The following is a 57,671-nucleotide window of genomic DNA, read 5'->3' as shown; positions in this document are numbered from 1 at the left end:
CGATAACTGTTGCTGTTAATAAAAAAATGAAAAAATTTAACCAAAGCATGACTTTACCAGGAGACCAATCATTGTATTGTGCAATCATTAATGTTGGGATAACCATTCCGCCACTAGATGAACCACTTCGAATTAAAAGACCGACACCAATACCAAAAATTACTGCCCCACTTAAAAGGTCAAGCCAGAAGAAAGGGGTTAAGAATGATCCAAGAGTAGATACATAACTCACTGTCACCGAAGTAATCGTCACTGCAATCATCGTTTTTACAGTCCATGAAAATCCAAAGTATTTTAAAGCAAGAATTAAAAAGGAGAAATTGACAATCCAAAGGGATATGCCTAGAGGCAAATCGACCCAATGATTCATAAGTATCGCAAGCCCCGCAGCACCACCGGAAGGAATATTATGAGGAAATAAAAATAAGGACATACCGAGCCCCTGTAAAAATGCGCCGATTACAATACATATATAGGTAATAATAATTTTAGGCATTTGAATAAAAACCTCTCCAACCAGTAAAATAGAAACTCATAACCGTTAACCTCCCAAAACTCACTCTCCTTGTCCATTTTATGATGACAAGCTGTTTGATATGTTCGAAAATTGTTCACAGCTATTTTGTTGTAAGTTTGTCACAGATTCTTTAAAATGAGATATTGAATGGAAAAATGACGAATGTAGGTGAAAACGTGAAAAGAATAAAATTTTTTGTTATGATCGCCCTTATTTTTATTTTGGCTGCGTGTGGAAATAGTGGTATTGCAAATCCATTGAATTATGAGGTTTCCGATTTCTCCTATGTAGATCAGAATGGCGAAGATTTTAGCCTTAAAGATTTAGAAGGAAAAGTATGGATAGCGGATATGATCTTTACACAGTGTGACACGGTTTGTCCACCAATGACTGCTCATATGGCAAAACTTCAAGGAATGGTAAAAGAAGAGGAGCTTGATGTTGAATTTGTTTCCTTTTCAGTTGACCCAGAAGTTGATACGCCTGAAATGCTGAAGGAATATGCAGAAGGCTATTCTGATGATTTATCTAACTGGCATTTGTTAACTGGATATACATTGGATGAAATCACAGTATTTGCAAAAGACAGCTTTGCAGCCTTAGTTGCAAAACCAGAGGGTGAAGACCAGGTGGTGCATATGACTAAGTTCTATTTGGTAGACCAAAATGGAACAGTGTTAAAGGATTATGATGGAGTTTCAGATACTCCATATGAAGAAATTATCGCAGATATCAAGAAAGTACAAGAGTTTGATTGAAGAAGGACTCCAAGCCTCGGAGTCCTTTTTCCTTACCACCTCAATCCTCTGCTGATTCTACGCCGTCAACAACGATGGTTTCTAACTCTTTCCAGAACAGCTCATGACTGGTGAAGGTCATACAGCCATTTGAGATTTGTTCAGGAAATTCATGTTTTGAATCCTGTTGTTTTTCATTATCTTTTTCCATCTAAATGACTTCCTTTCAAATATAAATGTATGTGCATAGTTTTTTTAAAATGGCCTACTTTTATCTTGCCTTACTTTTCCAAAATAATTTTTAAAGAAAATAGAGAAAATGAAATTGTAAATGATTGTTAAGGGGATGCATCCATGCTCGCAAAAATGAAGTTGTGCGTGATTACCATTTGGACAATTCTTGATCCGATTTATTATGGTCTTACAAGACTTACATATGTAGAGGATAAAGAGATTTTGCGGGTTAAAGTAACAAAATATAAAGGACGTTCATGCGTTCTTGCTGATGGAACTGAAATAAAGAAAAACGATTTATTAATTAAAATTCATTTACATAATGTGATTTTACTTAGAGAGTTGATTGGACTTCAAGGAGAAACTTCAAAGGCTAGAATGATATACAAGCAAGTGAAGCAGGCATTGCCTGGAGTTGCCGAGTATTTACAAAACCATCCAAAAAGGGATGAAATAAAAGGGCTTATTGGTATTACAGCACTAAACAAAGGTAGCAAACGATTAGGCTTTGAAACAGTAGCGATATCGAACAAAGTCTATCTGTGGTTTAAATTAATTGTATTTCTTCCCATGTATGGTATGGCAGTTTCAACTATGTCAGCGCAAAGTATCCGAAGACAACCGATGTATTTATTTATGTCTAAAAATACCTTATTTAAGATGTATCGATAGGTATCCATTCATTACCACTGCTTTTTTCGAATTCTATTATCTATAATGGAAGGAGAAAAGGTGGTGTTTTTTTGTGAAAATTTTTATCGCTCTTATCGCTATCTTAATCGTTTTCTATTTTGTTAGAAAAGCTAATAAAAACACGTATAACGTGATTGTTAATAAAATATCTGTAAACCCAGAACAACAATATGTGAACCCAACACAAGTCAATGTTCTCCACCTATCAGACTTACATCTTGAAAATCTATCGATTACTCCTGATGAATTATACCGACAAGTGAAAAATGAAAAAATTGACCTAATAGCCATAACTGGTGACTTCTTGGATCGTCAACGCAGTATTCCAAAACTCGTTCCGTATCTTGACATACTAAATAAGATTGCACCGTCACATGGTATTTATGCTGTGTTTGGAAATCATGATTATTTTTTACGTAAGAAAAACTTTGAAAAACTTAAACAGTTGTTAGAGGAACACGGGGTAAGAACGTTTCAAAATGAAAATGAGTCACTTCTGATTCATGGTCATCGTTTGAACTTGATTGGGATTGATGATTTTATTTCGAAACGAAGCAGTCTAGTAGAGTCTTATTCATCATTAAAAGCGGGGTATAATCTTGTGTTAACTCACGACCCAAATCTTGTTTTGCAGATGAAGGAGTATCATTTTGATTATCTCTTATCTGGCCATTTTCACGGTGGACAAATTTGTTACCCGAAGCCATATCACTTGGTGAAAATGGGGAAACTTGTTAGAATGAAGATGATAAAAGGTTTTCATACACATGATGGAAAACCGTTTTATATAAACGAGGGATTAGGTCAGACAGGGGTTAATATTCGCGTTCGAAGCAATCCTGAAATTACCATTCACACCCTAACGCTCGGAGCAAAAAATGCATCGGAACAACAAGCAATGTAGTGAAGACGTCCATATAGACGTCTTTTTTCATCATCTATTTAATGAATTGGTCAAACTTTTATGAAGATTGGAATTATTACTTTGAATAGAAGATATTTCAACGAAACATGAATCCTTAAAGGTTTTTTTACGTATGCTATAATACTAAACTTGTAGACAACAGTCTGGAAAGAAATGTGGTGAGCAAGTTGAACAAACCGATTTTAGCCATTATTATCACTAGTTTATTATTAAGTGGTTGTTCAGGGGGAATAGCTACAACAACAACAGCTACAGCCACCAGCGACCATGATACAGGTCTATCTCCAAAGAGTGAAGTTCCGGATGATTTTATCCCTAGAGAACTCCGTATTGCATCAATTGGCGATTCATTAACAAAGGGTGTCGGTGATGAATCGAAGCAGGGGGGCTATACTTCGTTGCTGGAGGAAAAGCTTCTTAGTGAAAAAGATGTAAAATCGGTTACTCTCCAGAATTTTGGTGTGAAAGGTCATAAGACAACTGACCTTCTAAATCGATTGCAGAATGAGGAAGTTCAAGAAGGGATTGCGGATGCTGACATCATTGTCATTACCATAGGTGGAAATGATATAATGAAAATTGTGAAAGAGAACCTTTTTGATCTATCATTACATGTGTTTGAGAAAGAACAGGCTAAATATGAGGTTCGCTTACAAAAAGTCCTCGAAAATATTAGAAACCATAATAGTGAAGCCGAAATCGTACTAGTTGGGCTGTACAATCCGTTTGGTTGGTTTATTGACCTTTCCACGGAAATTAATACAATTGTAGACAATTGGAACGAAGGTAGTGAAAGAATTCTTTCAACATTTGACCATACTAAATTTGTAGTCCTAGACGATGTTTTCAGTCAAACGAGTGATAATCTTTTATCAGAAGATGAGTTTCATCCAAACGCAAAAGGGTATGAAATAATGAGTGAGAGGATTTTCGAATCAATCAGAAAAGAGTGATTTCCTACGTAGAGGGGGTCTTTGATGAAGGTAAAAAATAAATGGAAGTTTCTTTTTCTCGCACTGCTAGCACTTAATCTCTTGTGTGTGCTTATCTTTTTCGGATTGCTTTTCGCACCTAATAAAGAAGTGGCCCTGAAGGAAAATGTCGACTCAACGGATAAAGTAAATCTGTCAGTCGAAACCAATAAAGAGGACTTAACGAGAGTAATCAATAGCTTTTTGAAAAAAGAAGCAAAGGATAATCCTCTAAATTACAAGGTTTTGTTAACGGAGCGGGTTATGCTCCTTGGAACGATTACTGTATTCGGGAAAGAAATTGATATGGTTATGACATTTAAACCTGAGGTAATTGAAAATGGGGATTTACTATTACAACAGGAGGCTTTTACCGTGGGTCAAGTAAGCTTACCTGTTTCCTTCGTACTTAGGTATATTAACGACTATTATAATCTTCCAGAATGGGTTCAAATTGATTCGAAAAAACAAGATATCTATGTCTATTTGTCCGAAATGAAAATGAAAAGCGATATGAAGGTCGCGGTCGAAACGTTTGATCTCAGCAAGGACGAGTTACGGTTCAAGTTGCAAGTCCCAATAGACTAGTAAGCAAACCAATGATTGGTTTGCTTTTTTTTTATATATTAATCATTGAATGAGTACAATCCGTACCATCATATCTATGTAGAGGAAGGGTGAGAATAAGGGAGGGTGGGAGATGGCCGATCCAATTGTTACGAGGTCATTAGATGAGATTAGATTTTGGTCTAGAATAATGAAGGAGCACGCTTTGTTTTTGAGTTTGGGTTTTACGTATGAACAACAACAATTAATTAATGAAGCAAAGAATTTTATTACAGTGTTTGAAAGAATTGAGGAAAAGCTAGCTCGGTTTTCGGTAAATTCGGAATTACAGCAAGTCCAAGCATTTAATAATGAAGTGTACCAAGCTGCTGCGTCAATATGGGCATATAAAAGAAAGGTATTAGGGTTAACTTTACGTTGTGAGATTATTACAAACAATTACCCTTTGCTAGTTGACCATATTAGTAGGGAAGCAGCCTATTTTGCTAATCGGTTAAAGGAACTTAATCAAGGAATACTCGCGCCAAAACCAGAAGCCATTATTCAGGAAAATGTTTTCTTCCTTAGAATCATGGCTGATCATGCAAAATTTATCGGGCATTTGTTGGATCCATCAGAAAGAAAGCTTGTTGACCAGGCTAGAGAGTTCAGCCATGACTTTGATCAATTGTTATTTCAAGCAGTTGATTTAGATTCAATGCGACCACAGTCGGAAACAAAACCAATTCTAACTCAGTTTTTAGATCAAAATAGAGTATCAGTTGCCTCACTTAGAGATTTTAAGAAAACAGCGAGGGAGCTAATTGAGGCTTGTCGGATAAAAAGTAATATTCATCCTTTGTTGGCTGATCACACATTTAGAGAAGCGGAAAGGTTTTTAGAAATCATTGATTTATTTGAATCGAGTTTAAAAAGAAATAATTAACGTTGTAACAAGGTAAGAGCAAATCGATGTTGATTTGCTCTTTTTTTACTTTTATAAAGGAGAGGAGCATTTTTTGTGGAAGTAGTATGGATATAATATTAATTACAGAGGTATTTTTATGAAAGGTGAGATGTTTTATGATTTCTGATATAACATCAAAAATGCGAATTGATAAGTCGACGAGTGAGGTGTTTGAAGCTTTAGTAGACCCAGAAAAAATCGGAAACTATTGGTTTTCTAATAGTTCAGGTCGATTGGAAGAAGGAAATAAAATTACATGGATTTATCAGGAATATAATGCAGAATTAACAATTAAAGTAGTAGAGGTAGAACAAGATAAAAAAATAGTGTACAAATGGGGAGAAGGTGAGCATGAAACGACAGTGACTTTTTTGCTTACGGAAGAGCAAAATGGAAGCACAGTATTAGAGGTAACAGAATCAGGTTTTAACACCAACGATCCTGAAATCGTAAACATTCTATTAGGTCAAAAAGAAGGGTGGATGTATATGCTCACCTGTTTGAAGGGATATATGGAAAATGGTATTTCTACGCTTAGGGGTTCTTTGATTCATTAGGGTTTTTAATTTGTGTTATGCTAGTATAATGTTATACATAATTTATTGGGGGTAATAAGATGGCTCTTCCACATTTTGAGGAGAACTTAAAAAAGTATGCGAAGCTTTTAGTAGCTAACGGACTTAATGTGCAAAAAGGTGATTGGGTTAAGATGACAATCACGGTTGATCAGGCTCCACTTGCTCGCCTTGTGACAAAAGAGGCATACGCATTAGGGGCTGAAAAGGTTATTGTAAAGTGGTCTGACGATGAAATTACAAAAGAACACTATCTACATCAGCCTGAAGAGGTATTAACTGATATTCCTGAATACGAAATTCAAGAATCAGATGATCATGTTCTCAACCATAAGGTATGCAGACTTTCAATCGTCTCAAGTGATCCAGGCTTTCTAAGCGGGGTTGATTCTGCTAAAATCTCTGCCTATCAAAACAAAGCTGCGAAGGCATTCAAAGTACAACGGGTTGCGACTCAAAACAATGATTTAAAATGGACAGTTGCAGCAGCTGCTGGAGCAGGGTGGGCGGCTAAAGTATTCCCGGACCTTGCAACAACTGAGGAGCAGGTGGATGCGCTTTGGGATCAAATTTTCAAAACTTGCCGAGTGTATGAGGAAGACCCTGTTGCTGCATGGGACGAGCATACAAAAGTTTTGAATGAAAAGGCAGCCAAGTTAAATGAAATCCAATTTGATGCGTTGCACTATCGAGCACCAGGTACGGATTTAAAACTTGGTTTGCCCAAGAACCATATCTGGGAAAGCGCTAGAAGCTATAATCCAAAAGAAGAAGAATTTATCGCAAATATGCCGACTGAAGAGGTATACACGGCTCCAGATACACGTCGTATGGACGGTGTAGTTCGAAGCACAAAACCATTAAGCTATGCAGGCACCTTAATAGAAGGTATTGTAGTGCACTTTAAAGATGGCAAAATCGTCGATATCTCCGCAGAAACGGGAGATGATATTATGAAGAAGCTCGTATTTGATAATGAGGGTGGAACAGGTCTAGGTGAGGTTGCATTAGTACCAGATCCATCACCAATTTCTCAGTCAGGTATTACTTTCTTTAATACATTATTCGATGAAAATGCTTCAAATCACCTTGCGATTGGTGCGGCGTACCCTACAAATCTTCAGGGCGGCACGAAAATGAATGAAGACGAACTAAAAGAAAGTGGCTTAAATGTGTCAACAGTTCACGTCGATTTTATGATTGGATCAAGTGATATGGATATAGACGGCATTAAACAAGACGGTGCAGTCGTTCCGATTTTCCGAAAAGGTGATTGGGCTATTTAAGAATGTAACGAGGTCCAGGAGAAAGCTGAATAAGCATTTTCTCTTGGGCTTTTTAATTTGGATTGAATTTATTGGTGTTTGTCCATTTCTTCTTCAACTAAGGCATCTAATCTTTCTATCATTTTCTTCGCTTTGTCCTCATCAATTTCACGATAGTGGTGAAGACCACCTTCTTCTTCATCCAGTTCATCTGCAAGCTTTGTAATGGCTTGGAGTGGCGTACGCTTGATAAAACCTTCTTCGATATATGAGTCCGTGTGGAATAGTATAGCATAAGCAATTTCTTTGGCATATTTCGGATTTTCACCTAATCGAATCAATAATTTATGAGCACGTTCTGCCCCTTTAATGGCATGAATGTCATTTTCCTTGTACATGCTATAATCCCATTTTCCATTCTTATACCATGTATAATGCCCCATATCATGGAGCAAAGCTGCTTTTGTAGCAAGATCGACAGAAACATTTTGCTGCTTGGCCATTTTGAAAGCATGGTAAGCACAAGCAATGGCGTGAGCCTTTCCAGAACGAGACAGGTATTTTTGAGCAATTCTATGATTATAAACTTCCGTTAACGTAACATATCTCATTTTCAGGCCTCCCAAAAAAGATAAATTTTTTGAATCTTATCATGTATGAAAGATATTATCAAGAGAGAAACATCTAAATTGATACGAAATAGGTGGAAGAACAAAGCGACCGTGTTAAAATGGTTGTATTACGTGAGTGTGGTGATTTGTTTTGTTTTTACGGAGTGTAAAATTAATATCGGAAAAAATACATAATAAGCGGGCATATCCTTTTTCGATACCAAGTATTAGGGGTCTCGAACAACTTGATTTTTATGAACCTGTTACGTTTTTTGTAGGTGAAAATGGGTCGGGAAAGTCCACTTTGCTTGAGGCGATTGCCCACCAGTGTGGGTTTAATAGTGGGGGAGGGGGAAGAAACAATTCCTATTATTTTGAAGATGCGACCCCAGCCTTAAGTGAGTATATTCGACTCTCATGGATGCCAAAAATCAATCAGGGCTTCTTTTTACGGGCAGAAAGCTTTTTTCATTTTGCCTCTTATTTGGACCAATTGGCTAAGGAGGATCCAACTTTTAACTATGAAGGGTATGGGGGAAAGTCGCTGCATGAGCAATCACATGGCGAGTCTTTCTTGTCGTTATTTTTGAATCGGTTTGGTGAACGAAGTATTTATCTTTTGGACGAGCCTGAGGCGGCTTTATCTCCAGCGCGCCAACTTGCCTTTTTAAGAGTGATTCATGATCTAGAAAAAGGTGGAGATGCACAATTCATAATTGCAACACATTCACCGATATTACTGGGATATCCGAGGGCTCAGATTTTTAATTTTGATGCATCACCAATTGAGCAGATTGAATATGAAGAAACCGAGCATTATCAGATCACAATGGGATTTTTGCATCGGAGAGAACGGTATTTGGACGAGTTGTTTAGAGAGGATGAGGAGGAATAGGATAATCAACCTGTTCTTGTTACAAGTCGAATAGAAGATTAAAAAAAGACTACCAAATTGGTAGTCTAAAATAAACTAATAATCGCACCGCCGATTGCACCTGTTACCACAACAATCCAAGGTGGTAGTTTCCAATAGACAAGCATGCTGAACAAAATGGCTGCGAATGCAAAATCGATTGGTGCATACACAGTGCTGGTCCAAATTGGGTGATAGAAGGCAGAAATCAATATTCCAACCACTGCTGCGTTAACCCCCATTAGTGCTCCTTTAATTTTTGGATTGCGGCGTAAAGAATCCCAGAACGGTAATGTACCTAAAATGAGTAGAAAAGCTGGTAGAAAAATAGCCACCGTTGCAAGTAGTCCACCTTGCCATCCATTTATCACAGCACCAAGATAGGCAGCAAATGTAAACAATGGTCCAGGAACGGCTTGTGCTGCTCCATACCCAGCAAGGAATGCTTCTTCGCTTACCCATCCTGTTGGGACAAATTCACGTTCTAATAGCGGTAATACAACATGCCCGCCACCAAAAACCAGCGAACCAGATCGGTAAAAGCTATCAAACATTGCAATCCATTCCAAGGAAGTAACTTCTCTTAAAATCGGTAAAAGAATGAGCAAACCGAAAAACAACATCAAACAGAAAGCTGCGAATTTACGAGATATTGGGAACTGTAAATTGGTAGTCTCACTGTCTGTATGATTTTTAAATAATATAAATCCTAAAATGGCTGCAATGAGAATAACGCCTACCTGTGTAAAGGCAGTCTGCCACAGTAAAGTTCCAACTAAAGCAAAAAGTGCAAGTGATTTTCTCTTTAAATCTGGAGTAAGTTTTTGTGCCATTCCAAGAATTGCATGTGCCACAACGGCTACGGCCACCAATTTTAATCCATGAATCCAGCCTGCAGTTCCGATATCCAACCCTTGTAGGATTACTGCAAAAAGAATGAGTGCAATGACAGACGGAAGAGTGAACCCCAGGAATGAAACAATTCCACCGAGTACTCCTGCACGCATCACACCAATACCAATTCCGACTTGGCTACTAGCAGGTCCAGGTAAAAACTGACACAAAGCAACTAAATCTGCATAGGTTTTTTCATCCATCCATTTACGTCGACGGATATATTCTTCGTGAAAATATCCTAAGTGTGCAACAGGTCCTCCAAAAGATGTCAAACCGAGTCTTGTTGATACAACTAGAATTTCAAGTAAGTTTTTCATGTTTTCCCCCTTCAACTAATCCTTAATTTCTTTGAAAAGCTCATAAGCTTTATTCCGAGCTTCGATAAGAACGGAATTTCCTTTATCGGTTGTGGTATAATACTTTCTAATTTTTCCGTCTACATTTTTTTCTTCTTTTACTAATAGGCCATCTGACTCCATGCTGTGGAGGATCGGGTAGAGTGTTCCGGAACTTATGACATATCCATGCTCTCTAAGTTCTTCGAGCATCCATGCCCCGAAAATAGGGTGTTCTTTTGCATGGTGTAAAATATGAATCTGGATGAACCCAAGAAAAAGCTTCCTCAATATTTTTTCTTCCACTTTAGTTACCACCAATCAGGTTGATATAGAAAACCAATATCGAAAACCGATATCGGAATTATAGCATACAAAAAAAGATACCTAAAGTCAAAAATGAAAATTTACAAAACCTTAACAATCTGAAACCTTTTCCTAGTCTATACGTATAACAAACTAAAGAAAGGATGTGGGGGATATGAGCAAATATTCAATTGCTGAATTTATAAAAAACACAGAGCAAGAAGACAAAGGTGAAGGATTGTTTGAGTTAGAGACACCTAGAATGCTTGAAGTAAATTTGAATGGGATGATTTGGGCAAAAGCAGGGTCAATGGTTGCCTATAACGGAAAAATCAAGTATGAACGAGAAGGAATCCTGGAGCATGGCCTTGGAAGTATGTTTAAGAAAGCGTTAACAGGTGAAGGGGCATCGTTAATGAAAGCAAATGGGCAAGGGAAACTATACTTGGCCGACAGCGGGAAAAAAATTATCATTCTTCAACTTCAGAACGAATCAATCTATGTAAATGGGAATGATCTTCTTGCCTTTGAACCATCCTTGAAGCATGAAATAAAGCTAATGAAGCGGGTAGCAGGTATGATGGCGGGTGGGCTGTTCAATGTTCGTTGTGAGGGGAGTGGAATGCTTGCGATTACGACTCATTATGAGCCACTTACATTGCGGGTAACGCCAGGAAAACCTGTTATAACAGATCCGAATGCAACAGTTGCTTGGTCTGGAAATCTTCACCCTGAGTTCCAAACGGATATTTCATTTAAAACATTTGTAGGTCGTGGAAGTGGCGAATCGATTCAAATGAGATTTGAGGGAGATGGCTTTGTCATCGTTCAGCCGTATGAAGAGGTTTATATGCAGCAATCGAATAGCTGATATACGAAAAGAAGCATAAGAGGTAAACTCATGCTTCTTTTTTCATGTTTCTCATTTTCTTAAGGTTTCCACAAGACATCGACGAGTTCACGTTTGAATAGGTTTGTGTCAATGTTACAAGTTTCAGAGTCTAAGCCGTATTGCCAGCCCCATGCAAGTGAGCCTTCTGGAGCACTCGGGTTATATTTTGGTGCTTTGGCTTCTGCTGTTATTCCGACACTAGGTGCAGCTGTCCAAATATAATTCTGTTCAAGGATGGCGCCGTTGCTTTTTCCGGCCTCTTGATAGGCTTTAAACAAAGCTTGCTCAGGGTCAAATACACCATAAATTCCAGATTTATACGGAGAGCCTTCTACTGTCTCAAACCAGCCTTTAATAAACTCAGAATCTACTGGGTAGGTTGGTTCAATATCTGCAAACAGGGCAACTCCTTCTGGGATGCCAATTTCACCAGCTAGTTTAATTGCTTCCTTAGCATGTGCAACCCCATTGTCATAACCTGTTGCATCATTAAAATGATTGTATATTGGTAGAATAAAGTCACCTTCAGCATGGATTATCTCCACTTGTTCAGCTGTAAGACCTACTGAGATCCCTTCGCGCTCGCCAAGATAACGACCAAATACGACGGGGTCACCAAAATTCTCTTTTACACAAGCATAAAAATCTTTTGTCGTTTCACTTGCAGAATCAATTCCCCAAACAATCTCTGGGAGTTCATCGCTAGGCTTTGCTTTTTCATTGTTGTTTTGTTCTTCATTGTTTTGTTTTTCTTTATCTTCTTTTTGCTTATCTTTTTCACTTTGTTTTTCTGAATCTGTTTGCTTTTCAGTTTCATTATTCTTGTCTTGATTTTGTTGTTCCTGGCTATCAGCCGGTGGTGGTTTTTTCTTATCTGTATTGGAAGGAGGGGGAGTTGTCGGTGCTTCGGTCGTTGGATTCGATGTTACGGGTTTTGCTTTGTCCTCAGTTACATAGAAAAACACCGCACAGCTTAAAAGGAACCCGATGATTACGGATATTAGTATATTAAATCCTTTCTCTGTCATTTTATCACCTCACCTTTGACACCTTATATATATGTAAGGTGTCAGTGTGCGGTGTGGGCTTAGGATTTTGGAACTTAAATCGAGATGTCCGATGCTTGATTTCTGTAGGTAACTTTTTGGTGAAGCTGCAACATATACCTCATACTTAGAAAAACCTCAAACACAATTAGCATTAAAATGAGCCAAATCCCAAAAGATAGGACCAAATGGCGGATATGTAAAATAATTGTGATATCTGTTTGAAGGCGGAAAGTAAATGTATCAAACATGGCAAAGGTAAATATCCGGCTCCACTGGCTGACATCGTAAATAAAAATTCCTTTTTTAATTCCAAAATGTTTAAGTCGTGAATAAAGCCTGATGATCTCAATTGTCTCAACAAGTAAGTAGATAGCAAAGACAATCATCCAGAGCGTGACGATAATAGTAGGATCGACACTTCCGGATACAATACAGGCAATTCCGGAAATGGACAATGCCCCGTGGAGAATACAGTTTGTGTTATTCCAATCATCCTTGATGGACCAGCTTTTTCGAATGTATCTTTTACCGATAAAATAAATCCCAACACAATAGAAGAGGAAACCTATGATAAGCAAGCTTATGTTCAAGTAGATTGGAACCTCAGGATATATGGTGTTTATTAAAAGTATTATAGACTGTGTACTAACAGTGGTTAATAATACAATTCCGTGAACTTTATGGTAGGAACTGGTTTTATGGATTTCGAAAAAGGCTACTATCGATATTATAATATAAAATAGCCAGAAGCCGAAGTTCACAAGTGAGATGAGCATCGCGGGCATAAACCAATCGTTATAAATATATAGTAAAATTCCACAAATGGAGGAAGCTGCCACCCATGTTCCAATCCCAAATCGATTGATAGGATTTTTGAGATGGAGCTCCCTGAATTTTCCCTTCCAAATGGTCATTCCTAAAGAAAAAAGAAATGACAGCCATAGTGTAATATTGATCATCACTATAATCTCACCATAAATATCAAAGCCTGTTGTGAAATAATTGGATAAAACCCCTCGAGTCATAATTCCAATCGCCATTACCGCGGCTAAAGTTGAAGTTTTAACGAAAATATTGGTGTATTTTATGTAGACTATTCCGATTAATATGAGCAGTAGCCATAATAAAAACAATATGATCACCTTTTAAATCTAATTAATTACTAATCTATGTTACCATGTTATGCCTGAATAGGAAAAAAATCCGTTCAATGGATGAACGGATTTATGTTAGGTTTTAGATTCCGGTTTTAATGCCAAAGCCGACAAGGATTAAACCGGTTGATTTTTGGAATGCTTTATTGAATTTGGGATTGTTGAACCATTTTTTTGCGTAATCAAGGATAGATACGAGGAGTAAAAACCAAACAATGGCAAGGATGGACATAATAAGGCCCATTATGATTAATTGTTGGTTTATGTTCTCGTTCAAATCAATAAACTGGGGCATGATTGTGATATATACTAGAACGGTTTTAGGATTAAGTATGTTACTAAGCAACCCTTGCAAAAATGATTCCTTATGATGTTTTTTTGTAGGTGTAACTTGATTCTTTGCTTGTTCTTGAAGCTCATTCAATGACAAGGAGCTTTTGGTGAAGAAGCTTTTGATTCCTAGATAGATTAAGAAGGCAGCACCTGCATATTTAATAAAACTAAACAAAAACACTGACTTCGCAATTACAACAGATAACCCAAGAACGGCAATAAGTGTCCAAAAAGCAAGTCCCATAGACGTTCCAAGTAGGGTATAGCGACCAGCTTTTGGACCGTATGTAAGTGTGTTTTTGATGATTAACATCGTGTCCACTCCGGGAATTATAACCATCATAGCTGCGATTGGTAAGTAGGCAATTAGGTTATCCATTGTCTGTAGACCTCCAAGTTGGTTTTAGTGACTACTACAGTAACTACTTTCAAAAATATTGTAGCAGATTTGATTGGAATGCATCAATACTTTTTGTTAATATATTAGTTACAAAGGTAGCGACTATTCGGTGGAGGAACGAAATTGGATAATATTTTTGATACATTTAAGAATTTACAGTTTACGGAGTATGAGGCGAAGGCATATTTGAGCTTATTGGAAGAATCTCCATTGACAGGCTATGCAGTTGCAAAAAATTCTGGTGTACCTCGTTCAAAAATTTATGAGGTATTGGACAATCTAGTTATGCGTGGGGATATATTGGTTAGTCCAGGTAATACACCACAATACACGCCGGTACCTGCCAAGGAACTGATTCGTCACCGTCGTACGAAGGCAGAGGAAAATTTTAATAAGGCAGAGAAGTTTTTCGAAAACTTTGAGCGCTCGGTTCATGACCGTGAAAATATTTGGAATATCACAGGGGATACAGAAATTCTGGATAAAGTGCGGACATGTATCGAATCAGCTAACCAACGGATTTTGTTAGAAGTATGGAAAGAGGAGTATGAGGTATTAGCAGAGGATTTAAGAGCTGCTGCCAAAAGAGGTGTCAATATTACGATTGTCGCGTATGGAGAGGTTGAATCTGATTTTGCCAATGTATATTTGCATGACATGAGCCTTGATATTACGGACGAATATGGCGGAAGATGGCTCGTATACAGTGGCGATGATTCAGAGGTCGTAGCTGGAATCGTGTCTTTAGGTAAAGATAGTCGCGCAGCATGGACGATGCATGTAGGACTAGTTATGCCAATAACAGAGGTCATCATCCATGATTTATATTTGATGGAGCTGTTAAACAAGCATCGTGATATTCTTGAAGAAAGCTTTGGCAAAAACCTGATTGACCTACGTCACAAATTTTCAATCCACTCGGATTTCAAAAAGCATTATGTGAAGTAAAATGGTTTAGCGTTGGTCAATGGATCAGCGCTTTTTTATGATGAATGGAGAACGTGTTTATGATAAGGGTTTTGGATGAAACAGGAAAATGTAGTAGCATAACTGCCGGATAAGGTGTGGGTATTGGATGAAGTTGGAAGAAGTCATGGCTTAAAGGTGAAATATGGTATGAGTTTTGGATAAATGTGGAAGAAGTTATAGCATAAAGACCAAATAAGGTATAGGTTTTGGATGAAGCTGGAAAAAGTCAATGGAAATCACCTTTGGGGTCCAAGAATAAAGTCCCCGCGGTTCGCTAATTACTCATCATTTTTATCCTTACTTAAGAGAATTATTTGACTATAACCCTATGAATATAGTATTACTAAATAGAAGGATGATTGAAAGCGATTACTGAAATTTAAATACAGACAGCCTGTCCTTCTCTGATTCAGAATGATTTATTTTAAATGCAAGTAAATATGTTTTGAAATTGGGGGAAGTAAAAATGTCGAATATTCCATCTATCCTGAAATCCTTAAGGATTCCTGTTATCGGTTCACCAATGTTCATCATTAGTAATCCAAAGCTTGTGATTGAACAATGCAAAGCAGGGATTGTAGGGTCGATGCCTGCACTAAACGCTAGACCAGCCTCACAACTGGATGAATGGTTGGCAGAGATAACTGAGACACTAGCTGATTACAATGCGAAAAATCCTGACCGCCCAGCAGCTCCATTTGCTATTAATCAAATCGTACATAGGTCAAACAATCGTCTTGAACAGGACATGGAGCTATGTGTGAAATACAAGGTACCGATTATTATCACTTCTCTGGGAGCTCGTGAAGAGGTGAATGTAGCAGCTCATAGTTATGGGGGAATTGTTTTACATGACATCATCAATAATAAATTTGCCCATAAGGCAATTGATAAGGGGGCAGATGGCCTAATTGCCGTCGCTTCAGGTGCAGGAGGGCATGCAGGAAGCAAGAGTCCATTTGCTTTAGTTCAGGAAATCCGTGAGTGGTTTGATGGTCCCTTAGCTTTAGCAGGATCCATTGCAACTGGGAAGTCTATATTAGCGGCTCAAGCTATGGGAGCAGATTTTGCATATATCGGTTCACCATTTATTGCAACACATGAGGCACGAGCTGCAGAAGACTATAAGCAAGCCATAGTTGATTGTAATTCGGATGACGTTGTGTACAGTAATTTATTTACGGGAGTTCATGGAAACTATCTAGCACCATCCATTCGTGCAGCAGGCTTAGATCCTGAAAATCTTCCTGAAAGTGACCCTTCAACAATGAATTTTGGTGGAGAAGGGAAATCAAAGGCCTGGAAGGATATTTGGGGAAGTGGTCAAGGCATTGGTGCGATTAATGAAGTGACAAGCGCTGGTAAGTTTGTTGATAAACTCCATCACGAATATATAGAGGCAAGAGAAAATTTATTGAAGGCAAGTCAAGTATTTGCTTAGTGAGATAAATTTAGTGTGGTGCTTATTCCTAGTTTGATTTTTTGTAGGAGTAAGCACTTTTAATTTGTTGAAGGGTAGGAGGAATTACAGTGGACATAGCTCAGCATAACAGAAATGCTTGGGATAAGAAGGTAGAAGATGGTTCTAGATATACTCAATCTGTGAGTAGTGAAGTAATCGAAAAGAGTAAAATTGGCGAGTGGGAAATCATCGTTACAACTGAAAAATCAGTCCCTAGACACTGGTTTCCGAAATCGTTAGATGGATTGAAAATTCTTTGCTTAGCTTCGGGTGGGGGACAACAAGGGCCAGTATTAGCCGCAGCTGGAGCAGACGTAACCGTTTTTGATCTATCTAAAAAACAATTAGAACAAGATGAAAAGGTAGCAAAACGTGAAGGGTTAACCTTAAAAACAGTACAAGGTGACATGTCTGACCTTATTGAATTTGAAGATGAATACTTTGATATAATCGTTCACCCTGTTTCTAATTTATTTGTTAAAGATGTACGCCCTGTCTGGAAAGAAGCATCCAGAGTTTTAATAAGCAATGGTATTTTGATTGCTGGGTTTACGAATCCTTTACTCTGGATCTTTGATGAAAATCAAGAAAATAAAGGGATTCTAGAAGTTAAACATTCTATACCATCTTCAACCCTTGATTATTTACCAGAGGATGATGTACAAGATTATATCGATTCAAATCAAACAATCGAATTTGCCCACACGTTGGAAGACCAAATTCAAGGGCAAATTGATGCTGGGTTTGTCATTTCAGGTTTTTATGAAGATGATTTTGGTGGAAAAAGAATATTAGATAAGTATATTAAAACATTTGTTGCTACACGAGCGATAAAGATAAAAGAAACGCTCAGAGAATTCTGAGCGTTTGTCTATACGTACGAACCTATTTTATTTCTTAGCCAGTACCCCTCGTTTCAAGACACTTTTCCGTTGATCGCCATTTAAGTAAGCTGTAGCCAGTGCAACTAGGAGCAATATTCCTGTCACGGTGAAGAGCATTTGTGTAGGAAATAGGCCTCCTAATACCCCACCGATAAGTGGGCCAATCATACCTCCAATTTGATTTGCAGTTTGACTGAGGCTGAAAGCTCTGCCGCGGAAATCTTCTGGAGTAATTTTGACAATAAGCCCATTTAAAGCAGGGAAGATCGCACAGAAGAAGACTCCATAGATGAAACGAATAATTGAGAAGCCCCAGATTTGAGTAAAGACAATCTGAGCTAATGTGCCAATTCCAGCGCCTAATAGCCCAATGAGTAAAATCCTATTGAAACCTACTTTGTCCGCCCATTTTCCCCACACAGGCGCAAACAAGGCACTCGCAAGACCAGGTAATGCAATTATAAAACCGGTCAGTAATGTTGTATAACTTGAGTGACTTGCGATATCAGCGATGTATAATGGTAGAATCGGGTCAATAATCATTGTAGAGCAGCTGACCATTAAGGTCAGAATCAATACAAGGAAGAAAGGGCGATTGTCGATTGCGATTTTAAAATCTTTGATAACGGAACCTTTTTCTTTGTTCGCTTTGAAGTTTTCTTCTTTGACGAAAAAGATGATTAAAATGGTTGCCAATAAGACAATGGTTCCCGCGCTTGCAAAGGCCCATCGATTACCCCAAAGTTCAGCTAAACCGCCACCCAAGAGAGGTCCTAAAATCATCCCGGTTGCTGCAGCGGATGAAATCATGGAGAGCGCATACCCAACATTTTTTGTTGGAGTGTTTGTCCCGACGAGTGCAATCGAACCTGGGATAAACCCACTTAATAAACCTTGCATGATACGTAAGCCTAAGATTTGATAAGGATTTGTAACAATTGCCATTAACGTATAAACGAGGAAAAGGGCAAATCCAGCCCTTACAATCATTGGTTTACGTCCGTATTTGTCGGCAACTCTTCCCCAAAACGGTGTCGCAAATGCACCTGCAAAAAAGGCGGCCCCATAGATTAGCCCTGACCATAATTCAGTGTGGTCGTGTACCCCGATTTCTAACAGAAAAATCGGTAAAAACGGGATAACCATTGAAAACCCTGAAGCGGTAAAAAAGACACCAATCCAAAGAACCCATAAATTTCGTTGCCAATTCGGCATGATTTTTTCCATCTCCTAAAAATATACTTGTTTTTTTAATAGATTTATAGTACCACAATTGCAGATTATTTTCATTAACGAAACTTTCGAAAACTGAAATAAATTTAAAGCGGAAAAATAAGCGAGAGGATGATATTGCTCACATAAAAAAAGTCCCAGAAGGTTTGTTTCATTTTGATTAAGATTTTTCAGTATAATTACAAACTAGCCATTAATATTAAAAAGACATTTACAAATCAAAGACATTTGCATAAACACCCTCCTTACGATGCTATAATACGATAACAATAGTTTGGAGGTTTTATGATGGCAAGTAAGCGAGAGTATTATTTTGATAACGCAAAGTTCATCCTAATATTCCTTGTTGTCTTTGGGCATTTCATTCAGCCTTTTATTGATGATCATAAAATCATCATGACAATTTACCACTTCGTGTATTCCTTTCATATGCCTGCTTTTATATTAGTTTCGGGGTATTTTGCAAAGGGGTTTAGGAAGGAAGGATATATTAAAAAGACGGCAAAAAAACTGTTGATTCCCTATTTAATTTTTCAGCTTATCTATACGATCTATTATTACTACCTATATAATGGTCAATCACTTTTATTTGAGCCATTTAATCCACAGTGGTCACTTTGGTTTTTAATTAGTTTATTTTGCTGGAATGTGATGCTGTATGCGTACACGAAAGTACCGATGAAATGGTCGGTGACTATCGCAGTTTTAGTTGGGATAGGTGTAGGCTATATTCCCTTTGTGGAAAATTACCTAAGTTTATCTCGGACATTTGTCTTTTTCCCATTGTTTTTATTGGGTTTTTATTGTAAAAGAGAGCATTTTACAGCTTTGAAACGCCCGGCAGTTCAAGTGGGATCAGGAATTTTGCTTTTAGCTATTTTAATCGGCTATTATTTTGTACCAGATTTCAATACCGGTTGGTTGCTTGGCTCGAAGTCGTACGAAACGTTATCTCATGAGAATCTCGGCGGACTCATTCGATTAGCAGTCTACTTGGTTTCAATTGTTATGACGGTTGCCTTTTTCTCACTATTACCGAAAAGGCAATTTTTCTTCACAAGCTGGGGCACACATACATTATATGTATATTTGTTGCACGGCTTTGTCATTAAATATTTCAGAAGTAGCGAATGGCTAGACGTAATTAACGATACTGGAAATATTGCAATATTAGTAATCGCTTCACTCATCCTAACATTGTTGTTGTCAACGAAAACAATTCGAGCGATAACTCAGCCGTTAATTGAACTTCGAATCTCCATCATCAAGAGGTTCTTTAATGTCAAACAAGAAGGCTACTAATTCATTGAACCATAGGGACGGTTCTCTTGGTCCGGTAGATACCGGAGTTTGAGAGCAGTCCCTTTTTGGTCATAAATGGAGAACCACTAGAACCGTCCCCGTGGTCCCGTTTGATGTTTTACCCTTTGTAATTTTCGGCTCTTTTTATAAAGGATTGTTCGTCTTCGATTAGGCCACAGACCCCGCATTGGACCTTGATTTCTGGCCCGCGGTATGGGACATGGAAGGGATCAAGGTTTTCTGTGTATTCTTCCATAACTTCGCCACTTTGTGGATTCATTTTTACGGATCTAGAGACTTGTTCAATAATATTGAATCTGGAACGATTGGTTTTGCAATTAGGACATAAATAAGGACTACTCATTCTTACACCTCCTATTTTTTACTGTTTCCAATTATGGAAATACTATGAGCGTATTTTTTTGAACAGACAGCAGAAATGATATAATGAAATAAAGCACAAGGAGAAAGGAAGAGGGTACATGGAAAATACGCATGAAAAAGTGGAAAAAGCAACCTTTGCTGGCGGCTGCTTCTGGTGTATGGTTAAGCCATTTGATACACAACCAGGAATCATTGAAGTTGTGTCAGGTTATACAGGTGGAACGAAAGAAAATCCTACATATGAAGAGGTTTGTTCGGATACAACAGGACATTATGAGGCCGTTCAAATTACATTTAACCCAGACATTTTTCCTTATGAGAAAATAGTCGAGCTCTTTTGGCAGCAAATTGATCCAACAGACGCAGGCGGTCAATTTTTTGATCGGGGTGATTCCTACCGCACAGCAATTTTTTACCATACGGACGAACAGAAAAAGATTGCCGAAGAATCAAAGCAAAAACTTGCTGACAGTGGAATTTTCACAAAACCAATCGTGACACCGATTCTTCCTGCAAAGGAATTCTACAGAGCAGAAGAATATCATCAGGATTATTATAAAAAGAAGCCTGAACACTATAATCGTTATCGTAAAGGATCAGGCAGGGACAAATTTATTAGAACCCATTGGGCTGCAAAGGAATTTGAAGAGGCTAAGAATAGTCTGACAGATATGCAGTATTACGTGACACAGGAACAGGGGACAGAGCCACCGTTTCGAAATGAGTTTTGGAACAATTCAAAAGAAGGCATTTATGTTGATATTGTGTCTGGTAAGCCATTGTTCAGTTCATTGGATCAATATGATGCAGGCTGCGGTTGGCCAAGCTTTACAAAAGCGATTGATGCGAAAGAAATCGTTGAGGAGCTTGATACATCACATGGTATGATCCGTACTGAAGTTAGAAGCAATACAGCAGATTCCCATCTTGGCCATTTATTCTATGATGGACCAGGTCCAACTCGTATGCGTTATTGTATAAACTCCGCTGCACTTCGGTTCATTCCTAAGGAAGATCTTGAAAAAGAAGGCTATGGGGAGTACGCGAAACTCTTTAACTAAATCGAGAGAATGCATGTTTATACAGCATGTGTGAGAAAATGACTATTTTCATATTTGTTGGTTGACTCTGGTAATCTGCAATGATATGATGAAATAGACCATTTTGTTGCGTTATATAAGTTTAAAGAAAAGAAAGAACGATAATTTCATTTTAGAATCAGGCTATTCTTCTGAAGTTATATGTCAATTTGTTTTAGATTTATGTAAGTGTACAATGGTTAATTTTTCAATGCACAAATGGTTTGTGTGTTCATTTTAGGAGGCATATTTCATGCAAAATGGTAAAGTAAAATGGTTTAACAGCGAAAAAGGCTTCGGATTCATCGAAGTACAAGGTGGAGACGATGTTTTCGTACACTTCTCAGCAATCCAAGGCGATGGTTTCAAAACTTTAGAAGAAGGTCAAGAAGTTTCTTTCGAAATCGTTGAAGGTAACCGTGGACCTCAAGCATCTAACGTAGTTAAATTATAATTTAACCTATAAATAAGATCTCAAAACAGCCCTACTGATGTAGGGTTGTTTTTTTATGGGTGGATTTTTGCGATTGTGGGTCAGGTCCGTTGTCCCATCTAGGTTCGTGCTTGATTAGAGGATTTGAGTGTTTACCAGAAAACGGAGTTAGTGTACATGCTAGGTTGTAAAGGTGATGAGCGTGTACTGTAAGAAAGGTTTCGCGGTACAAGCTAGTGTAGAAAACGAGTAGAGCGTGTACTGCAAGAAAGGTTTCGCGGTACATACTAGTGTAGAAAACGAGTAGAGCGTGTACTGCAAGAGAGGTTTCACGGTACAAGCTAGGTTGAAAAAGAGGATAGCGTGTATCACAAGAAAAGTTTCGCGGTACAAGCTAGTGTAGAAAACGAGTAGAGCGTGTACCGTAAGAGGGGTTTAGAGGTACATGAAAAAGAGTATAACCCGTGAGACAGATTTAGGGAAACATGCTAGTGTGCTAGAAAAGTATTTTGCATATATGATAAAGTCTTTCCTTGGAATTAAGCTTTATCGTACCCTCACCGGAAGTTATGCAAACATCTGAGGGTACGAATAAGGGTTAATCTTACGAACCCTGTGCATTAATTAAGATAATTCCTGTTTAACTAGCTTGATAAAGTTTTTAGCAGGAGTTGAGACATAGTGATGCTCAAGCCAAATCATACCTAATGAGGAATGCGTGGTTGTTTCTTTAATCGGAGCAGAATATAGGTCTCCATCTCCATACACATCAAAAACGGATTTAGGCACGATCGTTGCGCCCATTCCTCCTTTCACCATTTCCATCAATACATGCATATCTGAGCACTCCGCAATACTCGTAAATTGAAGTTTTTGTTTTGAAAAGGCTTCATGAATGATATTATAACTCCCCAAACCTTCAGTACTTGGAATAATGAGTGGCAATTGAGAAATCATTTCGAGCGAAACCATGTCCGTTTTCTGCTTACTTACAAAAACAAAGGGTTCACTAAGAAGGTGTTCATATATGAAACCTCGATGTTCAAGTGGAAGTCGTACAAATGCCATTTCAATCGCGCGGGATTTAACCATTTCCGCTAGATAAAAAGAATCGTTTTGAACAACTTTAATCGAGACGAGTGGGTATTTTTTGTGGAAGGCATGAAGCATATCCGAGAATCCTGAGACAGACAACGTGTTTAAACCCACCGCTAGTACACCTTTTGTACCTTCTTCTGTTTCTTGGATTTCATTTTTAATTTCCTCAACACTGTTCACGAGATGCAATGCACGTTGATAGAGAACTTCGCCTTTATCCGTTAACGCCATACTTTTGCCATTGCGCTCAAATAATTTAACTCCAAGTTCTTCTTCCAGTTGCTTAAGTAGCATGCTGAGAGGCGGTTGAGACATATGGAGCCGATTGGCAGCTGCTGTAATATTTTTTTCTTCAGCGATTGCAATAAAATAACGTAATTGCTTAATATCCATCAAATTTCTCCTTCTATATAAAAAATATATAGTTTCTATATATATTATATATTTTTCGAATGGCAGAAGTCTATGTTATGATGAATATCGTTTTTAGTGGACGTTAGAAAGGTGATTAATATGGAACGGTTTTTTAAATTACAACAACATGGTACGACAATTGGAAAGGAATTTTCTGCAGGATTTATTTCATATATAACAGTTGTCTACATTATTATTGTCAATGCAACAATCCTCGCTGTGGCGGGAATTCCGATGGAAGCGGGAATCATTGCTACCATTTTAACTAGTTTCATAGGATGTGTAGTGATTGGGTTATGGAGTAACACACCGATTCTCCTCATTCCTGGAATGGGACTTAACGCGATGTTTACTTATACCATTGTGCAATCCGGCGGATTCACATGGCAGGAAGCATTAGCTATGGTATTTGTAGCAGGATTGATTTTCGTGGTTATTGCTTTTACACCATTAGCGAAGGTAATTACTTCCTCGATCCCGGCTTCCTTGAAAGAAGCAATTACGATTGGGATTGGAATTCTGTTGATATTAATTGGGTTTGACAATGCAGGGATAATTACGAGCTCAGAACACACTCTGCTAGCTATCGGTGATTTAAGTAGCCCAACTGTGATTATAACTTTTATTGGTTTGATCATCACAGTTTTATTATTTATTAAAAATGTACCTGGTAATCTATTATTAAGTATTTTGATTACATCGGTATTAGCGATTCTGTTTGGAGGATCAAACGTAGAGGGAATTTCCTTATCCACACCAGATTTCAGTGAATACTTTGGTGTGTTTGGTCAATTATCTTGGGCACAAGCAGGGAATATCATTTTCTGGCTTACTTCAATTTCACTTGCTATGGTGCTAGTATTTGAAAATATTGGTTTAATACATGGACATACCAACATGTTAAAACGTCCTGAGACTAGTAAAAAATCACTTCAGGCTACAGCCGTTTCTGTATTATCTTCTGGAGTTTTTGGAACGAGCCCAACGGTTGCTTCAGTGGAATCGGCGGCTGGAATTACAGCTGGAGGAAGAACAGGACTAACAAGTATTGTAACAGGGGTTATGTTTTTAGTTTCAATTTTATTTATTCCAGTGATAAAAATAGTTCCAGCAAGCGCGGTTTCACCGATTCTAATCTTAATTGGGGTTTTGATGCTCCAAAACATTGTGAACATTTCTATGGATGATTTCACTGAGAGCTTTCCGGCACTTTTAATTATCGTGTTAATTCCATTAACGTATAGCATCGCGGACGGCATGGCGATCGGCTTTATAATGTACCCAGTCATGAAGCTATTGATGGGGAAAGGAAAAGAAATCCATCCGGCACTTTATATGATTGCGATATTGTTTTTAAGCAATTTTGTAATTCAATATGTGTACTAAAAAATAGCAGTCCTTTGAGGGCTGCTATTGTTGTTGTGCGCATATCAGTTGTTTAAAACATACCATTTTCATTTGGGGAGTTTTCTGGTAGCGGTTGTCCGATATCCCATAATTCAACGACATTGTCATTTTCGAAACGAAAGATGTGTACAACAGCCGCACCAAAATCTTCAGAATTTTGTCTGATATGGGAGTAGACAGTAACCTTGTCTCCTTCTTCAATGGCAAGTTTCACCTCAAAAATCTTATGAGGATTCTGGACTGCATTTTCTTCCATAGCGAGCATAAGACTTTCTGCATCGCCACGAAAATAGGGATTGTGGTGACAAAAATTAGGTCCGATGTGTCGTTCGTATGCTTCTCGAATGTTCCCAGATACTATTAAATCTAGAAAAGACTTTGCTTTTTCCTTCAGGGTGGAAGTTGTTGTGATTCCATGTTCCGTACTCAAGTTAATCATCCTTTTTTAAAAATTATATGTTTTGAATAATACGGTGTCAATTAATGGGGAGTTTCAACATGATACTTTGAATAGAGATCTATCTATTTTCCGATAATGGTGAAGGTGTAACAGCATCATGGGTAGAATTACATAATGTTGGGAAAATAATGAAAATGTAGGTGGATATGATGGGAAGAATCGTTCATTTTGAAGTACATGTGGATGACATGGAGCGTGCAAAGAAGTTTTATGGAGAAGTTTTTGATTGGAAATTTGAAGACTGGACGGATTATGCGGGGATGCCTTATTTTGGAGCTGTAACTGGTGATGCAAATGAGCATGGTATTGACGGTGCTCTGATGCAAAGGCAGGGACCACCTCCCGGACCAAACCAGCCATTAAATGGATATGCTTGTACAATGGGTGTGGCAGATTATGATTCTACTGAACAGAAAATTTTGGCTAATGGTGGGAAGGTCGCTTTGCCGAAATATGCGCTTCCAGGTATGGCTTGGCAGGGATACTATATCGACACAGAAGGAAATATATTTGGGATTCATCAACCTGATGAGAATGCGAAATAAGTTTTAAAAGATCCTTCAATTAATAAAGCCTTTCGCCCAATAATGGGTGAAAGGCTTATTAGTGTAATATGTATTCGTTTATCGATGCTGATCAAATAGAATTTGATTTCCGTCCGGATCTTCTATGACAAAATGTGCAGGTCCTTCACCTGATTCATCTGCCTCAGTCAGCATTGTCATTCCTTTTTCTTTTAGCTGCTTTTGGATATCACGAACGTCTGTAAAGGAATCAAGATTTTGTGCGTTTTGATCCCATCCAGGGTTAAAGGTGAGAATGTTCTTATCAAACATCCCTTGGAATAAACCGATTACAGTATCTCCATTTTTCAAGATAAGCCAATTTTGGTTGATGTCCCCACCTAATGTCTGAAAACCTAGATTTTCATAAAATTCCTTTGATTTGTGGATGTCTTTTACATTTAAACTGACAGAAAATGCACCAAGTTTCATTTTTTTCCTCCTAATTATGGTTTAATTTAACTATAAAGGAGTAAATCAAAATTCACAAGATTCACAGTGGGTTACAAACTAAAATTAATAGAAAAGGGCATCTATTGTCAATACTGGAAGATAGTTCTAGAACATAATGAAAGGATGAATAAAGTGACATATGAAGAAATTATGGAAAATCTTGAGGAAATGGGTTCCGAGCAAATAAAGCAAATTTATAAGAATCATGGGGTAAAAGAGCCGCATTTTGGAGTTAAAATAGGGGATTTAAAAAAGCTTGTCAAGTTTGTAAAGAAGGACCATGAATTGGCGCTAAAATTATATAAGTCTGGTAATCATGACGCTATGTATTTAGCGGGTCTCTCGGTGAATCCAAAGGTAATTACGAAGGAGACGTTGCAAGATTGGGCGACTAAAGCATATTGGTATATGGCTGCAGAATATACAGTTGCCCAAGTGGCTGCAGAAAGTGAGTATGCACTTGAATTGGCGAGGGAATGGATGAACTCTGAGGAAGAAATGATTGCAGTTTGTGGATGGAGTACGTACTCAAACTATTTATCGATCACACCAGATGAAAAATTAGATATTGCAGAAATAAGAAAGCTGTTGAATCAAGTGAAAAATACGATTCATGAAGAGCGCAATCGGGTTCGCTATGTGATGAATAGCTTTGTTTTGTCTGTCGGAACCTATGTAGCGGAACTAAATGATGAAGCGAAGCAAGTCGCAGCACATATTGGAAAGGTACATGTGGATGTGGGGAATACAGCATGTAAAGTTCCTCTTGCGTCGGATATATAAAGAAAGTAGAAGCGAAAAATAGAGTCGGTCTGAAACGGAAGACTTGTATTTGTTAAATACACATTATTGTACAAATAAATAATTGAAGGTGAAAATGAATGGAAAAAACAAGAACGATAGAAGCAGTAGACCAGTATATTTCTGAACTGCCAGAAAATATTCAGCACATTACAACTGCTTTAAGAAAAATCATACTAGATGCATCACCTAACTTAGTAGAGGAATATAAATGGTCGATGCCTAATTACACTTACAATGGATTGGTGTGCTATCTTCAGGCTTCCAAAAAACATGTTAATCTCGGTTTCCATAGAGGTGTTGAACTTCAAGAAAACGATACAAATCAATTATTGCAAGGTTCAGGCAAAGGGATGAGGCATATTAGGATTAAAAAAATGGAAGAGATCCAGCCTGATGTTTTTACTGAATTCATTAAGGCTGCGATGGATTTGAATGAGAAGTAAAGAGTAAGGGATAGGGCTAAGGCTCTGTCCCAAAATCTAAATTTTTGATAAATTCAAGCAATAGGATTGACAGTTCCGCACTAGTCTTATTAATATTATGTTATATAGACGAAGGTGGATAAAACGTAATGAAATTGATATTGTGTAGAGGAGTGGGGAGTTTGAAGCTTAGGGCAAAAAGAAGTGAGCTTGTGGAAGTAGCGAAGGGGAATATACCTGCTGATTTGTATATTAAAGGCGGGACAGTCATTAATGTGTATTCTGGGGAATTTCTAAAACTAAATGTGGCTGTATATAAAGATAGTATCGCGTATGTAGGAGAAAGTGAAGCGATGGTTGGAGAGCATACTGAGGTCATTGATGCTGAAGGAAAGTATGTATCTCCTGGGTTCATTGAAGCACATTCTCATCCGTGGGTTGTCTATAACCCTATCAGCATAACAAGTAAGGTGTTGCCGCTTGGTACAACCACATCAGTCAATGATAATCTATTTTTCTATTTACATATGGGAGCGAAAGGCTTCAAGGACATGGTTTATGACTTAAAGTCCATGCCAGGAAATTTCCTTTGGCTTGTAAGACTTGTTTCACAGGCGGACTATCCGGGTGAACGTGAGTGGTATAATCACCAAGATATTCAAGAATTACTTGCATTGGACGAAGTGGTTGGTTCAGCGGAAGTAACACGTTGGCCGCTCCTTTATAACGGAGATCCATTTTTACTAGAAACCATGGATTATGTAAAAGAAATCGGAAAGGTTTCCGACGGCCATACTTCAGGCTGTTCGTATGAAAAATTAAATGCAATTGTGGCGTCAGGAGTGACTGCGTGCCATGAAGCAATCACGGCGAAAGAGGCATTAGACCGTCTTCGATTAGGCATGTGGACGACATTACGAAACAGTTCGCTTCGACCAGATTTAGAAGAAGTGATTAAAATGATAACAGAAGGTAAGGTCAACACAAGTAGAATTGTGATGACAACAGATGGGCCACATCCTGGCTTTATTGAAAGAGAAGGATTTGTCGATGGACTTGTTCGTCAAGCAGTTGAACTTGGTGTTCCAGTGATGGATGCCATTCAAATGGTGACAGTCAATGCAGCGACCTACCTTCGCCTAGAAGATTACATTGGGGGCATTGCTCCGGGAAGAAAGGCAGACATTCTCCTACTTCCTGACCTAGTTGACTTCCGCCCTGACTTAGTCGTTGCGAGCGGTGAAGTTGTTGCAGAAAATGGCCAATTATTGGCTTCGATGCCGGAAGTAGACTGGACAAAATATGTGGTAAGAGAAGCATTTGAATTCCCGAAATCTGTTCTTGAAAATCCAGAACTCTACCAATATCCACATCCGGATGAAAATGAACCATTGCCTGTTTCATATTTTAAAAGTAATGTCATTACCGCTAGGAAGGATACCATCATCCCGTCTGTGAATGGTTTTGCAGATCTTTCAGGTCATGAAGGACTTATGTATTCAGCATTGATTGACCGTCGAGGGAATTGGGTCAGTAGAGCAGTCTTAGAAAGATTTGCTGTTACCCTTGATGGGATGGCTTCAACGTACAATACGACAACGGAATTACTTGTTGTTGGAAGAAACCCTTTAGCGATGGCAAAAGCAGCATCAAGGGCTCATGAAATTGGAGGGGGTATTGTCATCGTAGATGGTGATGATGACATTATCCTTGAAATTCCTTTACCACTTACAGGTATGATGACCACGAGCCCATCATTCGATAAAGCAGTCCAATATCATGATGAGTTGCTTCAAACCTTGCAGGAACGAGGATTCCCATTCCATGATATACTTTATACTTTATTGTTCTTAACCTGCGACTTCCTTCCAGGATTACGCTTGGTACCGTATGGGCTATATGAAGTGAAAAAGGATGCTATTTTGTTGAAGGCCGAAACGTTCGGGACAGAGGTAACGAAGTAGTGAAAAAAAGAAACCTACAAACATTGAAATTTTAATGTTTGTAGGTTTTTTTGTTTTGGGGTTAATGATTATTAAACTTATCAGCAAGAAACTTGAGCAGAGCTCTTACTGCGAAAGATTGGTACCTGTCTTTTTTCGTAATGACAACAAGCTCCCACATGGGTGGTGATACGAGTGGAATCCTGTTAATTTGAGTTTCATCCATTTTTGAATATATGGATTTCGGTAGAAGAGTAACCCCCAGTTGCGCAATCACAAGTTCCGTTATCAAGTCCCATTGTGAACTCACATAAGCAATTTTAGGAGTGAATCCAGCATTTTGACATTGTTGAATAATCAAATTATGTAAAGCAAATTCTTGATTAAAGAGAATAAAAGATTCATTTTCTAGTTGTTCTAGTTTTACAGAATTCTCATTCGATAACCGGTGTGTGGGATGAGTGAAAAGCATAAATTCTTCTTTGATAAAGGGGGCTACCAAAAATTTATTGTGATCGGTTGGATTTACTACAATACCAACGTCAACTTGCCCCTCATCTACCAAATGTTCAATGCGCTTAGCACCAAGTTCGATTAATTCTAACGACACTTGCGAATGCTGCTTTCCAAATTTTTGCGCAATGGTTGGAAAGAAGAGTGTTCCAATTAAGGGTGGTATCCCAATTTTTATATTTCCGGTTGGTAGATTTATAAGGTCGTCTAATAAAGTATGAAGTTCATTTGTGGCACCTAGAATTTTAGCTGCTTGCTTATAGACAAGTTTACCAGCATCAGTCAATACTAATTTTCGAGTTGAGCGTTCGAATAGTTCAACGTTAAGATCAGTTTCTAATTTTTTAATGGATTTACTTAAGGTTGGTTGAGAGATGTAGGTGTTAACTGCTGCTTTTGTAAAACTACCGTAATCAACAACTTCCATAAAATAGCGTAAATCTTTTAGCTCCATAGAAGCCTCCTTTTATTCCGTTTTGTAATAAAGATTATTCTTATTATTCATTTTACGGATAAATAGGATTGTTGTAAAATTTTATTAAGAAGATATTGAAAATTATGAAATAAATACAGAGATTCAAATATCGTATTTCAGGAGGGGAAATAAATGAAAACTATATTTACAAGCTTTGAAGAAGCTGTAAGCGCTATCAAAGATAGGATGACCTTAATGGTAGGTGGCTTTGGCCTTGTTGGAATTCCTGAAAATCTAATCATTGGCCTACGGCAGGCGAATGTAAAGGATTTAACAGTGATTTCCAATAACTGTGGAGTAGATGATTGGGGACTTGGAATCCTTTTGCAAAATAAACAAATCAAAAAGATGATTTCCTCTTATGTGGGGGAAAACAAGGAGTTTGAAAGGCAGGTGTTAAGTGGTGAATTGGAGGTTCAGCTAGTTCCACAAGGATCATTAGCGGAGAAAATTCGGGCTGGTGGATCGGGCATTCCAGCATTTTATACCCCAGCAGGAGTTGGAACGCCAATTGCTGAGGGACGCGAAACAAGAGAGTTTAATGGAAAAGAATACTTATTAGAAGAAGGATTAACCGCTGATTTTAGTTTAGTTAAAGCATGGAAAGCAGATAAATTAGGAAATCTAGTCTATCGACAAACAGCACAGAACCTTAATCCAATCATGGCTGCAGCTGGGAAATACACGATTGCAGAGGTAGAGGAGATTGTAGAGGTTGGCGAACTCGATCCTAACGAAATTCACACACCGAGTATTTATGTTCAAGGACTTATTGTAGGTAAGCATGAAAAACGAATTGAACGTTTAACAGTAAGAGATTAGGGGAGGTAGAACGATGTCGAATTACGTGAGAGTGAAGATTGCACAAAGGGCAGAACAGGAAATTCAGGACGGAAACTATGTGAATCTGGGAATTGGCATGCCAACAATGGTAGCAAATTATATTGCGGACAATAAACATGTGGTTTTACAATCTGAAAACGGATTATTAGGAATTGGGCCATATCCTTTAAAGGAAGAGGTGGATCCTGACCTTATCAACGCAGGAAAAGAAACAGTCACGGCAATGAAGGGTGCTAGCTTTTTTAGCAGTGCCGAGTCTTTTGCGATGATTCGTGGCGGACATATCGATATCGCAATCTTGGGCGGTATGGAGGTGGCTGAGAATGGAGATTTAGCCAACTGGATGATTCCTGGCAAGATGATTAAAGGCATGGGTGGCGCTATGGACTTAGTTCACGGTGCCAAAAAGACGATTGTCATTATGGAGCATGTGAATAAACATGGTCAGCCTAAAATATTGAAAAAATGTAGCCTACCACTTACAGGTCAAAAAGTAGTAGATCGCATTATCACAGATCAAGCCGTTATTGATGTCACAGAGAATGGCTTAAAATTAGTTGAAGTAGCAAAGGGGTATAGTGTTCAAGATATAGTTGAAACTACTGAAGCTGAATTGATCATAGCAGATGAAGTAAAACTTGATGCATTTTAGACGTGTGAATCAATTCAAAAAGGATAAGGCAACCCCTTATCCTTTTTCTGATAGTTTATATAAACATCCCGGCAATCGCAGCACTTAGTAAGGAAGCAAGCATCCCAGCAGCAACTGCTCGTAATCCCAATTTTGCAATATCTGAGCGTCGTGAGGGTGCTAGTCCACCTAATCCACCAAGCAGAATGGCCATTGAACTTAAATTTGCAAAACCACATAATGCAAAGCTGACAACGATGACGGTTTTTTCAGTAAGTTCAGGAATTCGAGGGGCAAAAGAAGAATAAGCCACAAATTCATTTAAGACAAGCTTTTGACCTATAAAGCTCCCAGCAGTGATTGCTTCTGACCATGGTACACCCACGGCAAATGCAATCGGTGAAAAAATGATTCCTAAGATGCTTTCAAGACTTAAAGCGTTATACCCAAATATACCTCCAAGTCCACTTAATATCCCGTTTATTAACGCAATGAGTGCAATAAAGGCGAGTAACATGGCCCCAACATTTAAAGCAAGTTGTAAACCATCACTTGCCCCTCGAGCTGCAGCATCGATTACGTTAGTAGAATCAGAATCTTTTTGCATTTCATAATCCTTTATGTTGGAATGCTCGGTCTCAGGCATAATAATCTTTGCTAATATAAGTCCAGCTGGTGCAGCCATGAAACTTGCAGCTAAAAGGTATTCTAATGGGACACCTAAGAGGGCATAACCTACAAGGACAGAACCTGCAACCGAAGCTAGTCCACCTGTCATTACAGCAAAGAGTTCCGAGTTAGTCATTTTAGCTAAGTAAGGACGAATGACCAAAGGTGCTTCTGTCTGGCCAACGAAGATATTTGCAGCTGCAGACATAGATTCAGTCATCGAGGTTCCGAGTAACTTAGATAATGCTCCTCCGATGATCTTGATGAACCATTGCATAATCCCAAGATAATAGAGAATTGAGATTAAAGAAGAAAAGAAGATAATAATTGTTAACACGTGAATTGCAAAAATAACACCAAATTCCTCTGCATTTGAAAGCGATCCAAATAGAAAAGAAATTCCTTCATTAGCGTAGTTAACAATATCCTGAACCCTCATTGAAACCCATTTAAGTGCGGCTCTTCCTGTATTCCATTTTAAAACAATAAAAGCAAAACTCAATTGAATTAGTAATCCAATCAGAATTGTTCGAGGATTAATATTACTCCTGTTACGTGATAATAATAAGCCTATCCCAAGTACAACCAAGATTCCGAATATCCCCCAAAGTATGTTCATTAAATCACCTCTAATGGTAGATTTATCATCTTTGGTAAAGAATATACGAATTAATGTTTGTATAAGGATAGGCTATTTTCTCTATCATCTTTAGTATGTAACAGTATCTAAATTGTACGGTTGATCATATCCTGCAAATCCAGGAATGGACCATACGCCGATTTTTGCATTTTTCGCTTTCTCCATCGCGGCAATATAATCATCGAGATACTTTTTGTCTTCATAAATATATCTTACTGTTAGAAGACCTTCTTTTAACATTGTTTCTTGAATGTTTTCACCTGTCGGCAAGAATCCATAGACAAGTAGTCGGTCGTATTTATCACGACTATCACCTTTACCTAACTCAAGAACAATTTCTTTTCCTTCTACTAAATCATTTAAATAGTCACGCGCTTCTTCTGCATATGGCATTGGTCCGCTATCTTATCTATGTTATTAATTAATCATATGTAAGATCACGGAAATTTCAAGGGTTGAATTTACCGGACAATATAGAAATGGTCTTTTATAAAAAGTCACAAAATATACCTTTGCATACATTAGGGGGGTATCGTACACTCTAGTTATAAAGAAAAAAATTAATAAATTCACTACCTATTGTTAATGGGCTTACATAACCTGTTTTTTTTTATAATTTAAACCTACTATGCCTATTCACGGTAATTAAAAAGTTTATTTACTATTTTTTATCAATCTTTTTTATTGACTTGAATACTATAGGGGGGTATAGTAAGAGTATAAAGAAAAGGAAGTGATTGATTTGGATAAATTTTTACATGAGCACCCGAGTCAACCAAGAACAAAAGATGAAAAGCAAGCGATTGTTAACCGTTTAAAACGAATCGAAGGTCAGGTTCGTGGTATTCAGAAAATGGTTGAAGAGGATCGTTATTGTGTAGATATTTTAGTACAAATAAGTGCCATTCAATCTGCATTAAAGCAAACTGGGTTTACAATCACGGAACGCCATATGAAACATTGTGTTAGTGATTCAATTAAGAATGGGGAAGGCCAAGAAGCGATTGATGAGTTAATGACTGTTTTAAAACAGTTCTCGAAATAAGGGGGTATAGACGATGAGTGAGGCTCAGCGTGCAATGCAACATACAACACTTGGTGTAACGGGAATGACGTGTGCTGCCTGTTCCAACCGTATTGAAAAACAGTTAAATAAAATGGACGGGGTGGAAGCGCAGGTTAATTTAACAACGGAAAAAGCAACTGTTAATTATGACCCGGAAAAGATCTCCATAGAGGATATTACAAATAAAATTGAACATATCGGATATGGCGTTGTCATGGAAAAAACAGAACTCGATGTTTTTGGAATGACATGTGCGGCCTGTTCTACTCGGATTGAGAAGGTTTTAAATAAACAACAGGGTGTTAAGCTGGCAACGGTCAACTTAACAACTGAAAGTGCCGCAATTGAATACAACCCAGGGATGATTGATGTCAAAGACCTGATTGAGAAGATACAGAAGCTAGGGTATGACGCGAAACCAAAGGCGGAAGCTGAGGAAAAACAAACCTACAAAGAAAAAGAGCTTCAATCTAAAAAAACGAAATTAATTATTTCGGCTCTGCTTTCAGCGCCGTTGTTAGTAACGATGCTTGTTCATTTATTTGGAATGAACGTACCGGCTATTTTTATGAACCCATGGTTTCAATTTGCATTAGCGACACCGGTTCAATTTATTATCGGCTGGCAATTTTATGAGGGTGCCTATAAGAACCTTCGAAATGGTGGAGCCAATATGGATGTGCTTGTCGCATTAGGTACAAGTGCAGCTTATTTTTACAGTTTATATGAAGCAATCAAAACAATTGGGAACGCACATTATATGCCACATTTGTACTTTGAAACGAGTGCCGTTTTAATTACATTGATTTTATTCGGTAAGTTTTTAGAGGCAAGAGCAAAGAGTCATACAACAAATGCGATTTCTGAATTGTTAAATCTGCAGGCGAAAGAAGCGCGCGTGATTCGGGATGGAAAAGAAGTCATGATTCCAGTTGAAGACGTTGTTGTTGGAGATCGTGTACTTGTAAAACCAGGTGAAAAAATACCTGTAGACGGTATCGTGGTTAAAGGAAGAACGTCTGTTGATGAATCAATGCTTACTGGTGAATCGATTCCAATTGAAAAAGATCCAGGTGCAAAACTAATTGGATCTACGATTAATAAAAATGGCGCTATTGAAATGGAAGCAACAAAAGTTGGGAAAGATACAGCTCTTGCATCCATCATTAAAGTTGTGGAGGAAGCGCAAGGCTCAAAGGCGCCAATTCAACGTCTTGCTGATGTGATCTCAGGTTATTTCGTTCCAATTGTTATTGGTATAGCAATTTTAACCTTTGTTATCTGGATTGCTTTTGTGGAGCCAGGTCGATTTGAGCCTGCATTAATCGCAGCGATTGCCGTACTCGTGATTGCATGTCCGTGTGCTTTAGGCCTTGCCACTCCGACATCCATTATGGTTGGAACAGGAAGAGCGGCTGAGAGCGGGATCTTATTCAAAGGTGGAGAACACTTAGAACGTACACATCAAATTGAAGCGATTGTTTTAGATAAAACCGGAACAATCACAAAAGGTAAACCAGAAGTTACTGATTTTACGGGTGACGATGAAGCAATTCAACTATTAGCTAGTGCGGAAAAAGGTTCAGAGCATCCACTTGCAGAGGCAATTGTTGCCTATGCAACAGAGAATGATATCGAGTTTTTAGAGGTCGAAGATTTTAGAGCCATACCCGGCCATGGTATCGAAGCAAGAATTTCTGGAAAACACATTCTTGTCGGAAATCGAAAATTAATGATGGATCATCTCATTATAACTACTGGTTCTGAAGAGCAACTAGTTCAATATGAAACACAAGGAAAAACAGCCATGTTAATTGCAATTGATGGCGAATATCGCGGAATGATTGCCGTTGCTGATACGATCAAGGAAACAGCACCAGAAGCGATTAAGCAATTAAAAGAAATGGGCATTGAGGTCATCATGCTAACGGGTGATAACGAAAGAACTGCACAAGCGATTTCTAAGCAAGTTGGAATCGACCAGGTGATTGCACAAGTGTTACCTGAAGAAAAAGCAGACAAAGTGAAAGAGCTTCAGGCTAAAGGTAAAAAGGTTGCCATGGTTGGGGATGGTGTAAATGATGCACCTGCTCTTGTCACAGCAGATATCGGGATTGCCATTGGCACAGGTACAGAAGTTGCAATCGAAGCAGCTGACTTAACAATTCTTGGCGGGGAGCTATTGCTGATTCCGAAAGCCATTAAAATTAGTCACGAAACGATTAAAAATATCCGTCAAAACCTATTCTGGGCTTTCGGATACAATGTTGCTGGTATTCCGGTCGCTGCGATTGGATTACTTGCACCATGGATTGCCGGTGCTGCAATGGCACTGAGCTCAGTAAGTGTTGTTTCAAACTCACTTCGTTTAAAACGAGTGAAATTATAAGAATAGTGCTTGGCTTCAGCAGACGATTTTTGTCTCGAGCCGATTAGGATAGTACTAGACACTCTTCCATTTAAGGAGGTGAAAACATCATGGAAAAGAAAACATTAGACGTACAAGGCATGTCATGTGGTCACTGCAAAGCAGCAGTCGAAGGAGCATTGAAAAACTTAAATGGCGTATCAGTTGCTGAAGTTCACTTAGAAACAGGTAAAGTAGATGTTACTTACGATGAATCTAAAGTAAGCGTAGATGCAATGAAAGAAGCAATTGAAGAAGAAGGCTATGATGTTGTATCATAAAATTACATTACACCAGTATGGGAGTTCGTGGTTAGACATGAACTCCCTTTTTGGTGCAGAGGAGGGGTATCATGAACAAAATAATGGAGAAGTTGCAGACATTTTTGCCAGTAAGAGCGTATGATGAAGTATCGGAGTATGAAGACGAAATTTTTGATATTTTTGATGCAAGTTCAGATGAAGTCATCGGGAGCTATTCACTGAATGAAAAGGGAGAGTTAGTAAGCTACTCGTTAGTGGATGATGCACCTGAGGGGAAGCTTAAGAAAGAAGAATTAACGGCGGTTGCGAAAAAATTCGTTGACACCTTTTTCCCAGGGCAGCAAGAATACGAGTTTTCGGGAATCCTAGATTTAGATAATCCCTATATGGTGACATATGAAAAAAGAGATGAGAAATATGGTTTGTTTATACATAGCACTGGTTTTACAATAACGATTTCGACCTCAGGTCAAATCATGAGTTTTTACAGTACAGATGAAGACTATGAGATTCGTTATTCTGATATCGTTGTATCTGAAGAGGAAGCTTTGGAAAAATACATCGAAGGACTAGACTTCGAGTTAAATATTCAACAATTCGATCATGAAGTTTATAAAAACGGAGATAACAATTACCACCTTTCTTACAGTGTGATTGAGCAAATCATGGAGATTCCTGTTGATGGTTCAGATTCTCCAAGTATAAGAGAAGAATATCCAACCGATTTGACCATAGTAAAACGTGATTCCCCTATCCAGGATGTATACGAACTAGTCGGTCTAACATCTGATTATACAGTTTTAGATATGCAGGTAGAGGATGGGAAACGGATTGAAGTTTGGACCAAGCAAGAATCTCTAGATTCGTATTCTTTTGATATGGAAGAAGAGTCCAATCATGTGATAAGACTTTGTTTTGATGAGAAAACAGTGTGCCTTTTACAAGTTAAAAATGGAGAAGAACATGATAATAATGGGGAAGAAATTGGCTTAGAAAATGCGCAAGAACTGGCAATGAGTTTGTTGTTTAAACAGTTTCCTGATGCACATGAACGATTTAGACTCGAAATCTTTGAAACGGAAAACGATGAATTCGATGATGAGTTTGAGGATGATATTGAAGAGTTTGAGGAAGAAGCAGCATTTGAGCTTGAAGAAGATTTAAATGAAGCCGAATTGTTTGATGAGGAGTTCGAAGATTGGGAAGAGGAGTACGTTGAAGTTGAGGAAACCTACACCTTCTATGTTCACTTATTCCATCAGGGGCTGCGAGTTGTTAATCATGTGACAGTAATCGAGGTTGGAAGATATACAGGAAAAATAACTCATTTCAACTTGGACGTTCCATCCCTGGATCAATATAGCAATCTACCGACCAAACCTATTATTTCAGTTAATGAGGCAAAAGAAATTTATAAAAGGCATTTGAAAATGGAACGAATGTTTATTCGTGAGTATGATGAAGACGGAAAGTCTATTTATACCCTTGCCTATGTAGCAGACTTTCCAGATACAGTAGGCCACGTCCGTGCGATTGACGCAATTAGTGGGGAAGCGATGTATGTGGATGTGGGTGACGCGACGTTTATTAAGTGATTTTTGTAAAGCAGTCCCTAGGGGCTGCTTTTGATTTGGTTTGTTCAGTGTTAAAAAAAGTTTACATACATTAGGGGGGTATAGTAAACTAGGAATACATATAGTCTATAAATATAAAGTGATATATACCTACCGGGTGTATTAAATAGGGGTGTGTTTATGATGGGAGACGATGTGAAAAAAATTAAGATTGCCATAAATGGAGGCATTGGATTTGGTGCAAAACTGAATGCAAAGCAACTTGTGGCTATTTCTAAATATATGAATGATGATGAGGAGCTAGAATTGACGACATTTCAACAGCTCTACATCGAAATCCCCGAAAATCAAAAGGAAGAAATCATTGAGGAATTCGAGCGGGAGGGGTTAACTTGTTATCCAGTCGGAAATTTCGTTAAGAGTTTAAGAACGTGCAATTTTTGCAAAGGGGAAGAGGAAGAAGGCATGCCGGTTGCAAAAGAGATCAATCGACGTATTGCTGGGAAGCCTGTCCCATTTACGCTTAAGGTGGCGTATACGGGGTGCCCGGTTGGTTGCGGTGAGCCGCTTGTTAACGATATCGGAATTATGAAAATGAGAGACCAATATGATTTATATGTTGGTGGGAAAGCGAAAGGAAAGGATGCTGAGGTTGGTACCTTGCTGAAGGAGAACCTTACACCAGAGGAACTTTATGATTCTATCGATAAAATCATTTCTACATATGCAGAAAAAGGTAAAAAGCGGGAGCAATTTTATAAATTTGTTAAGCGAATAGGGATAGACCAACTTATTAGCTAAAATAAGGCACAGTGTACCTCTGCTAATTAACTGTATAAAAAGAATGTTCTTTCATTTATACTTGGAATATATTTAGGAAATATGGAAGTGTTGTGAATGAATGATTATTTAAAGTCAGATTGTACTCAATGTTTTGGATTATGTTGTGTAGCCCTACCTTATGGTAAATCATCAGATTTTCCCTTTAATAAAGACGGTGGAGAGCCATGTCGCAATTTATGTTCAGACAATCGATGCAAGATTCATGAGGGATTAAGGGAAAAAGGGTTTCGTGGATGTGTTTCTTATGAGTGTTTTGGAGCTGGTCAACATGTCTCACAGACGATTTATAAAGGGCATGATTGGAGAGAGAATTCAGAACGAGCCAGCGAAATGTTTGAGGTTTTCCCCCTTGTGCAACAACTTCATGAAATGCTTTGGTATCTCAATCAAGCATTAAATTTAAGGGAAACTCAGTCGTTTCATTCAGGTCTGCAAAACCTGTACAACGAAACGTTACAATTAACGGAGAGAACGCCTGAAGAAATTTTACAAATTGACATTGTCTCTCATCGAAGTAAGGTGAATGAATTTTTGCTGGAATCTAGTGAATTGTACCGAAAAGATTTAACTGAAAAAAATAAAGAGAAACAAAAAAGGAAGGGTCTCGATTTCGTAGGAGCCAATCTAAAAGGCGCTGATTTACAGGGGGCTAACTTTCGAGGAACTCTACTAATAGCAGCTAATCTGAGCCATGCTGATTTAAGAAAAGCTGACTTTATTGGTGCAGACCTTAGGGATGCAGACCTAAGTCATGCGAACCTAATTGATGCTATTTTTCTAACACAGTCTCAAATCAATTCTGCTAGAGGCAATGTATATACAAAAATCCCAAAATTTTTAAATAGACCAACTCATTGGCTAAAATAAACTTGCTTGGGACACGAGAAATGGGATAGAGTGTTTGCGGTTAATACAACGAGTGTGATGCGCGCAACCCGTAAAGTACTGCCAATCTTTTTAGAGAAAAAAGCTGGGGTTATTATCAATGTGGCTTCTGCAGGCGGACTTCAAGGGGCAAGAGCGGGTGCAGCTTACACAGCTTCTAAGCATGCGGTTGTTGGATTTACGAAAAACACTGGATTCATGTATGCGCAAAAGCTTGGGTCACAAATGGTGATCCAAGCTTTTTTGCATATTTTATAATTAACCTTCAAGTATAGGTCCTAGAGGGATCCTAATAAATATGATTTAAAAGTTTTTCCAACGTATCGAACCATAACCAGTATGAGGGTGTCCTTTGGATTGAACTTTAAAGTATTCATGTTCTAATTCGGGCAGGGATAATTCAAATAGATGTTTTCCATCCTTTTTATATTTATTACACTCAATTAGTTTCCGAATGATTTCATTTTTACGGTTCTCAACATCTTTTAATAAGGCCATCATCATAACTCTCCTTTCGTAATTGGCTTTTTAGAAGACCCAATAACAAGATAAGAAGAGGCTTTTTTTATGATTAGGATAACCTCACTTATCTTTCAAGCTTGTTAGCTTGCAGGATTTAGCACAGTATTCAAAGAATCTGTTGCTGAGGTTTCACAGGGCCAGCCCCTCCACCTCTCTTGATAAGTTTTATGAATTTTATAAAACTGAAACATCTTATATATAGTTTAAACTTATTATTCCGATATGTCTACTTGAAATTAAAGTGTGATGCAAAATGTAATGAATTCGTAAAATAACGAGGGTAATCACGAAAAATATTAAATCACTTTGAAACGGAAAAAAGAGACAAGGTTCATTAACCCTATTTAGGTTAATTAATCTATCTCTCAATCCCATATTATGATCTTGATTTGATTACCAGAAGGGTCCTCTGTCGTAATGACCTCATTTTCTTCTGTAAATTGAAATCCTACTAGTATTAATACCATATTCGTCTGGGACAGTGGACATGTGTCCTATTAAGCTTCGCCGACGACTGTAAATCTTTGGTTAAGATGTTTTGGGTTTTCGATTTCGTCGACTACTGCAATGGCAAAGTCAGCATAGCTAATGTAGCTTTCACCTTTAGAGTTAACTAGTAAATTGTCTTTACCAGTTTGATAGGCACCAGTTCTTTTTCCCTCTGGATCGAAAAATGCCGAAGGACTGATAAAAGTCCAAGTGATATCTGCTGTTTCTTTTAGTTCTTGAAGGTTTCTTGCTTGACCTTTTCCTGTTGGTTTGACAAAGTCAGGAAATTCAGGAGTGTCGATGAGTTGAAGAGTTTTTGCCTCATCAACATAAAGACTTCCTGCACCACCCACAACAATGATTCTTGTATCTGTTCCTTTAACAGCCTCAATTAATGCATGGCCAGCAACTACATGGGCTTGTTCTTCACCAAGTGGTGCACCAAATGCATTGACCACTACATCGAGATGTTCAACATCGGCTGATTTTAAATCTAATACATTTTTTTCTATAACAGACACCTGAACGTTTTGCACCTTAGATGCATCTCTAACGATTGCTGTAACTTCATGTCCTCTTTCAACAGCCTCGTTTAAAATAAGGCTTCCTGCTTTACCGCTTGCACCAATAATTCCAACTTTCATGATCTGTTCCTCCTATGTGGTTTAACTTGTAATTTAATTGATTACATGTAATGATTATAGTTACATGTGTTGTAGATGTCAATACATTCAACTTTTAAGGTATAATAAACGTATGACTAGGAATGAAAGAAAGGTGACAATCGATGTCCATCAGTAGCCGATTTTCTGTTGGAATTCATATACTTTCCCTCATAGAGATAACGAAAGACGGGGAATGTTCATCAGGATTTTTAGCATCAAGTGTGAATACAAATCCAGTAGTTATTAGAAAAATTATGGGAATGCTTAAAAAAGCAAACTTAATTGAAGTACACCCAGGAGTTGCTGGTGCAAAACTAAACAGAAAGCCAGCAGAAATTACAATGCTAGATGTGTATAAGGCTGTTGATGTGGTAAGAGAAGGAGAGCTGTTTAGCGTTCATGACAACCCAAATCCAGAATGCCTCGTCGGTAGGAATATACAAAATGCAATTGAACCCTTATTTGCACAGGCTCAATTCGCCATGGAAAAAATTTTAGCAAACGTAACCCTAAACGACATCATAAATGGCATCAATGACAATGGGACAGAGGGACAGGTTCGTCCCAGATGAGATGAACTTTTTAATGTAAGAAGAAGGACAGGAAGCGTATACCGAAAGTGTACGCAACCTGTCTTTATTTTAATTGTTAGAGGAAATCTTCTTTAGTTGTCGAAATAAAGTACTTGAAAAAATAAATTAGAAAGGATGACTAATTAAAATCACTAATTAGGAGTGAGATCGTGAACCATGATCATGAAAGTTTAATAGAATCAAAGAATATAATCAAAGCATTAGCAAATGGATTGAACCCAATTACCGGAGAAAAAATCGGTGACGAAAGTTTTCTACATGACCCCAGTATCATAAGACCTTTATTCTTCCTAACTCAATACATCGAAAAGCTACCTACTTCCCCAATTAAGAAAAAGAAACCTAAATCCTTTAAAATTACCCAAAATGAAAAAAGTCGAATTGTGTTACCGGCTGGTAAAATAGGTGTTAATAAATTCGCACATGCTGTTAATGAAGTCTTAGATGAAAATAAAAGCAAAAGGTTAACTGGAGTAGTGATTAATAAAAAATTAAAAGCCTTAGGTATACTCAGTGAAGACACAACGGAAACCGGTAAGACAAGAACAATCATGAACGATCTATCAGAAGGATATGGAATAGAGTCTGTGACCATACAATTTAACAAGAAAGAATATCAACAAGTGGTTTTTAATGATATTGGTAAGCAGTTTTTACTTGATAACCTTGAGAAGATTATGGGGATTGAAGGGAAATCATAATAATAAGGGGCATTTTACAAAACTAAAAAAATACTAATGAGGGTGTCGATCCAAAATGGATGGATGCTCTTTTTTTGCAAATAAAATACTATATTTGACAGGGCTTCTGGTTAAAAATGGAAAAGGAAACAACAAATACATCGTATATGCTAGGACTTTTGGATATTAGTGGAAAAGGTTATAACATAAACAACATATATATCGAGGGTTTTGGATATATGTGGAAAAAGTTACTACAAAAACTTCATATATGCTAGTGATTTTGGATATTAGTGGAAAAAATCATCATAAACAACATATATACCAAGGGTTTTGGACATATATGGAAAATGTTATAACATAAACAGCAAATATACTAGGACTTTTGGATAAAATTAGAAAATGCCATAGCAGAAAACACCATATACGACTAAAACGCAAAATGAACAAACCATTCTTTACACTTTCTTTATACTTTTCTGGTCTATTAATTTATACCTACTACTTATGCTAAGTGTAACAACATCGAAAGGATGATAGTGATGTCAGAAACGATTCTTAAAGCAACCAATGTTTCAAAAATATTTGGTAAACATAAAGCACTGGATAAGGTATCGATCGAAATCAAACGTGGTATGATTTACGGCTTAATCGGGGAGAACGGTGCTGGAAAATCAACCTTCATGCGCATCGTTATGGGATTAATCAAAATCGATGAGGGAAACATCGAGTTGTTTGGGGAAACAAGTTCGAGGGGATTGCAACAGGCGCGTCGAAAAATGGGTCAATCGATTGAAACGCCAGCCCTTTATCCGGAATTAACGGCCCGAGAGAATCTAAAAGTACAAGCAGCAAACGGGGGTGTGAGCAACCGAGAGATTGATGATTTACTTCGCTTAATGAACCTTAGTCATACTGGTAAGAAGAAAACGAAAAACTTCTCGTTAGGGATGCGCCAACGTTTAGCGATTGCCTCAACACTTATTACAAACCCTGAATTCTTAATTTTAGATGAGCCGATAAACGGTCTAGATCCATCAGGAATAGTAGAAATGCGTGAAATTATTCAACGATTGGTTACAGAAAGGGGAATCACTGTTTTACTTTCAAGTCACATACTTGATGAGCTTTCGCAAATTGCTACACATTACGGTATTCTTCATAATGGAAAAATCATTAGTGAACTTTCAAAGGAAGAACTGGCTCGTGAAACTCGTCAATACATCGAAATAGAAACAACTGAGATTCAAAAAGCAGTTGTCGTACTAGATGAATTAGGAATAAAGGATTACGCGGTAGTAAATAGCTCTGAAATTAATATATACGAAAAATTAGATAATGTCGCTGCAATCAATCGTTCGTTAGTGTTAGCTGATGTGGACGTTTCGCGAATTGGAACAACTAGACAAAAACTCGAAGATTATTTCTTACAATTAACAGGGGGAAACACTCATGCTTAATCTTTTAACAGCAGAGAGAATTAAATTATTTCGAAGTAAAAAACTATGGATTGTTTTAAGTATTTTTTCGTTACTTCCTATCTACCAAGCAATTAATAGCAGAATAGCCGTGCATTATGGAACAAAACTTGTTCAAGCCATTGATACAGTTATTAATGGAGCAACAGGTATTTTAATGATGGAGAAAAATGCTTTAACCATTTTACTTGTCATAAGCGCTTTTGTCAGTTTTTTTGTTGGAGAAGAATTTCAAAATGGAACAATTCGAAATGCACTTTCATTAGGGCGTAGCCGCACACATTATTATCTCTCGAAATTTGTGACAGCCGCACTCCTAACTTTATTTAGTGTCATTTTACTGACTGCAATTGGTATGATAAGTTTTTCAGTAGTATTTGGTTTTGGAGAATTTGCAGGTATTAGTGATTATTTTAGCTTTGCTTTCAAAGCCTTTAGCACCCTTTATTTATTAATTTTAGCAAATGTTTCAATCTATGTAGCGATTAGCTTTTTAACCAAGAATAGTGCTATCTCCCTTGTTTGGAGTTTTATATATACGATTGGGACGGGTTTTGGTGCGGGGATTTTCCAACAAACCGAACATTTTAAGCAGGTCACATTCTGGTTTACGGAATCATTCTTGTTTTATTCAGACTTCGCTAGTCCGGTTGATATTGCGAGATATCCTGAGATGGTATTGGTAAGTATCATTACAATTGTGTTAACATCAGGTTTAGGAATTCTATTTTTTAACCGAACTGATATTAAGTAGGTCGATCAAAATGGGAACAATTTTAATTATTGAGGACGATATGGCGATTCACTCGCTTATTAAAGAAGCATTGGAGTTACACGATTTTCAAACACTCAGCGCATTCTCAGGGACTGAAGGGAAATTGTTATTTGAACAAAATCAGGTCGATTTAGTTCTTTTAGATTTGATGCTTCCAGGGATGATTGGTGAAGATTTTCTTCAGCAGATCCGAAAAAACTCTACTGTTCCCGTAATTGTGATTTCGGCAAAAAATGATCAGGATTCGAAATTGCAACTTTTAACAAATGGGGCAGATGATTACATCATAAAACCTTTTGATGTGAAGGAACTTCTTGCACGGATTCACATTCAATTGCGTCATGCAGCAAGTTCTTCAGTAAGTCAAATGAAAGAAATTCATTATAAAAATATCAGTGTGAATATAGATACTCGTGAAGTTGAAGTCAACGGCCAACAGCTTCATTTGACTGGTCGCGAATACGCAATTCTTCTCCTATTTCTAGAGAATCCTCAAAAGGTGTTCAGTCGTGCTAATATCTATGAAAGTGTATGGAATGAACCATTTTTTGATAGTGAAAAAACGATTAACATGCATATCAGTAATTTACGAAACAAACTCAACTGTGAGGGTACAGTCTATATTAAAACGGTTTGGGGAATAGGCTTTAAGTTTGATTAAGGAAGGAGCGTGAATGGTATGTGGGGATGGATATTTGTCACACTTGCATTAGCGCTTCTTCTTTATATTTACTTCTTAAAACGAGAACTCCGTAAATTAAAACATGAGATTAAGGACTTACCGACCCGTACTGGCTTTGGGGGAAGGCTTTCACTTGATTTTCGCGAGAAGACATTGATGGATGTAATCGATGAATGGAATCAATTAATTGATACATTTGAAGAAAAAAACCTCCAGGCAAAGCAGATGGAAGAGAATGTGAAGTTATCGATTGCTGGGCTCTCTCATGATTTACGGACACCACTTACGTCGATCAAGGGTTATGTTGAACTCCTACATACGACAACGGATGAAACAAAAAGGGCGCACTATTTAAAGATTATCGAACAATCTGTTAAACGACTGATAGATATGACCGATCAATTTTATGATTTGGCGCGAATTGAAACGAACCAAAGAGAAATAGAGTTATCATCAATTATTCTCTCTAACTTAGTTGAAGAAATCTTTTTGTCCTTTTATGAACAACTCGAGGAAAAAAACATCGAACTCCAATTTCCTGAACACATAAATGATAGACAAATTATTGCTGATAAATTAATGCTCATTCGAGTTATTCAAAATATCGTTCAAAACATCCTTCGTTATGCTAAAAGTAAAGCGATAATTAGCTATAGGAACGAGGGCAACTATCTAATCTTTAGCGTGAAAAATGACGTCAAACCCGATAGCAAAGTTGCTGTTGAAAAAGTTTTTACCCGATTTTATACGGAAGTTACGAGTCGAACAAATACAGAAGCAAGCGGGTTGGGGCTTTATTTATCTAAAAAGTTAGTTGAAAAAATGAATGGAAAGATGGAAGCAGAACTCAATGCAACTTGGTTTATCCTTAACATTCAATTTCCAATCAATTTGGGACAGGTCTATGCTGAGTCGAAATAAATAAGAAATCGAGAGTTTTGCAAATATACTTTGCAGACTCTCGATTTTTTGTATATACTTTTTTGCATCTATCATTCTGTTGAACTTTTGATTAGAATTGAAAGATAGATTGATATAGTAAATGGGAATTTTTGGTGGGACACGGGACCTGTCCCTCTGACCCAGCAAGCAACTTTTGTCTGACAGAGGAGTAGTGTTTTATGAATGAGGAGTTTTTGTATATTGTTGTGATTATTGCGCTGGGGTATGTGTTGAAGCGCATTGGGATTTTGCAGGAGAAGGATGGAGAGACGATTTCCAAGATTATTTTTAAAATTACGCTACCTGCGTTAGTGCTTGTGACGTTTGATACGGTTGAAATTGAGCTGAACCTTATTTTAATTCCGATTATTGTTCTTATTTATGGAATCATCATATCTGTCCTGGGCATGGTTATTTATAAAAATGAGAAAAGAGAGCTAAAGGGTTCGTTTTTGATGATGTCGTCCGGTTTTAATGTTGGTTTATTTGCGTTTCCACTTGTTTTTGCAATTTGGGGAATCGATGGATTGACGTATTTTAGTATATTTGATGTGGGAACATCCTTAATTGTCTTTGGTATTAGCTATATTTTAGGTAGCTATTTTTCTGAAGAAGGCTTAAGTCTCAAACCGATTTCGATTGTAAAAAAACTTACGAAATCTATTCCCTTGATGACGTATTTGATTGCAAGTACTTTAAATTTAAGTCATATTAAATTACCGGAAATGGTCATTAATGTGGCAAGTACCATTTCACAAGCTAATATGCCACTGAGCTTATTACTTTTGGGGCTTTATTTAAATTTTAAATTTGAGAAGCAATTTTTGAAGCCGATGTTGAAATTTTTAACGTTCAGATATGGAGTGGGCTTGCTGATTGGAGTCACCTTGTTCTTTCTGCTTCCATACGAGGATATGTTTCGATACACAGTATTAATTGGTTTGCTGCTTCCGGTTGCTTCATCAGTCATCCCATTTGCGGTTGAATTCAAGTACAGTAATGAAAGCATTCGGTTAATTGCAACGGTTACGAATATTACAATCTTGGTGAGTATCGTAATTTTATATGTATTTGCCAATCTAATCTAACAAAGTGGTCCGTTTCCGGACCACTTTTTATATCTGAAAGGGACTGAGAAACTCATCCCTTTTTTTGATCTTGTTTTCTCATATCAAACAAACCTGTTGAGATCTCATTGAGTTTATTGAGAAATCGGTTAAAGCCAAATCCGACAAAGAAGGCGACACTGACCTGTGCGAATGGACCATCAATATTGTCGGTGAAATCAATCATTAAAATCCCACTTTGAATGAGTGTGACAGCGATGACTGCTGTTCCCGTCGCAAAGAGGGGGAAGAAAATATACATGACCCAATGACGAGGATCAATTAAACTATCGTTCATATAATGGGAACAGAACATATACAGATGCCGAAGTGAACCGCCAATAGCTCCGGCAAAGAAATAATATAGGAACATTTTAATGTTTTCTTGGATGTGGAGTGTCTCATCAAGTGCACCAACCCACAGTACACCTATTGCTAAAAAACTGCCAAAAAATAAAACTGAGAGGTAAATTAAAATAAAGAACTTCAACCAACGTTTCACATTATCACCCCATTTACTACAATGTATGGAATGGTTTTGGAAATGGTGTCTAGGAAGCCAAGGTTTGTTGGCCATTTAGGATAAGGGACCTATGTCTCATTGGAATATTTATAAATGTTGGTGAATAGGATATGGGGATTCTTTTGTGAGGTGGTGTTTGCGTGAATACGGGTAAAATAGCGAAGCATTTAAATCAGCTTGTCTTTTCATTATTACTGTCCGGTTACAAGAGATGTAAGCCTGACTGGTATAAGCCGTTCCGAGAGCAGCCACACCATTCCATTTGGTTTATTACAAAAGGAAGTGGTGAAGTAACTATGGACGGTACAAAGTATAAGTTGAAACCTGGTAAACTAGTTATTTTTAGGCCGGGGATGATCTGTGAAAAAAAGACATCCTCATCAAACCCACTTGAATTTTATTTCGTTCGCTTTACATATGCAATAGCTTTTGAGGAAAAAGGGCATTGGATTTTTGAACGTCCCGAAGCAACATCCTTTCCTTTACAAGGAGTGTTTCCAATTACAAATACGGGAAATATGATTCATGTGTTAGATCAAATCCATCAACTTTCCAAACGCAGAGGACCCGCAGTGGCGATGCAGCGAAGATTGCATTTTCAAGAATTATTGCTGATGATTATTCAGGACTTTCGCTCGCAAAAGATTACAGGAAACTCGACAATGGCCATCGATACCACTATCGATTATATTGTGAATCATTATCATGAACATATGAATCTTTCGGAATTAGCTAAGATGGCTGGTTTGAGTACGAGTCATTATGCACGTCTATTCAAAGAATATGTGGGCTATAGCCCGATCGATTACTTAACCCATGTTCGAATTGACCGAGCAAAAGAACTATTGGCGATTTCCGATTTTCGAATTAAAGAGATCAGCCAAAGTGTCGGGTATCAGGATGAATTATATTTTAGTCGCATTTTTAAAAGAATCGTAGGTGTTTCACCGACTCAATTTAGTGATAACCACAAGACATTTGTAAGCTCAACGAAAAATGACTACCATATTTCTGATGAAAAACGGAAATAATGGTAGTCATTCACCTATTAGTGATACAGTTTTGTTTTTTGTTTTTTAGACATTTGTTGCTTGTTTTGGCTCATACATAAGCGATAATATGCGCCTTTTTGTTGAAGAAGGCGGGCGTGGGTGCCCGTTTCTATAATTCTTCCTTTATCTAAAACAATGATATTATCTGCATGCTGAATGGTGGAGAGGCGGTGCGCTATGATAATCGTTGTTCGGTTTTTCGAAATTCGTTTTAGGGTATCCTGTACAACGATTTCAGTTTCTGTATCAATATTGGCAGTAGCTTCATCTAAAATTAAGACGTCAGGATTTGCCATCATCGCTCGTAAAAAGGAGAGAAGCTGTCGTTGTCCAGTTGATAACACCGTTCCTTGTTCTCCAAGTAAAGTTTCGTATTGTTGTGGTAGGTTTTTAAAGAAGGGGTCAATCCCAACGGATTTGGCTGCTTTTCTTATTTCTTCATCACCGATTGTTTTATTATTTAGGCGAATATTATCAAATACAGTTCCTGAAAATACAAAACTGTCCTGTTGGATAATCCCCACATGCTTTCGCAACTCACTTATTTCAACATCCTTTATTGATACCCCATCTAATGTGATACTTCCTTTTTGAATATCATAAAAACGATTGATTAATTGTATAATAGAGCTTTTCCCTGCACCTGTTGCGCCAACAATACCGATGGTTTCTCCAGAAGCGATGGTGAAACTGATATCTTTTAACACCCAATCTTCTGACTGGTAGGCAAACCATACATTCTTAAACTCAATTTTTCCGTTCACCTTGTTTGGAAGCTTAATAGGGTCTACATTATTCACAATCGTGGGCTTTGTCTCCAATGTATCAAATATCCGTTCTGCAGATGCTAGAGCTGCTTGAATTTGATTAAACCTGTCGGCAAGACCTCGTAATGGTTCGAAAAATTGCCGTACATAGTGGGTGAACGCATACACCACGCCAAACGTAATGGCACCGTCTAATACATTTCTGCCTCCATACCAAATGAGTAATGCCATCGAAATATTACCAAAGAAGCCAATGGAAGGATTAAAAATCGAATTTAATACAGTTTGACGCATCCCGGCCCGATAATGTTCTTGATTCAATTCATTAAATTGCTCTAATTGCTTTTCCTCACGAACAAAAATTTGAATGATACTCATTCCTGACAGATTCTCAGCTAAATAGGCATTTAATTTACTCAAGACATAACGAACGTATCTTTGCGCGTTTCGAATAACCTTTTTAAAATAAAACGTAAGTAGGGCGATGAACGGAATCACTGTAAAACTAATCAATGTAAGCTTAACGCTCATTTGTAACATAATTACGATAATCCCGAGTAGCAATAAGATTTCACGTATGAGATTTACAATGACTTGAGAATAAAGTTGGTTCAATGCTTCAACATCATGTGTAATTCTTGTGACAAGTCGACCAATTGGATTTTTATCATAAAATGAAACCTGCATACGAGACAAGTGCTTCATAATCGTTTGCCGGATATCGTAAATGACGGATTGACCTGTAAATTGTAAGGAGTTATTTTGATAATACGTAAGGACGGATGAACCAATAATCAACACAAAATAAAGCACACCAAGCCAAATCATTCCTGTGTAGTCCTGGCTGCGAAATAATTGCTCCACCTCTCCTTGCAAGGAAATAACAGGGTAGGCACTGTCGTTAATGGTAATTCGATCGTTTATAATCTCATAGTTATTTGGATTCTTTAATCCATTATTCCAACCATGGATGAGGTAGTGTGTTCCATCGATTGAAACAATGCTTGCTTTTTGCACACCAGCAGGTAGCTCATCTCCAGATTCTGTTACACGAAAATACGTATAACCCTCAAAAGACGTAACTTCTTTCCCTTTTATACCTTGTTCTTCGAGTATATGTAATGCTTGGTCTTTTTCGGATTGTTCGACATAAACCATGGGTGCATAGATTCCATTAATATGATTGTCAATCGCGACTTTAATTAGATAGGGCTGGGCCAGACTTGCGATAACAATCAAGGTTGTCAAAAGGAGAGAGAATACAAAGAGCTTCCAATACGGTTTTGCAAACGCAAGAATGTTTCGTAATAATTGTTGATCACTATATTTTTTGAGTTGGTTTGTTTCATTCTTTTCGATCATCGATTCCTCCTCTTAATCGCAATCGGTTTCCCATTTGAGTCGGCGGGATGTACATTTAGTCCGGTCAACTGCTGGTTATGCATTTTTTTATACACCCCATTGTTTTTTAAAAGGGTCTGATGTGTCCCTCTCTCAATAATTTTTCCTTGGTCAAGTACAATGATCTGGTCAGCGTGCTGAATCGTGGAAATTCGGTGGCTAATTAGGATTGTTGTGGTCTCTTTCATCTTCGTTTTGAGTGTGTGTAAAATATTTTTTTCTGTTTTCGAATCAACAGCAGACAAGCTATCATCAAAAATCATGATAGGTGCTTCTTTCACCAAGGCGCGAGCAATGCTAACCCGTTGTCGTTGGCCTCCTGATAATGACAAGCCGCGTTCCCCTAAAGTCGTTTCAAATCCTTGTGGCAACTCTTTAATATCGTGATAAACATGGGCTTGTTTTGCAGCAAGTCCCACTTGGTGATCTTTATATCCCTTTGGATCAAATCCGATATTTTCCTTGATGGATGTGGAAAAAAGAAAATGATCTTGTGGAACAAACCCGATTGATCGTCGCAGCATTTTAAGCGGTATATCCCGAATATCTGTATGGTCGATATAGATGGTTTTTCGAGGTGGATTGTAGATTCGTAGAAGTAGATTAACAAGGGTTGATTTGCCGCTACCGATTTTTCCAACAATAGCTAAGGTTGTGCCTTTTGGTATGTGTAAATCAATGGAAGAAAGTGCATGACCTTGTTTATTTTGATACGAAAAAGATAGCCCTTTAATCGTAATGTCGCCTTGAATCGATGGGATGTTTACAATTCCGTCTTCGTCTTTAATAGAAGGTTTTGTAGAAAGTACATCTCTTAAGCGTAAATCGGCCGCGGATCCCTGTTGAAGTAGATTAATAACTTTACCTAAATTTTCAATAGGACCAACTAAAAGTGATAAATACGTATTAAAGGCGACAAATTCACCAAGTGAAATGGTGTTTTGCATAACTAAAATGGAACCAAACACAATCGAGGTAAGGTAGCTGAGCCCAACGATTCCTTGACTAAGTGAGTTGAAAAGGGAGTTGGACCGAATTAATTGTTGATTTGCCTCTACATTGGTTTGATTGTCCTGTTCAAATTTTTTTAATTCAGATTTTTCTTGGACATATGTTTTAATGATTCTGATTCCGGAGCAATACTCCTGGACTCGGCTCGTTAAGCTGCCAATGGCTTCTTGGACAAGATTTGAGTGCATTCTAATTTTTATGCGAAATCGATAGGCCAAGTAGGTTAAACCAGGGAGTGGTAAAAGGACTAACAATGTTAAATACAAATCAATGGTCGTCGCCATCATGATGACTGTCACTGTAATAAGTACGGCGGCTTCTAATGTTTGGAATACACCTTGCATACCAATTTGCCTTAAGACATTTACATCATTAACAGCATGTGCCATTAAGTTTCCAATCCGTTGCTTTTGATAATACTCTGTTTGCAGAGTCTCCCAATGAGAAAATAACCGTTCACGAATATTACGTTCTAACAGTCTTGATAAACGAAAAATATAAATTCTGCCTGTAGACCTGAAGGCGAATACACCAATACCTACTATTACCATCCAAAGGGCAATCTGGATTAGTTCATCGCTGTTTGTAGAAAAGGTTTGTAGACCATCTGTGAAGACTTCAAGTAACATCGGTACAACAAGTTGCAATATGAGGGAAATCGTAACCAAAATGGTACCCATTATATATCCCCATCTATTTTGAATCAAATGCTCACGAAAAATAGGTTTCACATTCAAATCCATCACCTTCTAAAAAATGTCGTAAAGTAAGATTACCGCATTACTTACAAAGGTAACATGGATTTCCCTATCAACTTACATGGACTATCTTGCTATGGAAGGGAGCACGTCTGTCACGTGTTGGTTGGGGTGAACAAGTGTGGTACGCATGTGGGTCGTGGGTTTGGGTCGCATGCTGGTTGCATGTGGGTCGCAGGGACAGGTCCCGTGTCCCAGTTTGTGGGACACGAAAACTTGTGAAAAAATTAGCACATGTTTGGTGGTATTAAGCCGTTGTGTAATACGGCAGGTAATGTATCGTGAATGTATGGTGGTGCTGGGCGTAGTTTTGGTGCTTTGGCTAATGGTTGAGGGTTTTCTACATATTTAAATACACCTTCGCCATCCATACTCGGACCATTTGCCCATCTACCTGTAGCACTTTCGTTTCCACGAGAGAAATTGAATAGGACATGAGAAACTTCACGTTTTTCCAATTCACGTGGGAATGTACTTGGTACGACAATATTTTCTTTTGATTCAAGTTCATAAATAGCAGCTATCCACTGATTTTGATGCATCGTGTCTCTTGCAATTAACCATGAAAGCATATCCTTTACACCACGGTCAGTTGTTGATTCATACAAACGAACAACTTGTAAGCGACCTTGAGATTCAGCGTTCAAATTTGCTCGGAAGTCAGCTAACAGGTTACCGCTCGCGATAATGTAGTCAGCTGTCCAACGATTTCCTACACTATCAGCCGGCATTGCCCCAAGCCCTGATACGATTGCGTGTTGTGGGTTCATACCACCTAGAATTGCTCCAATCACAGGATCTTGTGCAGCAATTTCCTGGTCACCAACCGGAGCGCCATCAAGTAACCTAGCAATCATTGTTGCTAACATTTCGATGTGGGCAAGCTCCTCAGCGCCTGTGTCCATAAGTAAATCTTTATATTTACCATCTGCACCTCGTACATTCCATCCTTGGAATAAGTATTGTAGAGCAACAGAAATTTCGCCAAATTGCCCACCTAGGACCTCTTGAAGTTGTTTTGCAAAAAGCGCATCCGGACGATCTGGTTTCGCTCGGTACTGTAATTCTTTAATATGATAGAACATCGTTTGTCAACCTCCATATTTAAAATCAAAGAATCATAGGACTCTGTATAAAATGCCTATGTTAACTAGAATATGAAGCCGTAACAATTAGGTGTTTATATTAGAAAAAATGGGTGTTTATCCGTGTTCAATACATAGTGTGGAGCGCTAGGGCGCAGATGTTCTTGGTGAGAGGTACTCTCATAAAATTGAAATGGATTGAATGAACGATACAAAATATCTGTTCAAGTATTGTAACTTTATCTCGTTTGATTCGTAGGTAAAGGAGTGCTATGTTTGGATTAATGTAGGATGGGACGATGGACCTGTCCCTCTGTCCCAGGAGCTATCTGCTCATGACGGGTGTGCATTGTTCCAGGAAGGAGTAAATAGGTATGAAGAAAGAGGATAATGGGTTGAGGCCGTTTTTTCGTTTGATTTTGTCGACGAATATTCCGAAGGCAGCGCTGACTCTTGGTTTAGTTGGGAGTATTATTACAACATTTGTGGGGCTTTCGATTCCGTTATTAACGCGAGAGCTCGTGGATGGATTTTCCGGGATATCGATTAATGGTACTCTAATCGCGATTATTGCAGCCGTGTTCCTTTTACAAGCGGTGATTGATGGAGTATCAACTTATATGCTTGCTGCAGTTGGTCAACGGATTGTAGCACGGTTGCGTGAGAAAATGTGGGAAAAGCTCATCCGGTTACCGGTCAGTTATTTCGATAAGCAACAAAGTGGGGAGTCGGTTAGCCGAGTTGTCAATGACACTGGAATAGTAAAGGATTTAATTTCACAGCATTTCCCGCAATTTATCACTGGTGTTATTTCAATCATTGGGGCCATCATCATTTTGTTAATTATGGATTGGAAAATGACACTTCTCATGCTCGTTTCCGTTCCGCTTACGATGGTCATCATGATGCCACTTGGAAGTAAGATGGCGAAAATCTCACGAGGCTTGCAGGATGAAACCGCCACATTTTCTGGAAAAATACAACAAACGATTAGTGAGATTCGATTAATGAAGTCTTCAACTGCTGAAGGCTTTGAAGAGGAAAAAGGAGTCAACGGTGTTCGTAACCTACTTACATATGGATTAAGAGAGGCGAAGATTTTCGCGCTAATCGGTCCGATTATGTACACCATCGTCATGATTGTAATTGTAATCATTATTGGGTATGGAGGAATCCGTGTTTCTAACGGATCAATGACAACAGGATCACTTGTTGCATTCCTTCTTTATTTATTTCAAATTATTTTTCCGATTACATCATTTGCGATGTTTTTCACGCAACTGCAAAAAGCAAAAGGTGCAACAGAACGGATTATTGATATCATTGACCTTCCATTGGAAGAAGGTCAGCAAGGAAAAGACCTTGATATTTCGAATTTACCGATATATGTTGAACATGTATCATTTGCCTATAGTGATGAGGAGCCAGTTATTCAAGATGTATCCTTTGTGGCAAAGCCAGGCCAAATGATTGCATTTGCAGGACCAAGTGGTAGCGGAAAAACGACGATGTTTGGCTTGCTGGAACGATATTATGAGCCAACAACTGGTGAAATTCGAATAGGTGACATACCTATTCACGAGTTATCACTAGAATCATGGCGAAGTCAAATCGGTTATGTCTCACAGGAAAGTGCGATGATGGCGGGAACCATTCGTGAAAATTTATGCTATGGTTTAAAAAATGCAGATCAGATATCAGATGACCGCTTATGGGAAGTGGCAAAAATGGCTTATGCGGATGAATTCATTCGTGCTTTTTCACATGGATTAAATACCGAAGTAGGCGAGCGCGGTGTGAAACTATCCGGTGGTCAGAGGCAGCGGATTGCGATTGCCCGAGCCTTTTTACGGGATCCAAAAATTCTAATGATGGACGAGGCAACGGCAAGCCTAGATAGCCAATCCGAGAGTATTGTTCAAGAAGCATTATCGCGACTCATGGAAGGTCGCACCACCTTTGTGATTGCTCATCGATTGTCAACCATCGTGGACGCCGATCAAATCATTTTTATTGAAAAGGGAACAGTCACAGGTAAAGGGACACATCAGGAAATGACTGAAGGGCACGAACTTTATAGAAGTTTTGCAGAACAGCAGTTGACATAGTGGGACGTAGGGACAGGTCCGTTGACCCAGTTGGGACACAGTACTTGTCCCTTTCGTCTATTTTTTCTTTGCTAAGTCTCTTCAATTTGACGTCAATGGTGGCTTTTCTAACCATTTGTTAGCAATCATGATGGGAACAAATCTCCAAGTAGATTAATTTCTCTTTACATAAAGGAAATATTAAAGGAATACATATTGTTTAATCTACAAAAGGTGATTAAACATATTGATTCTACATCTGAAACAATTACATAAGTAGAATGGTTGAGGTCGAATATAAAATAGAGATGCATTTATTTATATGTAGGTATTATATCCAAATAATTATATGTGATTATATTTGTAATAAATTGGTTGTTGATAGGAGTTGATTAAAATGATAATATTAATTTTGTCGTTTCGATACAAATAAATAAAACGACATATTTCTAACTTGATTTGTTTAATTTATTATGTTAATATAATTTTATGTTCTTCGAATCTATGAAATTAACACTTTAAAAAAAGTGTTGACTTAATACGATGAAACATGATATATTAATAAAGTCGCTTTTGAGCGACGGTTAAATAAGTTCTTTGAAAACTGAACACAATA

60 protein-coding genes, 2 pseudogenes and 1 riboswitch (1 of these 63 running past the window's edge) are annotated in these 57,671 nt (G+C 38.0%); of the genes and pseudogenes, 40 read left to right on the top strand and 22 right to left on the bottom strand.

All coding sequences use genetic code 11. From position 1 onward, the window contains the following. A protein-coding gene (locus CKJ95_RS01100) for a YitT family protein (protein WP_099351573.1) crosses the window boundary here: on the bottom strand, positions 1–496 show its 5' portion. It extends 125 nt beyond the left edge of the window; the window shows 496 of its 621 coding nt (coding positions 1–496); the start codon lies at positions 494–496; its stop codon lies beyond the left edge, outside the window. 176 nt (positions 497–672) lie between these two features. Here CKJ95_RS01100 and CKJ95_RS01095 point away from each other — a divergent pair, with 176 nt between their 5' ends. Next, positions 673–1,275 (top strand): SCO family protein, encoded by a 603-nt coding sequence (locus CKJ95_RS01095; RefSeq protein WP_180271386.1) that lies wholly within the window; start codon positions 673–675, stop codon positions 1,273–1,275. 40 nt (positions 1,276–1,315) lie between these two features. On the opposite strand, the gene CKJ95_RS23265 is transcribed toward CKJ95_RS01095, so the two are convergent. Beyond that, entirely contained in the window at positions 1,316–1,465 is a 150-nt protein-coding gene (locus CKJ95_RS23265; RefSeq protein ID WP_180271385.1) for a hypothetical protein, read from the bottom strand. Positions 1,466–1,608: 143 nt separating this feature from the next. Between CKJ95_RS23265 and CKJ95_RS01090 the strand changes: the two genes are divergently transcribed. The 7 genes from CKJ95_RS01090 to CKJ95_RS01060 all read left to right on the top strand — a co-directional run bounded on the left by CKJ95_RS01090 (position 1,609) and on the right by CKJ95_RS01060 (position 7,451). After that, positions 1,609–2,160 (top strand): YkoP family protein, encoded by a 552-nt coding sequence (locus CKJ95_RS01090; RefSeq protein ID WP_099351572.1) that lies wholly within the window; start codon positions 1,609–1,611, stop codon positions 2,158–2,160. 73 nt (positions 2,161–2,233) lie between these two features. Continuing rightward, positions 2,234–3,085, top strand: coding sequence for a metallophosphoesterase (locus tag CKJ95_RS01085; RefSeq protein WP_099351571.1), 852 nt, complete (start codon positions 2,234–2,236; stop codon positions 3,083–3,085). A 188-nt stretch (positions 3,086–3,273) separates the two neighbouring features. After that, positions 3,274–4,059, top strand: coding sequence for an SGNH/GDSL hydrolase family protein (locus CKJ95_RS01080; protein ID WP_180271384.1), 786 nt, complete (start codon positions 3,274–3,276; stop codon positions 4,057–4,059). Positions 4,060–4,083: 24 nt separating this feature from the next. Then, positions 4,084–4,665: a YpmS family protein gene (locus tag CKJ95_RS01075; protein WP_099351569.1), complete on the top strand. Its 582-nt coding sequence runs from the start codon at positions 4,084–4,086 to the stop codon at positions 4,663–4,665. Positions 4,666–4,777: 112 nt separating this feature from the next. Beyond that, complete coding sequence (locus CKJ95_RS01070; protein ID WP_099351568.1) at positions 4,778–5,569, top strand: DUF2935 domain-containing protein; 792 nt, start codon at positions 4,778–4,780, stop codon at positions 5,567–5,569. A gap of 137 nt (positions 5,570–5,706) precedes the next feature. Further along, a complete protein-coding gene (locus tag CKJ95_RS01065) occupies positions 5,707–6,147 on the top strand; it encodes an SRPBCC family protein (RefSeq protein WP_099351567.1) in 441 nt (146 codons plus the stop codon). Positions 6,148–6,206: 59 nt separating this feature from the next. Next, positions 6,207–7,451 (top strand): aminopeptidase, encoded by a 1,245-nt coding sequence (locus CKJ95_RS01060; RefSeq protein ID WP_099351566.1) that lies wholly within the window; start codon positions 6,207–6,209, stop codon positions 7,449–7,451. A 68-nt stretch (positions 7,452–7,519) separates the two neighbouring features. On the opposite strand, the gene CKJ95_RS01055 is transcribed toward CKJ95_RS01060, so the two are convergent. Beyond that, entirely contained in the window at positions 7,520–8,041 is a 522-nt protein-coding gene (locus CKJ95_RS01055) for an HD domain-containing protein (protein ID WP_099351565.1), read from the bottom strand. A 151-nt stretch (positions 8,042–8,192) separates the two neighbouring features. Between CKJ95_RS01055 and CKJ95_RS01050 the strand changes: the two genes are divergently transcribed. Continuing rightward, a complete protein-coding gene (locus CKJ95_RS01050; RefSeq protein ID WP_099351564.1) occupies positions 8,193–8,936 on the top strand; it encodes an AAA family ATPase in 744 nt (247 codons plus the stop codon). A gap of 65 nt (positions 8,937–9,001) precedes the next feature. Here the strand turns inward: CKJ95_RS01050 and CKJ95_RS01045 are convergent, their stop codons facing one another. Both CKJ95_RS01045 and CKJ95_RS01040 read right to left on the bottom strand, forming a co-directional pair. Beyond that, positions 9,002–10,168 carry a chromate transporter gene (locus CKJ95_RS01045; RefSeq protein ID WP_099351563.1) on the bottom strand — a complete coding sequence of 389 codons (1,167 nt, stop codon included), beginning with the start codon at positions 10,166–10,168 and terminating at the stop codon, positions 9,002–9,004. A 15-nt stretch (positions 10,169–10,183) separates the two neighbouring features. Next, positions 10,184–10,492, bottom strand: coding sequence for a PadR family transcriptional regulator (locus tag CKJ95_RS01040; protein ID WP_099351562.1), 309 nt, complete (start codon positions 10,490–10,492; stop codon positions 10,184–10,186). 175 nt (positions 10,493–10,667) lie between these two features. On the opposite strand from CKJ95_RS01040, the gene CKJ95_RS01035 reads away from it, so the two are divergent. Further along, positions 10,668–11,363 carry an AIM24 family protein gene (locus CKJ95_RS01035; protein ID WP_099351561.1) on the top strand — a complete coding sequence of 232 codons (696 nt, stop codon included), beginning with the start codon at positions 10,668–10,670 and terminating at the stop codon, positions 11,361–11,363. Positions 11,364–11,422: 59 nt separating this feature from the next. Here the strand turns inward: CKJ95_RS01035 and CKJ95_RS01030 are convergent, their stop codons facing one another. The 3 genes from CKJ95_RS01030 to CKJ95_RS01020 all read right to left on the bottom strand — a co-directional run bounded on the left by CKJ95_RS01030 (position 11,423) and on the right by CKJ95_RS01020 (position 14,299). Next, entirely contained in the window at positions 11,423–12,412 is a 990-nt protein-coding gene (locus CKJ95_RS01030; RefSeq protein WP_099351560.1) for a glycoside hydrolase domain-containing protein, read from the bottom strand. Between the two features lie 74 nt (positions 12,413–12,486). After that, positions 12,487–13,566, bottom strand: a complete 1,080-nt coding sequence (locus CKJ95_RS01025) for a hypothetical protein (RefSeq protein ID WP_099351559.1) — start codon at positions 13,564–13,566, stop codon at positions 12,487–12,489. Positions 13,567–13,669: 103 nt separating this feature from the next. Then, positions 13,670–14,299, bottom strand: coding sequence for a homoserine/threonine efflux transporter (locus CKJ95_RS01020; RefSeq protein ID WP_099351558.1), 630 nt, complete (start codon positions 14,297–14,299; stop codon positions 13,670–13,672). A 144-nt stretch (positions 14,300–14,443) separates the two neighbouring features. Here CKJ95_RS01020 and CKJ95_RS01015 point away from each other — a divergent pair, with 144 nt between their 5' ends. From CKJ95_RS01015 to CKJ95_RS01005, 3 genes are all read left to right on the top strand, one after another. Continuing rightward, positions 14,444–15,268, top strand: a complete 825-nt coding sequence (locus tag CKJ95_RS01015; RefSeq protein WP_099351557.1) for a TrmB family transcriptional regulator — start codon at positions 14,444–14,446, stop codon at positions 15,266–15,268. A gap of 487 nt (positions 15,269–15,755) precedes the next feature. Then, positions 15,756–16,730, top strand: coding sequence for an NAD(P)H-dependent flavin oxidoreductase (locus tag CKJ95_RS01010; protein ID WP_099351556.1), 975 nt, complete (start codon positions 15,756–15,758; stop codon positions 16,728–16,730). A gap of 89 nt (positions 16,731–16,819) precedes the next feature. Further along, entirely contained in the window at positions 16,820–17,614 is a 795-nt protein-coding gene (locus CKJ95_RS01005; RefSeq protein WP_099351555.1) for a class I SAM-dependent methyltransferase, read from the top strand. Between the two features lie 27 nt (positions 17,615–17,641). On the opposite strand, the gene CKJ95_RS01000 is transcribed toward CKJ95_RS01005, so the two are convergent. After that, positions 17,642–18,850 (bottom strand): MFS transporter, encoded by a 1,209-nt coding sequence (locus CKJ95_RS01000; protein ID WP_099351554.1) that lies wholly within the window; start codon positions 18,848–18,850, stop codon positions 17,642–17,644. Between the two features lie 306 nt (positions 18,851–19,156). Between CKJ95_RS01000 and CKJ95_RS00995 the strand changes: the two genes are divergently transcribed. After that, complete coding sequence (locus CKJ95_RS00995; protein WP_099351553.1) at positions 19,157–20,170, top strand: acyltransferase family protein; 1,014 nt, start codon at positions 19,157–19,159, stop codon at positions 20,168–20,170. Between the two features lie 118 nt (positions 20,171–20,288). On the opposite strand, the gene CKJ95_RS00990 is transcribed toward CKJ95_RS00995, so the two are convergent. Next, positions 20,289–20,534 (bottom strand): DNA alkylation repair protein, encoded by a 246-nt coding sequence (locus CKJ95_RS00990; RefSeq protein WP_099351552.1) that lies wholly within the window; start codon positions 20,532–20,534, stop codon positions 20,289–20,291. Between the two features lie 118 nt (positions 20,535–20,652). Between CKJ95_RS00990 and msrA the strand changes: the two genes are divergently transcribed. The 3 genes from msrA to CKJ95_RS23260 all read left to right on the top strand — a co-directional run bounded on the left by msrA (position 20,653) and on the right by CKJ95_RS23260 (position 22,649). Continuing rightward, positions 20,653–21,615, top strand: coding sequence for a peptide-methionine (S)-S-oxide reductase MsrA (msrA, locus tag CKJ95_RS00985; protein WP_099351551.1), 963 nt, complete (start codon positions 20,653–20,655; stop codon positions 21,613–21,615). 271 nt (positions 21,616–21,886) lie between these two features. Further along, positions 21,887–22,087 carry a cold-shock protein CspD gene (gene cspD, locus CKJ95_RS00980; protein ID WP_077618477.1) on the top strand — a complete coding sequence of 67 codons (201 nt, stop codon included), beginning with the start codon at positions 21,887–21,889 and terminating at the stop codon, positions 22,085–22,087. Between the two features lie 424 nt (positions 22,088–22,511). Beyond that, on the top strand, positions 22,512–22,649 hold the full coding sequence (locus CKJ95_RS23260) for a hypothetical protein (protein ID WP_180271383.1): 138 nt from the start codon (positions 22,512–22,514) through the stop codon (positions 22,647–22,649). Between the two features lie 41 nt (positions 22,650–22,690). Here CKJ95_RS23260 and CKJ95_RS00975 read toward each other — a convergent pair whose 3' ends face one another. After that, positions 22,691–23,557 (bottom strand): LysR family transcriptional regulator, encoded by an 867-nt coding sequence (locus CKJ95_RS00975; protein WP_099351550.1) that lies wholly within the window; start codon positions 23,555–23,557, stop codon positions 22,691–22,693. A 120-nt stretch (positions 23,558–23,677) separates the two neighbouring features. Between CKJ95_RS00975 and CKJ95_RS00970 the strand changes: the two genes are divergently transcribed. Beyond that, positions 23,678–24,964 carry an NCS2 family permease gene (locus CKJ95_RS00970; protein WP_099351549.1) on the top strand — a complete coding sequence of 429 codons (1,287 nt, stop codon included), beginning with the start codon at positions 23,678–23,680 and terminating at the stop codon, positions 24,962–24,964. A 52-nt stretch (positions 24,965–25,016) separates the two neighbouring features. On the opposite strand, the gene CKJ95_RS00965 is transcribed toward CKJ95_RS00970, so the two are convergent. Then, positions 25,017–25,424, bottom strand: coding sequence for a nuclear transport factor 2 family protein (locus CKJ95_RS00965; protein WP_099351548.1), 408 nt, complete (start codon positions 25,422–25,424; stop codon positions 25,017–25,019). Between the two features lie 170 nt (positions 25,425–25,594). On the opposite strand from CKJ95_RS00965, the gene CKJ95_RS00960 reads away from it, so the two are divergent. Then, positions 25,595–25,990: a VOC family protein gene (locus CKJ95_RS00960; RefSeq protein ID WP_099351547.1), complete on the top strand. Its 396-nt coding sequence runs from the start codon at positions 25,595–25,597 to the stop codon at positions 25,988–25,990. 78 nt (positions 25,991–26,068) lie between these two features. On the opposite strand, the gene CKJ95_RS00955 is transcribed toward CKJ95_RS00960, so the two are convergent. Then, entirely contained in the window at positions 26,069–26,440 is a 372-nt protein-coding gene (locus CKJ95_RS00955; RefSeq protein WP_099351546.1) for a VOC family protein, read from the bottom strand. 153 nt (positions 26,441–26,593) lie between these two features. Between CKJ95_RS00955 and CKJ95_RS00950 the strand changes: the two are divergent. From CKJ95_RS00950 to CKJ95_RS00940, 3 genes and pseudogenes are all read left to right on the top strand, one after another. Continuing rightward, positions 26,594–27,300 (top strand): annotated as a pseudogene (locus CKJ95_RS00950) (DNA alkylation repair protein). 42 nt (positions 27,301–27,342) lie between these two features. Continuing rightward, a complete protein-coding gene (locus tag CKJ95_RS00945; RefSeq protein WP_099351545.1) occupies positions 27,343–27,708 on the top strand; it encodes a DUF1801 domain-containing protein in 366 nt (121 codons plus the stop codon). Between the two features lie 161 nt (positions 27,709–27,869). Further along, the gene (locus CKJ95_RS00940) at positions 27,870–29,651 is read left to right on the top strand and encodes an adenine deaminase C-terminal domain-containing protein (protein WP_099351544.1); all 1,782 of its coding nucleotides are present in this window, start codon (positions 27,870–27,872) and stop codon (positions 29,649–29,651) included. Positions 29,652–29,712: 61 nt separating this feature from the next. On the opposite strand, the gene CKJ95_RS00935 is transcribed toward CKJ95_RS00940, so the two are convergent. Further along, positions 29,713–30,597 carry a LysR family transcriptional regulator gene (locus tag CKJ95_RS00935; protein ID WP_099351543.1) on the bottom strand — a complete coding sequence of 295 codons (885 nt, stop codon included), beginning with the start codon at positions 30,595–30,597 and terminating at the stop codon, positions 29,713–29,715. A gap of 153 nt (positions 30,598–30,750) precedes the next feature. On the opposite strand from CKJ95_RS00935, the gene CKJ95_RS00930 reads away from it, so the two are divergent. Together CKJ95_RS00930 and CKJ95_RS00925 are read left to right on the top strand one after the other, a co-directional pair. Beyond that, a complete protein-coding gene (locus CKJ95_RS00930; protein ID WP_099351542.1) occupies positions 30,751–31,440 on the top strand; it encodes a CoA transferase subunit A in 690 nt (229 codons plus the stop codon). Between the two features lie 13 nt (positions 31,441–31,453). Then, the gene (locus tag CKJ95_RS00925) at positions 31,454–32,113 is read left to right on the top strand and encodes a 3-oxoacid CoA-transferase subunit B (protein WP_099351541.1); all 660 of its coding nucleotides are present in this window, start codon (positions 31,454–31,456) and stop codon (positions 32,111–32,113) included. 55 nt (positions 32,114–32,168) lie between these two features. Here the strand turns inward: CKJ95_RS00925 and CKJ95_RS00920 are convergent, their stop codons facing one another. Together CKJ95_RS00920 and CKJ95_RS00915 are read right to left on the bottom strand one after the other, a co-directional pair. Next, positions 32,169–33,380 (bottom strand): NupC/NupG family nucleoside CNT transporter, encoded by a 1,212-nt coding sequence (locus tag CKJ95_RS00920; RefSeq protein ID WP_099351540.1) that lies wholly within the window; start codon positions 33,378–33,380, stop codon positions 32,169–32,171. Positions 33,381–33,470: 90 nt separating this feature from the next. Further along, complete coding sequence (locus CKJ95_RS00915; RefSeq protein ID WP_099351539.1) at positions 33,471–33,794, bottom strand: thermonuclease family protein; 324 nt, start codon at positions 33,792–33,794, stop codon at positions 33,471–33,473. A 349-nt stretch (positions 33,795–34,143) separates the two neighbouring features. On the opposite strand from CKJ95_RS00915, the gene CKJ95_RS00910 reads away from it, so the two are divergent. The 7 genes and pseudogenes from CKJ95_RS00910 to CKJ95_RS00880 form a co-directional block, all read left to right on the top strand. Next, entirely contained in the window at positions 34,144–34,446 is a 303-nt protein-coding gene (locus tag CKJ95_RS00910; protein WP_099351538.1) for a metal-sensing transcriptional repressor, read from the top strand. A 13-nt stretch (positions 34,447–34,459) separates the two neighbouring features. Next, positions 34,460–36,856 carry a heavy metal translocating P-type ATPase gene (locus tag CKJ95_RS00905; RefSeq protein WP_099351537.1) on the top strand — a complete coding sequence of 799 codons (2,397 nt, stop codon included), beginning with the start codon at positions 34,460–34,462 and terminating at the stop codon, positions 36,854–36,856. Between the two features lie 89 nt (positions 36,857–36,945). Further along, entirely contained in the window at positions 36,946–37,155 is a 210-nt protein-coding gene (gene copZ / locus CKJ95_RS00900; protein WP_099351536.1) for a copper chaperone CopZ, read from the top strand. A 71-nt stretch (positions 37,156–37,226) separates the two neighbouring features. Next, entirely contained in the window at positions 37,227–38,732 is a 1,506-nt protein-coding gene (locus CKJ95_RS00895; protein ID WP_099351535.1) for a YcdB/YcdC domain-containing protein, read from the top strand. A gap of 162 nt (positions 38,733–38,894) precedes the next feature. Beyond that, positions 38,895–39,512, top strand: coding sequence for a nitrite reductase (locus CKJ95_RS00890; protein ID WP_099351534.1), 618 nt, complete (start codon positions 38,895–38,897; stop codon positions 39,510–39,512). 96 nt (positions 39,513–39,608) lie between these two features. Beyond that, positions 39,609–40,421: a pentapeptide repeat-containing protein gene (locus CKJ95_RS00885; RefSeq protein WP_099351533.1), complete on the top strand. Its 813-nt coding sequence runs from the start codon at positions 39,609–39,611 to the stop codon at positions 40,419–40,421. 15 nt (positions 40,422–40,436) lie between these two features. Continuing rightward, positions 40,437–40,646, top strand: a pseudogene (locus tag CKJ95_RS00880) (SDR family NAD(P)-dependent oxidoreductase); the annotation flags it as partial. A gap of 96 nt (positions 40,647–40,742) precedes the next feature. On the opposite strand, the gene CKJ95_RS00875 reads toward CKJ95_RS00880, so the two are convergent. After that, positions 40,743–40,940 (bottom strand): Fur-regulated basic protein FbpA, encoded by a 198-nt coding sequence (locus tag CKJ95_RS00875; RefSeq protein ID WP_257215692.1) that lies wholly within the window; start codon positions 40,938–40,940, stop codon positions 40,743–40,745. 82 nt (positions 40,941–41,022) lie between these two features. After that, positions 41,023–41,126: riboswitch (SAM riboswitch) on the bottom strand. 332 nt (positions 41,127–41,458) lie between these two features. Further along, a complete protein-coding gene (locus tag CKJ95_RS00870) occupies positions 41,459–42,094 on the bottom strand; it encodes an NAD(P)-dependent oxidoreductase (RefSeq protein WP_099351532.1) in 636 nt (211 codons plus the stop codon). Positions 42,095–42,237: 143 nt separating this feature from the next. Here CKJ95_RS00870 and CKJ95_RS00865 point away from each other — a divergent pair, with 143 nt between their 5' ends. From CKJ95_RS00865 to CKJ95_RS00835, 7 genes are all read left to right on the top strand, one after another. Next, positions 42,238–42,687, top strand: coding sequence for an Rrf2 family transcriptional regulator (locus CKJ95_RS00865; protein ID WP_099351531.1), 450 nt, complete (start codon positions 42,238–42,240; stop codon positions 42,685–42,687). A gap of 170 nt (positions 42,688–42,857) precedes the next feature. After that, a complete protein-coding gene (locus CKJ95_RS00860) occupies positions 42,858–43,409 on the top strand; it encodes a hypothetical protein (RefSeq protein WP_099351530.1) in 552 nt (183 codons plus the stop codon). A 521-nt stretch (positions 43,410–43,930) separates the two neighbouring features. Next, entirely contained in the window at positions 43,931–44,848 is a 918-nt protein-coding gene (locus CKJ95_RS00855) for an ATP-binding cassette domain-containing protein (protein WP_218962736.1), read from the top strand. Beyond that, positions 44,841–45,620 carry an ABC transporter permease gene (locus CKJ95_RS00850; protein WP_099351528.1) on the top strand — a complete coding sequence of 260 codons (780 nt, stop codon included), beginning with the start codon at positions 44,841–44,843 and terminating at the stop codon, positions 45,618–45,620. The genes CKJ95_RS00855 and CKJ95_RS00850 overlap by 8 nt, the downstream gene beginning before the upstream one ends. 10 nt (positions 45,621–45,630) lie before the next feature. Continuing rightward, a complete protein-coding gene (locus CKJ95_RS00845) occupies positions 45,631–46,302 on the top strand; it encodes a response regulator transcription factor (protein ID WP_099351527.1) in 672 nt (223 codons plus the stop codon). Positions 46,303–46,320: 18 nt separating this feature from the next. Then, positions 46,321–47,244, top strand: coding sequence for a sensor histidine kinase (locus tag CKJ95_RS00840; protein WP_099351526.1), 924 nt, complete (start codon positions 46,321–46,323; stop codon positions 47,242–47,244). 200 nt (positions 47,245–47,444) lie between these two features. Then, the gene (locus CKJ95_RS00835; RefSeq protein WP_099351525.1) at positions 47,445–48,353 is read left to right on the top strand and encodes an AEC family transporter; all 909 of its coding nucleotides are present in this window, start codon (positions 47,445–47,447) and stop codon (positions 48,351–48,353) included. Positions 48,354–48,405: 52 nt separating this feature from the next. Here CKJ95_RS00835 and CKJ95_RS00830 read toward each other — a convergent pair whose 3' ends face one another. Further along, positions 48,406–48,873, bottom strand: coding sequence for a hypothetical protein (locus tag CKJ95_RS00830; protein WP_099351524.1), 468 nt, complete (start codon positions 48,871–48,873; stop codon positions 48,406–48,408). Between the two features lie 161 nt (positions 48,874–49,034). Between CKJ95_RS00830 and CKJ95_RS00825 the strand changes: the two genes are divergently transcribed. Then, a complete protein-coding gene (locus CKJ95_RS00825; RefSeq protein ID WP_099351523.1) occupies positions 49,035–49,925 on the top strand; it encodes a helix-turn-helix domain-containing protein in 891 nt (296 codons plus the stop codon). A 17-nt stretch (positions 49,926–49,942) separates the two neighbouring features. On the opposite strand, the gene CKJ95_RS00820 is transcribed toward CKJ95_RS00825, so the two are convergent. From CKJ95_RS00820 to CKJ95_RS00810, 3 genes are all read right to left on the bottom strand, one after another. After that, a complete protein-coding gene (locus tag CKJ95_RS00820) occupies positions 49,943–52,075 on the bottom strand; it encodes an ABC transporter ATP-binding protein (protein ID WP_099351522.1) in 2,133 nt (710 codons plus the stop codon). After that, a complete protein-coding gene (locus tag CKJ95_RS00815; RefSeq protein ID WP_180271382.1) occupies positions 52,072–53,805 on the bottom strand; it encodes an ABC transporter ATP-binding protein in 1,734 nt (577 codons plus the stop codon). The genes CKJ95_RS00820 and CKJ95_RS00815 overlap by 4 nt, the downstream gene beginning before the upstream one ends. Positions 53,806–54,110: 305 nt before the next feature. Further along, entirely contained in the window at positions 54,111–54,968 is an 858-nt protein-coding gene (locus CKJ95_RS00810) for a manganese catalase family protein (protein WP_099351520.1), read from the bottom strand. 374 nt (positions 54,969–55,342) lie between these two features. Between CKJ95_RS00810 and CKJ95_RS00805 the strand changes: the two genes are divergently transcribed. After that, positions 55,343–57,076: an ABC transporter ATP-binding protein gene (locus CKJ95_RS00805; RefSeq protein WP_099351519.1), complete on the top strand. Its 1,734-nt coding sequence runs from the start codon at positions 55,343–55,345 to the stop codon at positions 57,074–57,076. Positions 57,077–57,671: the final 595 nt, after the last annotated feature.

It is taken from the genome of Fredinandcohnia onubensis (assembly GCF_002734285.1).
Classification (GTDB): Bacteria; Bacillota; Bacilli; order Bacillales; family Bacillaceae_L; genus Ferdinandcohnia; species Ferdinandcohnia onubensis_A.
This window is presented reverse-complemented; position numbering and strand designations above follow the sequence as displayed.

Excerpts from the sequence above, each read along its gene's own strand:
- CKJ95_RS01095 (WP_180271386.1), top strand. The coding sequence starts at position 673 with ATGACGAATGTAGGTGAAAACGTGAAAAGAATAAAATTTTTTGTTATG.
- CKJ95_RS23265 (WP_180271385.1), bottom strand. The coding sequence starts at position 1,465 with ATGGAAAAAGATAATGAAAAACAACAGGATTCAAAACATGAATTTCCT.
- CKJ95_RS01090 (WP_099351572.1), top strand. The coding sequence starts at position 1,609 with ATGCTCGCAAAAATGAAGTTGTGCGTGATTACCATTTGGACAATTCTT.
- CKJ95_RS01075 (WP_099351569.1), top strand. The coding sequence starts at position 4,084 with ATGAAGGTAAAAAATAAATGGAAGTTTCTTTTTCTCGCACTGCTAGCA.
- CKJ95_RS01070 (WP_099351568.1), top strand. The coding sequence starts at position 4,778 with ATGGCCGATCCAATTGTTACGAGGTCATTAGATGAGATTAGATTTTGG.
- CKJ95_RS01065 (WP_099351567.1), top strand. The coding sequence starts at position 5,707 with ATGATTTCTGATATAACATCAAAAATGCGAATTGATAAGTCGACGAGT.
- CKJ95_RS01060 (WP_099351566.1), top strand. The coding sequence starts at position 6,207 with ATGGCTCTTCCACATTTTGAGGAGAACTTAAAAAAGTATGCGAAGCTT.
- CKJ95_RS01055 (WP_099351565.1), bottom strand. The coding sequence starts at position 8,041 with ATGAGATATGTTACGTTAACGGAAGTTTATAATCATAGAATTGCTCAA.
- CKJ95_RS01045 (WP_099351563.1), bottom strand. The coding sequence starts at position 10,168 with ATGAAAAACTTACTTGAAATTCTAGTTGTATCAACAAGACTCGGTTTG.
- CKJ95_RS01035 (WP_099351561.1), top strand. The coding sequence starts at position 10,668 with ATGAGCAAATATTCAATTGCTGAATTTATAAAAAACACAGAGCAAGAA.
- CKJ95_RS01030 (WP_099351560.1), bottom strand. The coding sequence starts at position 12,412 with ATGACAGAGAAAGGATTTAATATACTAATATCCGTAATCATCGGGTTC.
- CKJ95_RS01020 (WP_099351558.1), bottom strand. The coding sequence starts at position 14,299 with ATGGATAACCTAATTGCCTACTTACCAATCGCAGCTATGATGGTTATA.
- CKJ95_RS01010 (WP_099351556.1), top strand. The coding sequence starts at position 15,756 with ATGTCGAATATTCCATCTATCCTGAAATCCTTAAGGATTCCTGTTATC.
- CKJ95_RS01000 (WP_099351554.1), bottom strand. The coding sequence starts at position 18,850 with ATGCCGAATTGGCAACGAAATTTATGGGTTCTTTGGATTGGTGTCTTT.
- CKJ95_RS00995 (WP_099351553.1), top strand. The coding sequence starts at position 19,157 with ATGGCAAGTAAGCGAGAGTATTATTTTGATAACGCAAAGTTCATCCTA.
- CKJ95_RS00990 (WP_099351552.1), bottom strand. The coding sequence starts at position 20,534 with ATGAGTAGTCCTTATTTATGTCCTAATTGCAAAACCAATCGTTCCAGA.
- msrA (WP_099351551.1), top strand. The coding sequence starts at position 20,653 with ATGGAAAATACGCATGAAAAAGTGGAAAAAGCAACCTTTGCTGGCGGC.
- cspD (WP_077618477.1), top strand. The coding sequence starts at position 21,887 with ATGCAAAATGGTAAAGTAAAATGGTTTAACAGCGAAAAAGGCTTCGGA.
- CKJ95_RS23260 (WP_180271383.1), top strand. The coding sequence starts at position 22,512 with ATGAAAAAGAGTATAACCCGTGAGACAGATTTAGGGAAACATGCTAGT.
- CKJ95_RS00975 (WP_099351550.1), bottom strand. The coding sequence starts at position 23,557 with ATGGATATTAAGCAATTACGTTATTTTATTGCAATCGCTGAAGAAAAA.
- CKJ95_RS00970 (WP_099351549.1), top strand. The coding sequence starts at position 23,678 with ATGGAACGGTTTTTTAAATTACAACAACATGGTACGACAATTGGAAAG.
- CKJ95_RS00965 (WP_099351548.1), bottom strand. The coding sequence starts at position 25,424 with ATGATTAACTTGAGTACGGAACATGGAATCACAACAACTTCCACCCTG.
- CKJ95_RS00960 (WP_099351547.1), top strand. The coding sequence starts at position 25,595 with ATGGGAAGAATCGTTCATTTTGAAGTACATGTGGATGACATGGAGCGT.
- CKJ95_RS00955 (WP_099351546.1), bottom strand. The coding sequence starts at position 26,440 with ATGAAACTTGGTGCATTTTCTGTCAGTTTAAATGTAAAAGACATCCAC.
- CKJ95_RS00945 (WP_099351545.1), top strand. The coding sequence starts at position 27,343 with ATGGAAAAAACAAGAACGATAGAAGCAGTAGACCAGTATATTTCTGAA.
- CKJ95_RS00935 (WP_099351543.1), bottom strand. The coding sequence starts at position 30,597 with ATGGAGCTAAAAGATTTACGCTATTTTATGGAAGTTGTTGATTACGGT.
- CKJ95_RS00930 (WP_099351542.1), top strand. The coding sequence starts at position 30,751 with ATGAAAACTATATTTACAAGCTTTGAAGAAGCTGTAAGCGCTATCAAA.
- CKJ95_RS00925 (WP_099351541.1), top strand. The coding sequence starts at position 31,454 with ATGTCGAATTACGTGAGAGTGAAGATTGCACAAAGGGCAGAACAGGAA.
- CKJ95_RS00920 (WP_099351540.1), bottom strand. The coding sequence starts at position 33,380 with ATGAACATACTTTGGGGGATATTCGGAATCTTGGTTGTACTTGGGATA.
- CKJ95_RS00915 (WP_099351539.1), bottom strand. The coding sequence starts at position 33,794 with ATGCCATATGCAGAAGAAGCGCGTGACTATTTAAATGATTTAGTAGAA.
- CKJ95_RS00905 (WP_099351537.1), top strand. The coding sequence starts at position 34,460 with ATGAGTGAGGCTCAGCGTGCAATGCAACATACAACACTTGGTGTAACG.
- copZ (WP_099351536.1), top strand. The coding sequence starts at position 36,946 with ATGGAAAAGAAAACATTAGACGTACAAGGCATGTCATGTGGTCACTGC.
- CKJ95_RS00895 (WP_099351535.1), top strand. The coding sequence starts at position 37,227 with ATGAACAAAATAATGGAGAAGTTGCAGACATTTTTGCCAGTAAGAGCG.
- CKJ95_RS00890 (WP_099351534.1), top strand. The coding sequence starts at position 38,895 with ATGGGAGACGATGTGAAAAAAATTAAGATTGCCATAAATGGAGGCATT.
- CKJ95_RS00885 (WP_099351533.1), top strand. The coding sequence starts at position 39,609 with ATGAATGATTATTTAAAGTCAGATTGTACTCAATGTTTTGGATTATGT.
- CKJ95_RS00875 (WP_257215692.1), bottom strand. The coding sequence starts at position 40,940 with ATGATGGCCTTATTAAAAGATGTTGAGAACCGTAAAAATGAAATCATT.
- CKJ95_RS00870 (WP_099351532.1), bottom strand. The coding sequence starts at position 42,094 with ATGAAAGTTGGAATTATTGGTGCAAGCGGTAAAGCAGGAAGCCTTATT.
- CKJ95_RS00865 (WP_099351531.1), top strand. The coding sequence starts at position 42,238 with ATGTCCATCAGTAGCCGATTTTCTGTTGGAATTCATATACTTTCCCTC.
- CKJ95_RS00855 (WP_218962736.1), top strand. The coding sequence starts at position 43,931 with ATGTCAGAAACGATTCTTAAAGCAACCAATGTTTCAAAAATATTTGGT.
- CKJ95_RS00850 (WP_099351528.1), top strand. The coding sequence starts at position 44,841 with ATGCTTAATCTTTTAACAGCAGAGAGAATTAAATTATTTCGAAGTAAA.
- CKJ95_RS00845 (WP_099351527.1), top strand. The coding sequence starts at position 45,631 with ATGGGAACAATTTTAATTATTGAGGACGATATGGCGATTCACTCGCTT.
- CKJ95_RS00840 (WP_099351526.1), top strand. The coding sequence starts at position 46,321 with ATGTGGGGATGGATATTTGTCACACTTGCATTAGCGCTTCTTCTTTAT.
- CKJ95_RS00835 (WP_099351525.1), top strand. The coding sequence starts at position 47,445 with ATGAATGAGGAGTTTTTGTATATTGTTGTGATTATTGCGCTGGGGTAT.
- CKJ95_RS00820 (WP_099351522.1), bottom strand. The coding sequence starts at position 52,075 with ATGATCGAAAAGAATGAAACAAACCAACTCAAAAAATATAGTGATCAA.
- CKJ95_RS00815 (WP_180271382.1), bottom strand. The coding sequence starts at position 53,805 with ATGGGTACCATTTTGGTTACGATTTCCCTCATATTGCAACTTGTTGTA.
- CKJ95_RS00810 (WP_099351520.1), bottom strand. The coding sequence starts at position 54,968 with ATGTTCTATCATATTAAAGAATTACAGTACCGAGCGAAACCAGATCGT.
- CKJ95_RS00805 (WP_099351519.1), top strand. The coding sequence starts at position 55,343 with ATGAAGAAAGAGGATAATGGGTTGAGGCCGTTTTTTCGTTTGATTTTG.